General features: G+C 71.3%; 68 protein-coding genes and 1 pseudogene (2 of these 69 only partly in view). 17 read left to right on the top strand and 52 right to left on the bottom strand.

The features are described from left to right. The 4 genes from AQJ67_RS33790 to AQJ67_RS33775 form a co-directional block, all read right to left on the bottom strand. Positions 1-156, bottom strand: partial view of an ASCH domain-containing protein gene (locus tag AQJ67_RS33790; RefSeq protein WP_062028525.1) — the 5' end (the start) only. 201 nt of this gene lie to the left of the window's left edge; the window shows 156 of its 357 coding nt (coding positions 1-156); its start codon is at positions 154-156; the stop codon falls past the left edge of the window. Further along, positions 153-1,271: a hypothetical protein gene (locus AQJ67_RS33785; RefSeq protein WP_062723166.1), complete on the bottom strand. Its 1,119-nt coding sequence runs from the start codon at positions 1,269-1,271 to the stop codon at positions 153-155. Before AQJ67_RS33785 ends, AQJ67_RS33790 begins: the two co-directional genes overlap by 4 nt. A gap of 188 nt (positions 1,272-1,459) precedes the next feature. Beyond that, positions 1,460-1,933 carry a hypothetical protein gene (locus AQJ67_RS33780; RefSeq protein WP_062723165.1) on the bottom strand — a complete coding sequence of 158 codons (474 nt, stop codon included), beginning with the start codon at positions 1,931-1,933 and terminating at the stop codon, positions 1,460-1,462. Next, on the bottom strand, positions 1,930-2,370 hold the full coding sequence (locus AQJ67_RS33775; protein WP_062723164.1) for an ATP-binding protein: 441 nt from the start codon (positions 2,368-2,370) through the stop codon (positions 1,930-1,932). Before AQJ67_RS33775 ends, AQJ67_RS33780 begins: the two co-directional genes overlap by 4 nt. A gap of 152 nt (positions 2,371-2,522) precedes the next feature. On the opposite strand from AQJ67_RS33775, the gene AQJ67_RS33770 reads away from it, so the two are divergent. Then, a complete protein-coding gene (locus AQJ67_RS33770; protein ID WP_062723163.1) occupies positions 2,523-3,875 on the top strand; it encodes an NsdA family TPR-like regulatory protein in 1,353 nt (450 codons plus the stop codon). Between the two features lie 65 nt (positions 3,876-3,940). On the opposite strand, the gene AQJ67_RS33765 is transcribed toward AQJ67_RS33770, so the two are convergent. The 47 genes from AQJ67_RS33765 to AQJ67_RS33540 form a co-directional block, all read right to left on the bottom strand. After that, positions 3,941-4,285 carry a hypothetical protein gene (locus AQJ67_RS33765; RefSeq protein WP_062723162.1) on the bottom strand — a complete coding sequence of 115 codons (345 nt, stop codon included), beginning with the start codon at positions 4,283-4,285 and terminating at the stop codon, positions 3,941-3,943. Next, positions 4,282-4,524: a hypothetical protein gene (locus AQJ67_RS33760; protein WP_062723161.1), complete on the bottom strand. Its 243-nt coding sequence runs from the start codon at positions 4,522-4,524 to the stop codon at positions 4,282-4,284. Before AQJ67_RS33760 ends, AQJ67_RS33765 begins: the two co-directional genes overlap by 4 nt. A 74-nt stretch (positions 4,525-4,598) precedes the next feature. Continuing rightward, a complete protein-coding gene (locus AQJ67_RS49740) occupies positions 4,599-5,381 on the bottom strand; it encodes a peptidoglycan recognition protein family protein (RefSeq protein ID WP_244190666.1) in 783 nt (260 codons plus the stop codon). Positions 5,382-5,461: 80 nt separating this feature from the next. Next, on the bottom strand, positions 5,462-7,108 hold the full coding sequence (locus AQJ67_RS50270; protein ID WP_159058878.1) for a collagen-like triple helix repeat-containing protein: 1,647 nt from the start codon (positions 7,106-7,108) through the stop codon (positions 5,462-5,464). Between the two features lie 86 nt (positions 7,109-7,194). Next, positions 7,195-8,007, bottom strand: coding sequence for a hypothetical protein (locus AQJ67_RS33740; protein WP_062723159.1), 813 nt, complete (start codon positions 8,005-8,007; stop codon positions 7,195-7,197). Beyond that, complete coding sequence (locus tag AQJ67_RS33735) at positions 8,007-9,113, bottom strand: hypothetical protein (protein ID WP_062723158.1); 1,107 nt, start codon at positions 9,111-9,113, stop codon at positions 8,007-8,009. The genes AQJ67_RS33740 and AQJ67_RS33735 overlap by 1 nt, the downstream gene beginning before the upstream one ends. A gap of 6 nt (positions 9,114-9,119) precedes the next feature. Further along, entirely contained in the window at positions 9,120-10,121 is a 1,002-nt protein-coding gene (locus AQJ67_RS33730; protein ID WP_062723157.1) for a hypothetical protein, read from the bottom strand. Positions 10,122-10,134: 13 nt separating this feature from the next. Then, entirely contained in the window at positions 10,135-11,451 is a 1,317-nt protein-coding gene (locus tag AQJ67_RS49730; RefSeq protein WP_062723156.1) for a phage distal tail protein, read from the bottom strand. A 2-nt stretch (positions 11,452-11,453) separates the two neighbouring features. After that, a complete protein-coding gene (locus tag AQJ67_RS47900; protein WP_062723155.1) occupies positions 11,454-13,679 on the bottom strand; it encodes a phage tail protein in 2,226 nt (741 codons plus the stop codon). Positions 13,680-13,927: 248 nt separating this feature from the next. Further along, entirely contained in the window at positions 13,928-14,392 is a 465-nt protein-coding gene (locus AQJ67_RS33715; RefSeq protein WP_063807389.1) for a hypothetical protein, read from the bottom strand. Then, positions 14,389-14,844, bottom strand: a complete 456-nt coding sequence (locus tag AQJ67_RS33710; RefSeq protein ID WP_062723153.1) for a phage tail tube protein — start codon at positions 14,842-14,844, stop codon at positions 14,389-14,391. Before AQJ67_RS33710 ends, AQJ67_RS33715 begins: the two co-directional genes overlap by 4 nt. An 11-nt stretch (positions 14,845-14,855) precedes the next feature. Continuing rightward, positions 14,856-15,284, bottom strand: coding sequence for a minor capsid protein (locus AQJ67_RS33705; RefSeq protein ID WP_062723152.1), 429 nt, complete (start codon positions 15,282-15,284; stop codon positions 14,856-14,858). Continuing rightward, positions 15,277-15,630, bottom strand: a complete 354-nt coding sequence (locus AQJ67_RS33700) for a minor capsid protein (protein WP_079056311.1) — start codon at positions 15,628-15,630, stop codon at positions 15,277-15,279. Before AQJ67_RS33700 ends, AQJ67_RS33705 begins: the two co-directional genes overlap by 8 nt. Further along, complete coding sequence (locus AQJ67_RS33695; RefSeq protein ID WP_062723151.1) at positions 15,627-15,944, bottom strand: hypothetical protein; 318 nt, start codon at positions 15,942-15,944, stop codon at positions 15,627-15,629. Before AQJ67_RS33695 ends, AQJ67_RS33700 begins: the two co-directional genes overlap by 4 nt. Beyond that, positions 15,941-16,330, bottom strand: a complete 390-nt coding sequence (locus AQJ67_RS33690; protein ID WP_062723150.1) for a hypothetical protein — start codon at positions 16,328-16,330, stop codon at positions 15,941-15,943. The genes AQJ67_RS33695 and AQJ67_RS33690 overlap by 4 nt, the downstream gene beginning before the upstream one ends. A 3-nt stretch (positions 16,331-16,333) precedes the next feature. Next, a complete protein-coding gene (locus AQJ67_RS47895; protein ID WP_159058877.1) occupies positions 16,334-16,474 on the bottom strand; it encodes a hypothetical protein in 141 nt (46 codons plus the stop codon). 20 nt (positions 16,475-16,494) lie between these two features. Further along, positions 16,495-17,352 carry a phage major capsid protein gene (locus AQJ67_RS33685; RefSeq protein ID WP_062723149.1) on the bottom strand — a complete coding sequence of 286 codons (858 nt, stop codon included), beginning with the start codon at positions 17,350-17,352 and terminating at the stop codon, positions 16,495-16,497. A 65-nt stretch (positions 17,353-17,417) separates the two neighbouring features. Then, positions 17,418-18,125 carry a hypothetical protein gene (locus AQJ67_RS33680; RefSeq protein WP_062723148.1) on the bottom strand — a complete coding sequence of 236 codons (708 nt, stop codon included), beginning with the start codon at positions 18,123-18,125 and terminating at the stop codon, positions 17,418-17,420. Positions 18,126-18,240: 115 nt separating this feature from the next. Beyond that, complete coding sequence (locus AQJ67_RS50495; protein WP_341846181.1) at positions 18,241-18,414, bottom strand: Rmf/CrpP fold protein; 174 nt, start codon at positions 18,412-18,414, stop codon at positions 18,241-18,243. A gap of 10 nt (positions 18,415-18,424) precedes the next feature. After that, positions 18,425-20,644 (bottom strand): phage minor capsid protein, encoded by a 2,220-nt coding sequence (locus AQJ67_RS33675; protein ID WP_341846180.1) that lies wholly within the window; start codon positions 20,642-20,644, stop codon positions 18,425-18,427. 18 nt (positions 20,645-20,662) lie between these two features. After that, positions 20,663-22,138, bottom strand: coding sequence for a phage portal protein (locus tag AQJ67_RS33670; protein WP_062723146.1), 1,476 nt, complete (start codon positions 22,136-22,138; stop codon positions 20,663-20,665). Further along, positions 22,125-22,304: a hypothetical protein gene (locus AQJ67_RS33665; RefSeq protein WP_062723145.1), complete on the bottom strand. Its 180-nt coding sequence runs from the start codon at positions 22,302-22,304 to the stop codon at positions 22,125-22,127. Before AQJ67_RS33665 ends, AQJ67_RS33670 begins: the two co-directional genes overlap by 14 nt. An 11-nt stretch (positions 22,305-22,315) precedes the next feature. After that, complete coding sequence (locus AQJ67_RS33660; protein WP_062723144.1) at positions 22,316-23,554, bottom strand: PBSX family phage terminase large subunit; 1,239 nt, start codon at positions 23,552-23,554, stop codon at positions 22,316-22,318. A 4-nt stretch (positions 23,555-23,558) separates the two neighbouring features. Beyond that, positions 23,559-24,083, bottom strand: a complete 525-nt coding sequence (locus tag AQJ67_RS33655; RefSeq protein ID WP_062723143.1) for a helix-turn-helix domain-containing protein — start codon at positions 24,081-24,083, stop codon at positions 23,559-23,561. Between the two features lie 231 nt (positions 24,084-24,314). Then, positions 24,315-24,608 (bottom strand): hypothetical protein, encoded by a 294-nt coding sequence (locus AQJ67_RS33650; protein ID WP_062723142.1) that lies wholly within the window; start codon positions 24,606-24,608, stop codon positions 24,315-24,317. An 83-nt stretch (positions 24,609-24,691) separates the two neighbouring features. Continuing rightward, a complete protein-coding gene (locus tag AQJ67_RS33645) occupies positions 24,692-25,219 on the bottom strand; it encodes a hypothetical protein (protein WP_062723141.1) in 528 nt (175 codons plus the stop codon). A gap of 57 nt (positions 25,220-25,276) precedes the next feature. Beyond that, the gene (locus tag AQJ67_RS33640) at positions 25,277-25,621 is read right to left on the bottom strand and encodes a hypothetical protein (protein WP_159058876.1); all 345 of its coding nucleotides are present in this window, start codon (positions 25,619-25,621) and stop codon (positions 25,277-25,279) included. 53 nt (positions 25,622-25,674) lie between these two features. Continuing rightward, positions 25,675-26,028, bottom strand: a complete 354-nt coding sequence (locus tag AQJ67_RS33635) for a hypothetical protein (protein ID WP_062723139.1) — start codon at positions 26,026-26,028, stop codon at positions 25,675-25,677. Between the two features lie 53 nt (positions 26,029-26,081). After that, a complete protein-coding gene (locus AQJ67_RS33630; RefSeq protein ID WP_062723138.1) occupies positions 26,082-26,945 on the bottom strand; it encodes a hypothetical protein in 864 nt (287 codons plus the stop codon). Positions 26,946-27,102: 157 nt separating this feature from the next. Then, a complete protein-coding gene (locus AQJ67_RS33625) occupies positions 27,103-27,945 on the bottom strand; it encodes a recombinase zinc ribbon domain-containing protein (protein WP_062723137.1) in 843 nt (280 codons plus the stop codon). Between the two features lie 17 nt (positions 27,946-27,962). Beyond that, complete coding sequence (locus AQJ67_RS33620; RefSeq protein WP_062723136.1) at positions 27,963-28,223, bottom strand: hypothetical protein; 261 nt, start codon at positions 28,221-28,223, stop codon at positions 27,963-27,965. Next, positions 28,220-28,996 (bottom strand): hypothetical protein, encoded by a 777-nt coding sequence (locus AQJ67_RS50265; RefSeq protein WP_062723135.1) that lies wholly within the window; start codon positions 28,994-28,996, stop codon positions 28,220-28,222. The genes AQJ67_RS33620 and AQJ67_RS50265 overlap by 4 nt, the downstream gene beginning before the upstream one ends. Continuing rightward, entirely contained in the window at positions 28,993-29,214 is a 222-nt protein-coding gene (locus AQJ67_RS33610) for a hypothetical protein (RefSeq protein ID WP_062723134.1), read from the bottom strand. Before AQJ67_RS33610 ends, AQJ67_RS50265 begins: the two co-directional genes overlap by 4 nt. Further along, a complete protein-coding gene (locus tag AQJ67_RS33605) occupies positions 29,211-29,783 on the bottom strand; it encodes a hypothetical protein (RefSeq protein ID WP_062723133.1) in 573 nt (190 codons plus the stop codon). Before AQJ67_RS33605 ends, AQJ67_RS33610 begins: the two co-directional genes overlap by 4 nt. A 97-nt stretch (positions 29,784-29,880) precedes the next feature. Next, positions 29,881-30,345, bottom strand: a complete 465-nt coding sequence (locus AQJ67_RS33600) for a single-stranded DNA-binding protein (RefSeq protein ID WP_062723132.1) — start codon at positions 30,343-30,345, stop codon at positions 29,881-29,883. A gap of 3 nt (positions 30,346-30,348) precedes the next feature. Continuing rightward, the gene (locus tag AQJ67_RS33595; protein WP_062723131.1) at positions 30,349-30,864 is read right to left on the bottom strand and encodes an HNH endonuclease signature motif containing protein; all 516 of its coding nucleotides are present in this window, start codon (positions 30,862-30,864) and stop codon (positions 30,349-30,351) included. Between the two features lie 128 nt (positions 30,865-30,992). Beyond that, on the bottom strand, positions 30,993-31,163 hold the full coding sequence (locus tag AQJ67_RS45930; protein WP_208615088.1) for a hypothetical protein: 171 nt from the start codon (positions 31,161-31,163) through the stop codon (positions 30,993-30,995). Then, on the bottom strand, positions 31,160-31,639 hold the full coding sequence (locus AQJ67_RS33590) for a hypothetical protein (RefSeq protein ID WP_062723130.1): 480 nt from the start codon (positions 31,637-31,639) through the stop codon (positions 31,160-31,162). Before AQJ67_RS33590 ends, AQJ67_RS45930 begins: the two co-directional genes overlap by 4 nt. Then, on the bottom strand, positions 31,636-32,319 hold the full coding sequence (locus AQJ67_RS33585; protein WP_062723129.1) for a zinc finger domain-containing protein: 684 nt from the start codon (positions 32,317-32,319) through the stop codon (positions 31,636-31,638). Before AQJ67_RS33585 ends, AQJ67_RS33590 begins: the two co-directional genes overlap by 4 nt. Next, positions 32,316-33,278, bottom strand: coding sequence for a hypothetical protein (locus AQJ67_RS33580; RefSeq protein ID WP_062723128.1), 963 nt, complete (start codon positions 33,276-33,278; stop codon positions 32,316-32,318). Before AQJ67_RS33580 ends, AQJ67_RS33585 begins: the two co-directional genes overlap by 4 nt. Positions 33,279-33,347: 69 nt before the next feature. Next, positions 33,348-33,878, bottom strand: a complete 531-nt coding sequence (locus tag AQJ67_RS33575; protein ID WP_062723127.1) for a hypothetical protein — start codon at positions 33,876-33,878, stop codon at positions 33,348-33,350. Continuing rightward, complete coding sequence (locus tag AQJ67_RS49720; RefSeq protein ID WP_244190662.1) at positions 33,875-35,569, bottom strand: DNA cytosine methyltransferase; 1,695 nt, start codon at positions 35,567-35,569, stop codon at positions 33,875-33,877. Before AQJ67_RS49720 ends, AQJ67_RS33575 begins: the two co-directional genes overlap by 4 nt. Then, positions 35,566-36,138, bottom strand: a complete 573-nt coding sequence (locus AQJ67_RS33560; RefSeq protein WP_062723124.1) for a hypothetical protein — start codon at positions 36,136-36,138, stop codon at positions 35,566-35,568. The genes AQJ67_RS49720 and AQJ67_RS33560 overlap by 4 nt, the downstream gene beginning before the upstream one ends. Continuing rightward, complete coding sequence (locus tag AQJ67_RS33555) at positions 36,135-37,208, bottom strand: ERF family protein (protein WP_062723123.1); 1,074 nt, start codon at positions 37,206-37,208, stop codon at positions 36,135-36,137. The genes AQJ67_RS33560 and AQJ67_RS33555 overlap by 4 nt, the downstream gene beginning before the upstream one ends. Further along, complete coding sequence (locus tag AQJ67_RS33550) at positions 37,205-37,627, bottom strand: hypothetical protein (RefSeq protein WP_079056309.1); 423 nt, start codon at positions 37,625-37,627, stop codon at positions 37,205-37,207. The genes AQJ67_RS33555 and AQJ67_RS33550 overlap by 4 nt, the downstream gene beginning before the upstream one ends. Continuing rightward, complete coding sequence (locus AQJ67_RS33545; RefSeq protein WP_244190661.1) at positions 37,624-37,977, bottom strand: hypothetical protein; 354 nt, start codon at positions 37,975-37,977, stop codon at positions 37,624-37,626. Before AQJ67_RS33545 ends, AQJ67_RS33550 begins: the two co-directional genes overlap by 4 nt. A gap of 68 nt (positions 37,978-38,045) precedes the next feature. Next, positions 38,046-38,237, bottom strand: a complete 192-nt coding sequence (locus AQJ67_RS33540; RefSeq protein WP_062723122.1) for a hypothetical protein — start codon at positions 38,235-38,237, stop codon at positions 38,046-38,048. 460 nt (positions 38,238-38,697) lie between these two features. Here AQJ67_RS33540 and AQJ67_RS33535 point away from each other — a divergent pair, with 460 nt between their 5' ends. The 7 genes and pseudogenes from AQJ67_RS33535 (at position 38,698) to AQJ67_RS33505 (ending at position 44,842) form a co-directional block, all read left to right on the top strand. Further along, entirely contained in the window at positions 38,698-39,153 is a 456-nt protein-coding gene (locus tag AQJ67_RS33535; RefSeq protein WP_062723121.1) for a helix-turn-helix domain-containing protein, read from the top strand. A 25-nt stretch (positions 39,154-39,178) separates the two neighbouring features. Further along, positions 39,179-39,544, top strand: coding sequence for a hypothetical protein (locus AQJ67_RS33530; RefSeq protein WP_062723266.1), 366 nt, complete (start codon positions 39,179-39,181; stop codon positions 39,542-39,544). Continuing rightward, positions 39,541-41,193: a recombinase family protein gene (locus tag AQJ67_RS33525; RefSeq protein WP_062723120.1), complete on the top strand. Its 1,653-nt coding sequence runs from the start codon at positions 39,541-39,543 to the stop codon at positions 41,191-41,193. The genes AQJ67_RS33530 and AQJ67_RS33525 overlap by 4 nt, the downstream gene beginning before the upstream one ends. A 38-nt stretch (positions 41,194-41,231) precedes the next feature. Continuing rightward, positions 41,232-41,885, top strand: a pseudogene (locus AQJ67_RS33520) (ATP-binding protein); the annotation flags it as partial. Then, on the top strand, positions 41,882-43,042 hold the full coding sequence (dprA, locus tag AQJ67_RS33515) for a DNA-processing protein DprA (RefSeq protein ID WP_062723119.1): 1,161 nt from the start codon (positions 41,882-41,884) through the stop codon (positions 43,040-43,042). The pseudogene AQJ67_RS33520 and the gene dprA, both read left to right, overlap by 4 nt. 304 nt (positions 43,043-43,346) lie before the next feature. Further along, positions 43,347-44,189 (top strand): RNA polymerase sigma factor WhiG, encoded by an 843-nt coding sequence (gene whiG, locus AQJ67_RS33510; RefSeq protein ID WP_062723118.1) that lies wholly within the window; start codon positions 43,347-43,349, stop codon positions 44,187-44,189. A 95-nt stretch (positions 44,190-44,284) separates the two neighbouring features. Further along, a complete protein-coding gene (locus tag AQJ67_RS33505; protein ID WP_062723117.1) occupies positions 44,285-44,842 on the top strand; it encodes a TetR/AcrR family transcriptional regulator in 558 nt (185 codons plus the stop codon). A gap of 386 nt (positions 44,843-45,228) precedes the next feature. Here the strand turns inward: AQJ67_RS33505 and AQJ67_RS33500 are convergent, their stop codons facing one another. After that, positions 45,229-45,837, bottom strand: coding sequence for a murein hydrolase activator EnvC family protein (locus AQJ67_RS33500; RefSeq protein WP_244190660.1), 609 nt, complete (start codon positions 45,835-45,837; stop codon positions 45,229-45,231). A gap of 273 nt (positions 45,838-46,110) precedes the next feature. On the opposite strand from AQJ67_RS33500, the gene rpsB reads away from it, so the two are divergent. From rpsB to AQJ67_RS33455, 9 genes are all read left to right on the top strand, one after another. Then, positions 46,111-47,022 (top strand): 30S ribosomal protein S2, encoded by a 912-nt coding sequence (gene rpsB, locus AQJ67_RS33495; protein ID WP_062723115.1) that lies wholly within the window; start codon positions 46,111-46,113, stop codon positions 47,020-47,022. 152 nt (positions 47,023-47,174) lie between these two features. Further along, entirely contained in the window at positions 47,175-48,011 is an 837-nt protein-coding gene (tsf, locus tag AQJ67_RS33490; protein ID WP_062723114.1) for a translation elongation factor Ts, read from the top strand. Positions 48,012-48,206: 195 nt separating this feature from the next. Further along, positions 48,207-48,965 (top strand): UMP kinase, encoded by a 759-nt coding sequence (gene pyrH / locus AQJ67_RS33485; RefSeq protein ID WP_062723113.1) that lies wholly within the window; start codon positions 48,207-48,209, stop codon positions 48,963-48,965. 181 nt (positions 48,966-49,146) lie between these two features. Continuing rightward, positions 49,147-49,704: a ribosome recycling factor gene (frr, locus tag AQJ67_RS33480; protein ID WP_062723265.1), complete on the top strand. Its 558-nt coding sequence runs from the start codon at positions 49,147-49,149 to the stop codon at positions 49,702-49,704. Next, positions 49,704-50,870 carry a phosphatidate cytidylyltransferase gene (locus tag AQJ67_RS33475; protein WP_062723112.1) on the top strand — a complete coding sequence of 389 codons (1,167 nt, stop codon included), beginning with the start codon at positions 49,704-49,706 and terminating at the stop codon, positions 50,868-50,870. The genes frr and AQJ67_RS33475 overlap by 1 nt, the downstream gene beginning before the upstream one ends. A gap of 175 nt (positions 50,871-51,045) precedes the next feature. Beyond that, entirely contained in the window at positions 51,046-51,495 is a 450-nt protein-coding gene (locus tag AQJ67_RS33470) for an SRPBCC family protein (RefSeq protein ID WP_062723264.1), read from the top strand. A 183-nt stretch (positions 51,496-51,678) separates the two neighbouring features. Continuing rightward, positions 51,679-52,785, top strand: coding sequence for a dual-specificity RNA methyltransferase RlmN (rlmN, locus tag AQJ67_RS33465; protein ID WP_062723111.1), 1,107 nt, complete (start codon positions 51,679-51,681; stop codon positions 52,783-52,785). 283 nt (positions 52,786-53,068) lie between these two features. After that, entirely contained in the window at positions 53,069-54,118 is a 1,050-nt protein-coding gene (locus AQJ67_RS33460; protein ID WP_062723263.1) for a thiamine ABC transporter substrate-binding protein, read from the top strand. Then, positions 54,094-54,658, top strand: partial view of an ABC transporter permease gene (locus AQJ67_RS33455; RefSeq protein WP_079056308.1) — the 5' portion only. The gene runs 1,124 nt beyond the window's last position; only the first 565 of its 1,689 coding nucleotides appear in the window; it begins with the start codon at positions 54,094-54,096; the stop codon falls past the right edge of the window. Before AQJ67_RS33460 ends, AQJ67_RS33455 begins: the two co-directional genes overlap by 25 nt.

The following is a 54,658-nucleotide window of genomic DNA, read 5'->3' as shown; positions in this document are numbered from 1 at the left end:
GCCCTTGATCCGGAATCGGATCACGTCGCCCGCGGCGAGGTCGGCGAGGTGCGGGTACTTGACCCGTACCTCTGTCGTCTTCTCGCCTGCGGCGACCAGGTCGAAGTATCGCCGGTAGAGGTTCAGCTCGCGGACGCGAGCGGCGGTGTCCGTCATGGGGCGGAAACGCTCCTAGGTGTTGGTGCGGTCATCATCCGGCTGAGTTCGCCGGCGGAGTACGAACGGAAGAAGTGCCGGGGGTCGGACAGGACGACCTCGGCCATGCTGAGCAGTCGGTCGACGTACTCGGCCAACGATCCGGGCCAGTCCCGAGTGTCGAGCATCCAAGGGGCGGCGCCCTCGGGCAAGGCCGCGCGTCCCTCCCGAATGAGCGACTTGGACAGCTTGGCGCCAGTGTCGCTGAGGATCATCGGGCAGAACAGGCGGGCGGGCAGCTGTCCTTGCGTGAGGCCGAGGGCCTGTAAGGCGCCGTCGACCAGCTGAGAGCCGAACACCCAATCGCCGCCCTTGACCATCACGTACAACGTGCCGGTCTTGCCAGTCACGGCGAGTTCCTTGATCAGGTTTCGGTACAGCGTGGCAAGGTCGAGGTACCCCTCGCCGGTCGGGTCGATCTTGACCTCGTACTCGCCGTGGTGCAGACAGACGGCCGACACGATCGCCCGCTCGGGGCCGACGTGCTGAACGTGGGTCCGCTCGGCGTGCTTCTCGGCCCAACCACATGCGGGCCTCGGGCAGGGAACCCGGATGTGCGCGACCCCGGAGGACGGGGCAAGCCACCAGCGCGCGGCGTCCATGCGGGGGAGCGCGCGCAGCCATGTGCGGCGGAAGTGCTCGCCAGCCTGCTGCTGACTGTAGGTCTCGACGGTGTACGGGACGTTCAGCCGCTCGGACAGGATGGTGAACAGGGGGCGGTACAGCTTGTCGACCTGCTCGACGACGCCCTGTTCGCCGAGGGCCTGCGCGTATGCCCGCTGGTAGCGGTGGCCGGTCTCGTGGTCGGTGACGACGGCGTACGGGGCGTTGTCGAGGGCGCCGAACTGGACCTCGGCCGGTACGCCGAACTTGCCCCGGATGCGGGCTGCGGTGGCGAAAGTGAGGGACTGCACGAGAGAGGTACCGATGTGCGGTGCTCCGTTGATCTGTGTCCCGACGACGAACACGATCCGCTCGGGTGCGGCGTCGAGGACTCGGGGCGTGAGCACGTCCTCGGCGTGGCTGAGCGCGTTCGCCAGGACGGTGTTCGGTGATACGGGGTATGCGGTTGTCACCCTGTCTTCCCCTCGTTAAGTGGGCAGAACTGCGCAGTGGTGCGGCGGGTGTGCTGTGTGACCTGGGCGGGGCCGGGCGGGGGCGCTCCGGTCAGCTGTGTGCTGACCGGAGCGCCGGGTACGCTCGGCCCCAGCGGGTCGGCCCGGAGTCCAATCCACTTCGGGGCGGCCCGTCCGTCGAAGGTCGGTCAGAACCGGCGACGGGCGTAGGTGGTTCCCCACATGAGCAGGCCGCGGGCGAGGCTTTCGCGGATGTGCGCGTCGGTCTCGGCCTGATCGGCCGCGAGGGCGAGGGGAGCGATCACCAAGCAGACGCGGCAGACCGCGCCCACGTCGAGCAGGGCTAACCAGTCCTGTGACGGCGAGGGGATCGTCATCACGTACTGATCGTGGCCGTAGTCGAGGGCGGCGAACCCACGCCGGATCATGATCTGTGCACCGATCACGGGTGGCTGTTCGTCGCCGGGGCCAAGGTGCAGCGCGGTTGCGAGGCGCCGCATGCCGCACTCGACGCTCTCGGGCGTCTCGTTCGGTCGGCGCGGTCCGGGGTGCGTGATGAGCAGCTGGGCGATGTCACCCGCTTCGGTGCGGTGGATGCCGGTCGCGGCGGCCACCGTGGCGACGAACCCGGGGCCCGGGGGCACGTCGAGCGGCGTCGTCATGGTGACTTCACCTCCGCCCACACGGTCTTGCCGAACGGGGCGTCGGTTACGCCCCAGTCGACGCACAGGGCGTCGAGGATGATCAGGCCGCGTCCGCGGTCGCGTTCGCGGGACTCGGGACGGGGCTGGGGTCGGCGTCTCACAGGGTCTTGTACCTCCACTCTGGTGCGGATGTGATCGGCGTCGAGCGTGAGCCGTAGCGAGTCGCCGGGCTCGGTGCCGTACCGGATCGAGTTGGTGACCATCTCGCACGCCACCAACACGACCGTTTCGACGTAGTCCTCGGACGCGTCCGGGACGTGGTACCGGACGAACTCGCGCACGAACTCGCGTGCCGCACTGGCTGATTTGGGCTCGCCCTCCAAGAGCAGGACCGGCGGCGGGCCACTGGGAGGGGCGCAACAGGCGGGCGTGGTGTCCCGCTGTCGTTCGATCATGCGTCTCCCCTTACGGGTGGACTGTCACGGCCCGATTGGCGGGCCGGATGGTTCCTCGAACTAGGCAACACGCGTAACGAAGTTGGGGGTACCGTCGAGGGGGGTGTCGAAGGGTGTCGTTTTCGCTACCCCCCGTCGCAGGAGGGCTGAGGATGAAGGCGCCGAACGACAAGCTCGCTCAATGGCTGGACCGGTCGCGGATGACTCGCGGGGAGTTAGCGCGACGCGTGAAATCAAAGGCGTTGCAGTGGGATCAACCCCAGGTCTCGCCGGATACGACGCGCGTTCGGTGCTGGCTCCAAGGTGAGACGCCGCGGGCGCCTGTCCCGGACATCCTTGCCGCTGTGTTCTCGGACCACTTCGGCTTTCGGGTCACGACGTACGATCTCGGGCTCGGCGACAGTGGAGAGATCGACGCTTCGCTCGTGTACAACCCCAGTTACGCCGCTACGGTGGAAGTCGTCGCAGACCTGGGGAGAGCTGACGTGGATCGACGGAAGTTCCTTGCAGCCGCACCGTTTGCGGCCGTCGCGGGGGTCGGGCCCTCGCGGGACTGGCTGTTGAACACCCTTGATCAGGAACCAGAACCGGGCCCGCGGGTACGTCTTGAGGACGTGTCCGCCGTGAAGAACATGTTCACGACCTTTCAGCGCATGGACATCTTCCAGGGCGGAGGGTCGGGCAGGCTGGTGCTCGCCGACTACATGAACGCGCACGTATACCCGCTGTTGCGCCGGGCCCACGGTGAGAACGTGCGGCGCGCACTGTGCGAGGCGGCGGCCGAACAGACGTACCTACTGGGCTGGATGGCCTACGACAACGGCGAACACAGCATCGCTCAGCGCTACTTGATCCAGTCGCTACGCCTCGCCGAGGAATCACGTAACCCGGCGCTCGGTGCGCACGTCCTCGCGGGCATGGCCGATCAAGCGACGTTGCTCGGGGACCCGGCCGAGGGCCGACGCCTCGCACAGGCCGGCCGTCAAGGTCTGTCGAGGACCACGTCGGCGGCCTGCCTGGCTGACCTGTGGTGCCTTGAGGCGCGCGCGCTTGCGCTGCTCGGCGAGAAGTCGGCAGCAGCGCACGCCGTCGCCCAATCGGAACGGGCACACGAACACGTCGACCTCGACAGCGAACCGGACTGGGCGGCGTTCATCGACCCGGCGTACCTGCACGGGGAGCACGCGAACACCTTCCGCGACCTGGGCGACGCCGTTTCGGCCGAGGAGCACGCCCGCCGGTCCATCGAACACGCACAAATGCAGAAACGGGCCCGCCGAGGCGCGATGTCGCAAGCGGCGCTTGCGGTGTCCCACCTGCAACGGCGCGACCTTGAGGCCGCGCACTCGGCCGGTGTGCGAACGCTCAAGCTCGCGGGACAGGTCAAGTCGTCGCGGGCCGTCGAGGCGGTGCAGGATCTACAGCGGCGCATGCAGCCCTTTGGGGGGCATCGGCTTGTCGCCGACTTCAACGATCGGGCCCGCGAGCTGGTCGCCGCTGCGTAAGGCGGTGCCCGAACGCAGAGAGACGCCCCCCGTACGGCCACGAACGGCCGTATGGGGGGCGTTGCTCATGCTCGGGTGGCGAACTGCCACAGGGTGAGTGCGAGGCCGATCACGCCCACCAGGGCGGCCATGGACGGGAGCGGCCACCGGGCCCGTTCGAGGGCGTCGAGGCGGGCGTCGTTGCGCTTCTGGCGCTCGGTCTCGCCGCGCTCGATCACGTCGAGGCGTACGTCGTGGTCGTCGAGCCGTCGGGCGTGATCCTTGATCTGCTCGTCGGTCTGGTCGTGTCGCTGAACCAGCAGGGCGAGGGCACCGTCGATGCGGGCATGCCCGACCTCGATCGTCCTCCGTATGCGTTCCAGTTCGAGGGCGACCGCGGCCGGGTCCGACGGCGAGGGGTTGGTCGTCACTTCGGAGCGTCCTCCGGCGCGGTGTCGTCGACCAGGCCGAGGCCGATTCGGTCGAGCAGCTGCTCGACGGCGGGCAGGGCCATGACGCGCGCGAGGCCGCCCGCGACGGCGAGGCCACCGGCGACCCATGGCAGGGAGGCGGGGACGCCGGACGCGTTCACGATGGCGGGGAGGGCGACGGCGAACATGACGGCGCCCTGAATGACGGTGCGTACGGTGCGCTTGTTGGCGGGGCTCATGGGGGGTTCCTCGTTTCGGAGTGTGTGGGGACGCGGGCCCGCCCCGGCGGTGTGGTGCCGGGGCGGGCGGGTGCCTACTTGCCGTAGGCGAGGCGGAACAGGGCGGCCCACCCGCGCGGGCCGATGGCCGGGTCGCGGGTGACCCTGGCGGCGCGGTACTGCGGGTGCGCGTTGTGGAACTTGACGACGGCGGCCTGTGTCTGTGGGCCGTAGTTGTCGGACTCCTTCACGCTCTTGGCCATGTAGCCGGCGGCCTTGAGCGCGCGCTGTAGCGTCTTCGCGGACGGCTTGGCCTTGTTCGGGGCGAGGCCGGTCGGGAACTTCGGCGGCGTGTAGGTGCTGGGCTCGTCGTCGCTCGGCGCGGTGCCGCCCGCGAGGTTCTTCGCCCGGCGGACGATCTCGGCGAGCTGGGCGACGACGCGCGAGCCGGGGCACGACGGGTGCGACCCCCACGCGCTACCGCCCATCGCGTGGTAGCCGAGGCCGCGACCGCTGGGGCCGTCGGCGACCTGGAGCGGCACGCCGTAGGTCTTGTGGGCCCACGCCAGTACCTCGGCGTTGCGGTCGAGCTGGTCGTCGGTGAGGGCGTCGCCGCCGCGGCCCTCGTTCTCGACGGACAGCCACGTACGGTTTCCGTCGGCCTGGGCCCACGCGCGGTCGGCGGTGTCGACCCACTGACACAGGGCGCCCGCTCGGCTGGTGCCGAAGTGGCTCGACGCCTTGGCCTTGGCGTTGCGGAACCACGAGTCGGTGCCCGCGTACGTGCCATCCATGATGTGGACGACGACGCCGCGTACGGACTGCTGCCCGCCCTTGGTGTGGTTGATGGTGATCGGGCGCCAGACGGCGCCGGGCATGCGTGCCACGGGGCTACTCCAGACATGAAAAAACGCCCGGCGCGGTGTGCGCGGGCGTACGGGAAGGAAGGGGCGGCGAGCTACGCGAGGGCGACCCAAAAGCGGTTCGCGCCGTTCTCCATGCTCGCGACGGTGATCGAGGCCGGGGCCGAGGCGGCGCCGGTCGAGTAGACACCGAACCGGCGGACGGCGGTGTACCCGAAGACGTTCGGCGGGGCGCCCGCGCCGGACTCGGCGGCGAGCATCATGGGGCCGTCACCGGTCGTGGTGTTGTACTGCAAGCGCCACGCCACGTAGTACAGACCGGCGGGCGCGGAGTAGGCGGCGGTCAACGGCGAGTTGATCGTCGCGCCGCCGGCGTTGTGGACTTCGGCCGGCTCGTAGGCGGCGGTCGACATGTCGCCGGTCGCCGCAACGCGGGTGCCGCTGCTGTTGTAGATCGCCGCCCATGACCCCGTTGTGAGGCCGCCCGCGTAGCCGGTCGCGAACCACACGATTCGGTTGATCGTCACGGCGGCGCGCAGCATGACGGCCGTCACGCGGATGGGGCCCGATCCGGGGTACAGGGCGGTCGACTGGCCGAGGGCGGGGTCGAATGCCCACGCGGCGAGGCCGTGGTCGGCGGGCGACCACTCGCCGGCGAACGCTGCGGCGTCTACGTAGGACTTGCGGGCGAGGTGGTTCGCGGTGGTCGGCGCCGCGCTGCTCGACGGTATGGCGCTGAACGTCTTCGAACCGGTGATCGTCTGCGTTCCGGCGAGCAGGACGGCCGTACCGGCGGCCTCGGCTCCCACGTCGGCCGCGGCGAGCACTACGTCGCCGGTCCGGGTGTTGACGGACGTTACCGGCGCGGTGCCGCCCCCGGCTCCGAGGGTGAACGCGGTTCCGTCGGCCTGCCGTACCTTCAACGTGCCGCCCTCGGCCCACAACAGGGCGCCCGCGGGGTTCGTCGTGGGCGGCGTGGCGGCGTTGGCGAACGCGAGGACGCCGCCGACTCCTCCGCCGAAGGTGCCGCCCGTGCCGCCGATTCGCACGTCGGTGAACGTGGCGGTGGCGTTGGTGATCAGTTCGGCGTTCTTGTTGACGGCGGTGTACTTCGACTGTGCCGCATCCGAGGCTTTGAACACGTCGGCCTGAGTGCCTGCGTAGACGACGTGCAACGTGCCGTCCATGCGGCTGTATCCGCCGTTGTTGGCCACGGCGCCGACGTCGGCGGCGGCGAGGACGACCGCGGCTTGTGACTTGCCGTTGACGGACTGGACGACGCCCGGTGCGCCCGCCGGTCCCTGGATGCCTTGCGGTCCCTGGGCGCCCTGCGCTCCCTGCGGGCCGGTCGCTCCGGTGTCGCCCTTGACGCCCTGGGCGCCGACCAGGGACGCGAGCCACTGGGCGACGGTGCCCACGAACCCGGCCTCGACGGCGACCTCGTACGCGCTGTCGCCGCGTACGGCGACGTAGGTCGGGGTCGAGGGGTCGGTCGGCGCGATGTCGGCGAGGTCGACCTCGGGCGTATCGGCCGGTAGCAACACCTGATAAACGCGGTTCATCGCGACGCCCGCGAGCTGTTCGGCGACGCTGTACGACCAGCTGCTCGGGTTCATGCCGGGCGCGTCGGTGGCCGGTAGCTCGACCTCGAACGCGCCCGTGGCGTCAAGCGGCGCGGTGACGGGCCCGCCGAGGATCACGTCGTACGCGCCGAACGTGATCAGGCTCGGCGCACGGAACACGACCTGTCCCGTAAGGGGATCGCCGGCGGGAGACAGGAAACGGCCCGTCACACGGACAGTGGGGATTTGCTCGGGGAGCGGCATCGCTACACCTCCTCGACGGGCGCGGCGAGGGGCTCGGCGGTCGCGGCGTTCGCGGTGGCCGTGACCGGCACGTCGGGCGCCTCGGTCTCGGTGAACGTGTTCCGGGTGTACGCGGAATACAGGCGGGTCTCGACGTTCTGCCCGGCCGACTTGTTGCGGTGCTCAACGCGGAGCGTGAAGTACGACAGGAAGCGCAGGCCGTCGAGCGGGCGCGTGATGGTGCGGCCGGTCCACTGGTTAGCCGGGCAGTCCCACTCGTCGAGTTCGGTCTCGACGCCGTCATGTGAGAGGACGACGCGCGCCTGTCCCCCGCCCGTGTTGGCGTAGGTCGACAGGGACAGGTACAGAACGGCGTTGTGCGCCGGTGTGGTGCCTAGCCACGCCGGTTGGTACGTCGTGCCGTCGTAGTCCTGCCGTTCGGTGGGGTGCAGCTGTACCGGCATCCACGGGCGGCCGAGGAATTCGTCGGAGTAGTAGTCATCCATGACGATGACGTTCTGGTTCCGGTCCCATACGCGGACCATCTGAGAGGGGGCGTCGTCGTCGGGGTAGCTGTTGGCGCCGATGCTGATCGCGCGTGCGCCGTCGTCGCGGCGCATGCGGGTGAAGTAGTCGCCCGCGGGGCTCTGCCCGGTCTCGAACACGGGGGTGCCGTCGGGGTCGCGGACGAACAGGCGCCCGCCCTCGCCGATCACTACGTCGCCGTTCAACACCTGGTTGAGGGCGGGGCGCATCTGCGCCCGCCCGCGCAGCTGCCGTACCTCGCGTTCGAGGGCGGCGATGCGGTCGAGTACGTCCTGTGGGACGAACGGCACTAGGGGACCTCCAGGAACAGGCGGGCCGTCTCGGGACGGCCTCGCTCGGGCGGGGTGACGCTCATACCGACGACCCGGTACCGGGCGTCGAGCGTGGTCGGGTGCCACAGGTCGCGGATGCGGAGCCGGACCGTGGCGCCGAGCAGGGCGGGCGTGATGGTGCCGCCGAGCAACACCTCGACCTCGGGTATCTGCACCGGGTCGCGGGCGGCGGCATGGTCGGCGCGGGCGTGCGCGTCGAGGGTGGCCTGTCGCTCGACGGTGGTGTAATCGCTGGTCCCGTCGAGGCGGGGCCAACCGGCCGCGAGATCGTCGTCGGCGACCAGCAGTTCGGACATGAGCGGGTACGAGTCCTGCGCCTGGTTGCTGTTGATGCTGGCGCCCCTGCTCTGCCACGCGTTCGCTTTGGCCGTTGCGTCGACCGGCCACGTGTAGGACAGGACGGGGCCGGGGTGGTCGAGGACGACGTCGGACGCCCCGGTACGGATGGTCGGGTGTCCCAGCTGCAACCGCTTGACCCGGCGGCCGTCGGAGTCGCGGAACGACGCGATGCGCCACTCGAACCCGTTCTCGACGGCGGCAAGGTCGTCGAGCAGGTCGCCGATGCTGGCCAGGTCGTAGCGCAAGAACGTGCGGTCGCGTACGACGCCGGACGGGTCGGTGTCGTACGTGATGCCGATGTTCCCGCCGGTCGTGTTCTGCGCGTAGTCGACCAGGCCGCGCGCTACGTCGAACTGGTCGACCTGGGCGGCGATCTGCGTGTCGTACAGCAGCCGGCGGTACAGGTAGCTTTCCCACCCGCCGGCCTGTATCTGCGCGCCGAGGCGCCCGCGGCTGTCCGAGGCGAGGGCGAGCGTCCACAGGACGCCGCCCCACCACAGGTCGCGCCCGCGCTCGATCCATACGCCCGTGCGTCCGGGCAGGATCGCCCGGCGGGCCCGCTCCGCCATGGCGCGGTTCGGGATCGGCACGGTGCCGGTCATGCGGCCGGTCTTGCCGATGTAGTCGTCGAGGGACACGCCCTGTACGGGCAGGGCGTCGAGCAGCTGGTCGGAGCGCAGATCACAGAACAGGACCCGGTACGGGGGCGCGATGGGCACGGACACCCCCCGTCACGGCAGCAGGAACGTGTACGACGCCCGTAGATTGCGGTCGTTGCGCAGCGCGCCGTTTCCGGTCCACGTGCGGAGGGTGATCGTGCCTGCGGTGCTGAGGCGGGCGGTGCCCTCGCCGAACCCGTCCGACACGGACACTTCGGCGTCCATGACCGGCCGCCACCCGCTCGGCAGGGTGCCGATCACTTCGTCGTTGATGTTGCCCGCGGCGTCCACGTTGAGCTGAGCGCCCTTGCGGACGACTTCGAGCAGGAAGGAAGCCACGCCCGCGTTCGGGTTGCGGCGCGCGGTGAAGCTGTTCAGCGTGTAGCCGGAGGAGACGACGAACCCGGACGTGGTCGACTCCGTCTGACGGGGCGCGCGGTAGGTCTGCCACTCACCCGCGGTCGCGTTCCAGCGCTCCAACACGCTGCCGTTGTCGCGGTACTGGCCGTCGTACGCGCCGCCGAACCCGAGTCCCCACCCGCGCGGGATGATCCCGCCCGCGGCCGTGGTGTACCGGCGCCGGTCGCCCAGGGCGGACGCCCAGGGGATACCGCCCGCGCCCGCCGAAGCGCCCGGGGGCACGGTCACGTCCCACAGGCGCAGACAGGCCGAGGGCATGGCCGGTGCGGTCGGGGTCGCCGCCGGTTCGCCGAGGACGAGTTCGAGACGGGCGAGGTTCTGCCCCTGGACGTCGAACAGGGCGTCGTACACCCTGATCGCCACGGAAACGATCCGGGCGAACTGTGCGTCGCCGTCGGGAAACGTCAGGGTCACGGGGCCGTCGTTGGCGACGGGGTACGCGCCCTGCGCGTCGGTGCCCTGTACGTACGCGCGTCCGGCACCGATCTGGAGTTGCATTGCGGCGGTGCCGGTCGCGGCGAACGGGTCGCCGCCGGGGATGACGCCGTCACGGACGCGCATCGGCGACTCGTGGGCGACGGGCGATACGGGGGTCAGGCGGGTGTCTTCGCGGGTCTGTCCCTGGGGCAGCAGCCATGCCGAGCGCACGGTCACGGGGGGTGTCTCCTTACCAGTAGGCCGAGCGGTAGCGCACGGTCGCGTTCGCGGTGGGGTCGGTGCTGCCTGGCGCGGCACGGAAGTGCAGTTGAGACGCCCCCGGCGGGAGCGTGAACGTCTGCTCGGGCACCGATCGGGGGGTCGCGGTGTAGATCCGCGAGGCGGTCGCGTTGAGGGTCACGGTGCCCGCCGCGGTGTCGACGGTGAGCACGTCCTCGGCGGTGAGCGGGAGGTCGTATTCGAGTACGTCGCCTGTGCTCACGTTGGTGAGCGACGGCCGTTCGACCGGCCCCCGGAACTCGATCACGGGATGTGTTGCGGCGTCGCCGACGTTGACGGCCGACAGGGTGCCGGTGCTGCCTGGCGTGCCGAAGTCGAGCGGCCACGACAGGACGCCGGACGGCGAGCCGATCAGCAGTGACGACGTGCTGATCGGGACGGGCGAGGCGAGGGCGGCGGGCAGCAGTACGACCGGCTGCACCCATGCGGCGCCCGTCGGCGCGGTCGCGGTGAACGTGGCCTCGCCGGCGTCGCTGGTCGAGTCGGCGATGTACGCGCCGGTCGTGTCCCACCACCGGAGGATGATCGTCGCGGCCTGTGCGGCGGCGAGTGCCGCCGTGAACGTTGCCGTGGCGCCGACGGACACAGGCCAACCGAAGTCGCCGTGTTCGGACGTCCACACCAGTTCGCCGCCGGCGGACAGGGGGCGAACGCTGACGGTTCCAACGCCGTTGCCGGCGATGACGGGGTCGCCGTCCGACCACCAGCGCCACAGCTCGCCCACGCCTGCGGCCTGGTCGGCGTCGAGGACCTGCTCGGGGTCGGTGTCCCACGTCAGGCCGCTTTCTGGCGCGGGCAGCTTGGCCGTGACGGCCTGCTCGGCGAGGGCGTACCGGCGCGGGTCGGTCGCCACGAACTCGATCGCGCCGCCCGTGATCGTGCCGAGGCGGTACCCGAGGGTCGCCGGTACCGCGCGGCGGGTCGCCCGCGCGTACGCGAGCAGGGGCCCGCGGTCGTCGAGCCACGCGACGAGGGGTACCTCGTCCTCGACCGGCACCGTGCCGCGGTTGAGGGCGGCGACGACCGCGCCGACGGACGCCCGCGGGGCCCGGATGACCAGCCCGTCGAGGCCGATCGTCCGGGCCTGTGCGAGCAGGCCGCCGGGGAACGCGCCGTGTGCGTCGCTGCGGGGCACCGTTCCGGAGTCGAGGGCGGGAAGTTCCTCCCACCCTGTGATGCCACGCCACCGGTACGGGGTGCCCGCGCCGAGCAGCAGCTCGCCGTACTGCACCTGTCCCGGACGGGTGATCAGGGAACCGGGCGCCATGGTCACCCCCTTGCCTTGGCCAGCCACGCGAGCGCGCGGGCGTTGTCGTCGGGGGTGCCGTTCTCGGCGGCGTGCCAGTGCTCGACGTGCACCAGGGCGCCGCCGGTCGAGGCGGCGGCGAAGGGTGAGCCGTACGCGCCCGCGCCCGCGAGGGCGGGCGAGAGGGACGGGACGGCGGGCGGGGTTACCAGGCTGGACATTGCGCGGTCCACGGCCCCGGCGCCGCCCTGAATGCCCTTGACCAGGCCGGCGGGAATCCAGCGGCCCACGTCGCGCGCCATGACCTTGGACGGCGACGCGATGCCGAGGGCGTCGGCGATCGGGCCGGGAATCATGTTCTTCGCGAAGCTGATCAACTGCGACTTGAGCCAACCGCCCATGCTCTTAACGCCGTTGAGTAGGCCGCGAACGATGTCCTTGCCCTTGTCGACCAGCAGGGAGCCGAGGTTCCCGATCGCCGAGGAGATCCGGCCGGGCAGTCCTCGGGCCCACGCGATAGCCTCGCCCGCCTTTGCGACGATCGAGTCTTTGAAGCTGCGCAGGGCGGATACCGCGCGGTCGCGCAGTTGCCCGGCGAGCGGGGCGAGGGCGTTGTACGCGCGGCCGGGCAGTCCCTTGATCCAGTCGACGGCGGCGGATATGCCCTTGCCGACCCACTCGCCGAGTCTGGTCGCGGCCTCGCCGATCAGCTTCGCGGCGTTCGATACGGCCGTCTTGGCCAACTGCCACGCCTTGCCGAAGTCGCCTTGCAGCAGCGCGACGATGGCGCCGATGATCGGTACGACCACCTGCTCGATCACGGCGGCGAGGCCGTTCGCGAGGATGGACGCGAGCTGTCCCACCAGGCCGATCAGCGGCTCGATGATCGGCATAAGCGCCGTGAGGGCGCCGATCAGCAGCTCGCCGATGGCGGGCAGTAGCGGGGCGAGGGCGACGAGGATTTGCCCGAACGCCTCGCCGACCGTGGCGAGGGCCGGCGACAGGGCGACGATCAGCCGGGCGAGGATCGGCAGGACCGTTTCCGCAAGATCCCCGAGGACTGCGGCGAACGGAGCGACCAGGCCCGGCAGCTGCGCGATGATCGGCCGAAGCGCGCCCGCGAGCGCGTCGACCAGCAGCAGGACGACCGGCGCCGCCTGGGCGATGACGTCGCCGAGGGCCGTCAGCAGCGGCGTGACGGCGGGCAGCAGCGACGCGACCAGCTCGCCGATGACGGGCAGGATCGGCGACAGTGCGTCGATCAGGACGCCGAATGCGTCCGCCGCGGCGGCGAGCACCGGGCCGAGCGCATCGACGATCGGCTGTAGTCCGTCGCCCAGTGCCTTGACCAGCCGCGCGAGCGGCGGGCCGAGGGAGGCGAGGGCGGGGCCGAGGGCGTCCGCGAGGGACGACACCAAGGGGCCGAGGGCGCCCGCGAGGGCGGACAGGACCGGCCCGCCCGCCTCGGCGAGGGAACCGATCAGGCCGCCGAGCGCGGGCAGGATCTCGCCGACCGCGCCGAGCAGGCCGCCGAGTCCTTCGGCCGCGCCCCCGGCGCCTGTGGCGACGCCCTCGAAGAACCCGCCGATGCCGTCGCCGACCGCGCCGAGGCCAGTCGACAGTGCGTCGATGACCGGCCCGGCGGCCTCAACAGCGGCGACCAGGCCGGGCATTGCGCCCTTGGCGAGGGCGCCGATGCCGTCGACCAGCGGCTCGACCAGCGGGGCGACGCCCTCGAACAGGGCGCCGATCTGCGGGGCGAGGTCGTCGAAGATGCCGCCCAGCTGGTCAGCCGCGTTGACGAACGGCTCGACCAGCGGGGCGGCGAGTTCCTGCATTCGCCCCTTGACGTGCTCGCCAAGGTCGGTAAACGCGCCCTTGACCTGCTCGTTCTCGGCGAGGACTTTCGCGCCGAGGCCGATCACGGCCAGTGGGACGGCGGCGAGGGCGCCCGCCGCGACGACCGCGCCGCCGGCGAGCAGCTTCGTACTGGTCGCCGCCGCGCCGATCAGCGGGCCGATACCGGCCAGGCCGCGCCCGGCTTCCTCGGCGCCCCCGCCGATACCGTCGCCGAGGGCGCCGCCCATCTCCGCGCCGGCCGCGACGAACCGGCCGCGCATGTCGCGCAACCGGCCGTCCGTGTCGCGCTGGAGACCGGCGAGAGCGGCCTCGGTGCGGTCGACTCCGGCCTGTGCCCCAGAGTCGTCGAGGTCGATAAAACCGGTCAGCTCGCCGATGGTGAGGGACAAGGAGCACCCCCCATCGGCGCGCGCCGCGCGCTATTCAGTTGTGGTTGTTGATCACCGCCCCGTGAGTCGGGCGATCTCGTCGGGGTCCGTCACCATGCGGGGCGTGTTCCGCCACGCGTGCGCGAACCGGGATTCGGAGGGGAGGCCGGACAGACGGACCAGGAACGCGCGCGTGGACAGGCGCGCGATGTCCTCGGCCGACAGGCTGTACGTCTGGGCGAGGTCGGACTCGACCGCGCCCCAGTTGGCTACGACCGCTTGCCAGAACTCCGCGGCTTGCCCTTGCCCTTGGGGCGGGGCTTGCCCTGGGCCCGCCGCGCCGCCGCTTTTCCCTTGGCGGCCTCGCGCTCGTCGTACAGCTGCGCGGCGCGTTCCATGGACACGGCGCCCGGCTCGGCGACGTTGGCGGTCGACCACAGAAGGACGATGCCGAGGTGACGGTCGGACATGCCCGCCTCGGTCCAGTGGTCGACGGCGTCGGGGCCGAACAGGGAGCCGAGCAGGCGCCGGATGTCGTCGGGGCGGGCGGAGTGCTGCACGCGGTGCAGCTGGAGAGTGAACAGGGCGGGCAGGGTCGGCGGGAGGGTGTACGTGCGGCCGTACAGCTTGAGCGGTACGCCCTTGCGTTCCGGCTCGGCCTGCTCGGCGAAAAACGCGTCGAAGTCGGCGACCACGACCTCGCCCTCGGCCTGCTCGATCAGGGGCTCGGTCACGGCGTCGTCACCACCGCGGCGGTAGTCGGGGCGCCGCACCGGGTGAACGTCGCACCCCATGAGGTCTTGGCGTTGGTCTCGCCGCCGGTCTCGCCGGGCGTGACCGTGCATTCCCACACGGTCCATTCGGTCTGCGAGGTGTGCCGGTACCGCATGGTCCCGCGCGACTCCTCGCCGAACTTGTACGCCCACGTCTTGTCGATGTAGTCCTGTCCGCGGTCGCGGGTGCCGGACGTCGCCGCGTACAGGCCGCTGACCTCGATCGTCGCGCCGCGCTGCATCACGTCCTGTTCGTAATAGCCGTCACTGTCGAAGGTGGTCGTGTCGGCGGTCTCTTCGTTCTCGCCCGGGTTGTGGGTCCAGCTGGTGAGGTTGCCGATCCGCACGAACGTGCCTGCGGTGTCGGTCTCGACCTCGAATTCCCAGCCGCGGGCGTCGATGGGGCGTCCCACGTAGGGGCCTCCTATTCGGTGCGGTGGTCGGTGGGGGCCGACACGTCGAGGTCGAAGTTCACGACGTGTTCGTGTCGGCCGGTGGAATCGAGCCCCATCGGGGCCGGGGTGCCGCGCGCGGCGGCGAGGACAAGCCACGTCCCGTCGGGCAACTCGACGCCGGCGAGGCCGTGAAGTGCGCTGTAGATCGCCCACGCGCGGCGGCGGGAGACGCGCGGGTCGGGCCCGCCGCGTACGCGCACCTGTAGGCGCGGGGTGTCGTAGGCGTTGCGGGTGTCGGGCGCCTCGCCGTCGTACAGCCACAGGGCGACCGCGGCATCGGGCGCGGGCGGCATGACCTCGACGAACAGATCGCCGGTTGTGCCGGTCGGGTCGTAGGTGGCCAGGCCGCGCGTGGCGAGCAGGCGGGCGACGCCGTCGAGCGGGTCGAGGTCAGCCACGGAGTGACCTCCGCAGCTGCGCCGCGATGATCTCGGCGACCCTGCCCGCTTCCTGCGTGAGGGGGCGTTCGAGGTACTTCGCCGAGCGACCGGCGTCGTGCCGGTAGTTCATCTCTTCGTGCTGCCTGATCGCGTACGGGGTGTCGTACGCCACGGCGGCCGTGAGCGACGACTCGTCGACCGTGGCCACGCCCGACCGTTCGAGGGTGGCCTCTTCAATCGGCACGATCTTGCGTGACTCGGCGAGGACGTGCTCGGCGGCGATGCGCAGACCTCGCACGGCGCCCGCGCGGGTGCCGCGCATGGCGGCGGCCCCGTTCCATCGGAGCCGGGTCCGTTGGGTCACTCGGCGCTCACCTCCGTGGACTGCGGCACCGGGAGCCCCGGCGCGGTGTGCTGAGCGACGCTGATCGCTCGGGTGGTCCGGCCGTCGGGGAGGGTGATCCGCGACTCGGCCGGGCAGTTGAGGCCGGGCTCGGCGATGATCTGCGCGGTGCTGGTGACCTCGCGGCCCTCGCGGTCGCGCACGGTCCGGATCGTCTCGGCGACCAGGGCGGGCACGTCCTCGACGGGCGGGCCGTACTGCGGGCCGTACGCGCTGTCGCCGAGGTACGGCTCGACCTTGATCCGGTGCCGCAGCAGCCATCGGGGGACGTTCACCAGATCACCCCCGGCAGCAGTCCGGCCCGCTTGAGCGCGCGGTGGGCGCGGGGGGCGAGGTCGACGTCGGCGGCGGCCTGTGGGGAGTCGCGGCGGTCGCCGAGCGACACGGGGCCGATGGACACGCTTCCCCACCGGCCCGCCGCGCCCGTGCCGTCGTCGCCCGTGGCGAGCTGGTACTCGACCTGCGCGCACGTGGCGTCGGCGAGGGCCTGCACGATCGCCGGGTCGGTCGGCATTCCGGCGGCGTCGGTGGGATAGCAGGCGGTGAGTAGGGCGTCGTCGATGTCCTCGGACGCCCGGGCGAGCAGGCGCTCGGCGTCGGTCGGGGCCGGCTGCCCGGTCCACGCCGTCAGTTGCTCGGGGGTGGCGTAGATCCGGGCCACCGGTCACCCCTCCTTCGCGCTCTTGCCAGAACGCGAACGCCCCGCGGGCTTCGGGGCCTGCGGGGCGTCGGTGGTGACCTCCTGCTCGTCCGACTCGGTGTCGGACTCGTCGGGGTCACGGGGGTGGTAGCGGCGCAGCAGCACGGCGGCGCCCTCCTTCCTGATCAGGTGGTGGCGAGGGTGCCGACGGCGACGCCGCGATCGTCGAGCCGCTTCACGGCGTAGTGAAGGGTCGTGGTCACGACGGTGGAGCGGGCGAGGATGTCGCGGTCGGACTCGACCAGCGGGCGCCGCTTGTAGAGCAGGCCGAGGGAACCCGTCTTGAGGAGCAGGAACTTTCCGGCCGTGACACGGTTCGTCACGAACACGGACACGCCGCCGATACGGCCGATGCTGCCGGTCACGGCGGCGGACTCGCCCGAACCCAGCTTGGACGCGTCGACGAACTGCGGGTCGGCCATGGCCTCGCCTAGCTGCACGCTGTTGATGTAGAGACCGGCGAAGTCGTCCGGCTCCCACTCGTCGCCGAACTGCCCGATGGCGGGCACCATGGCGTCAAGCCATGTGAACTTGGTCTTACCGGCGGCGGTGCTGAACCGGAACGGGTTGCCCCCGCCCTGCGCGGTCTCGTCCTTCTGCGCCTGGGCGATCAGGTCGGCGTCGACCTTGCGGGCGGCGAGGACGCCGAACTGACGGCGGGCCTCGGCCTCGGGGTCGCCGAGGGAGACAAGGCGCGCCTTGTCGGTGATCTCGACGGCCTTGCCCACTTCCTTGATCGTCGCCGTGGCGTCGTCGGTCGACATCGCGGTGGGCGTCATGGGAGTGGACTCGGACAGTTCGTCAAGCTCGCCGAGGGCGCCCCACTTCGGGAAGTGGATCGTGTCGCCGGGCGCACCTTCGAGGGTGCTGTCGTCGATGACGGCCGAGGAACCGGCGACGCGCACCTTTCCGAGGAACTGGGCCTGTGCCATGTCGCCCCATACCTCGGGGACGATCATCGCGGCGGCGGTGGTCTGCGGCATTGCTGCTGCTCACTTTCTCCGGCGCGGTCGCCGGGCGTGGGGGCCCGGCGCGGTGCCGGGCGCGGTCAGGAACCGGCGAGGCGCCGGTACGTGTCGGGGTCGGACTGGTGCAGCTCGACGCGCTCGGCGTAGGACATGCGGGCGAACTGCTCGGGCGTGACCTCGCCGGCTCCGGTGCTGGTGAAGTCGGCGCCCCCGCGGGCGGGCCCGGTCGGCGTGACGGCGAGCCACGGCTGTGCGGTCAGGGTGTTGGTGATCGCCTGCTGAATCGCGGCGGTGTCGGCGGGGTCGACGCTCGCGACGGCGGCGGCGAACGACTGGGAGTCGAGCAGGCGGGCGACGTCGGCCCCGGCGGCGGGCGCGGCCTGGATGATCGCGGCCTGTACGGCGGCGCGGCGGGCGGCCGTCTGTCCGTCCGTGATGGCGCGCTGGGCCCACTGCGGGAGTCGGGTTACGTCGCCCTCGGGGGCGTCGGCCGGTGCCTGCGGCGCGGTCGGCGGGGCGGGCTGCTGTCCCTGCTCGACGGACTGCGCGCGGGTGCGGTAGTTGGCGGCCTCGGCGCGGGTGTCCGTGATGAGCTTCTGGGCCCATGCGGGCAGGCTCGCGACGTCCTGCGGTTCGCCGCCCTCGGGCGCGGTCGGCGCGGTCGGCGCGGTCGGCGCGGCGGCCGGTGCCGCGGGCGTCGGCGGCGCGGTCGGCGCGGCGGGGGCCGGTGCCTGCGGCGCGGCCGGTGCGGCGGGCGCGGTCGGGGCGGACGGGGTCGGGGTGGACATAGGGCCCTCCTGGAGCCGTAGTCAGGGCGGCGCGCGCCTGGCGCTCCGCGTGTCAGGGCATGCAAAAGGGGGCCCGCGCCTGGCGGGCCCCCTCGGGGCGGTGCTCTCGGTGGTGCTAGCTGGTCGTCTCCGGTTGGGACGACACGGGGCGGGTCTCGGCATAGCCGCGAATCCATGCGGTACGCAGCGTTGACGTGCTCGGGTACGGGCAGGCGGTCGGCGGCTCGCCGTTCCGTCCGGCCTCGCGGCCGGCTTCAACTGCCCTGACGATGTCCTCGCGCGTGCCCACGCTGCGCCCCCTACCGCTTGGCCTGCTGGTCCGATTCGTTCTTGCGGGCGCCGTCGGCCCATCGCTGGGGCTTGCCGACTACCTGCTCGATGAACTCGGCCTGTGTGAGTCGGCCGTGTTCCTTCCACCACTCTTTGAGTTCGTCGGACGCGCGCGCGTACGCGATGCGCGCGGGCCCGCTGAACAAGGAAACCGGGTTGATCCCGGAGGCGCGAGATTTCTTGTTCAGCAGGTAGCCGTTTGTATCGTTCTCGGCCTGTATGTACTGCCGATACACGTACTCGTCGTACAGGGCGCGGGCCTCGCGGCGAGTGATCGTGTGCCGCTCGTCCCTCTCGCCTCCGTCCTCGTCCTGGGCGGCGGCGAGGGCGGCGGCCTCGGCGGCGAACGTCTCGTCGTCGGCGAGGCGCCCCCACTCCTCCGGGTCCGGCGCGGGTGCCATGGCCTCGGCGAGGGCGTCGCGGTCAGCGAGCAGGTCGGCGACGGCGTCGCCCGTGCCCGCCGGCTGCGGCATGTCGACGGCGTCGCGCCGGTCCATCTCGGCGGCGATCCTGAGCAGTTCCTCGCTGGTGGCGTACTGCATGCACCATGCGAGTTCGTCGTCGCCCACGCCGGACAGGTCGCCGAGCAGCTGCCCGCCGGGGAACAGGCGGGCGAGCAGGTCGCGGCGACCGGCCTCGGCGGCGACCAGGGCGAGCGTGTCCGGGTCGGCGTCGCGGGCGCGCGCGGCGAGGTCGTGGTCGGACAGGCCGACCAGGTCCGGGGACACGCCCGGTAGGCGGGTGGCGAGGTCGCGCCGGTCCATCTCCGCCATGACGCGCAGTGCGTCGCCGTCGTCGAGGTGGCCGAACACGCGGGCGAGTTCGGTGTCGCTGAACCCGGTCAGGTCGTCGGCGAGGGTGCCGCCCGGCCGGATGCGGCCGAGCAGGTCGTCGAGGTCGCGGCGGTCGGCCTCGGCCTCGATCCTCGCGCGGGCGCGGCCGTCGAGCAGGCGGGAACCTTCGGCGGCGGCGAGCTGGTCGTCGCTCATCTCCCGTACGGTCTGCGCGTCTCCCGACCACACACGTGCGGCCTCGACCTGCTCGGGCGTCGCCTCGGTCCGCTTCTCGGGGAGGTTCGACGCGCCCGGCTGTTCGCGGTGCCGCAACCGGCGTAGGTCGGGGTGTGCGGCGAGGTGCGACCGCATGGCGCTTTGCCACTGCCTGACCTTGAGCCGTGCGGCGCGCTGCGCCTCGGGCGTGACGGCGGCGGCCTCGCGGAGCCGGTACTTCCTGATGTTCCGCTCGATCGCCCGCTGTCGCTGTCCGGCCTCGTACCCGTCGGGGTCGCTGGTGGCCTGCTCAGGCACTGTCAGACCTGGGGTGTAGGCGCTGACGGAGTGGCGGCAGTTGGGATGTTGCAGCCCGGCGAGGCGGGCCTCGTCGAGGGTTCCGGCGACCCGTACCGGGATCATGCGGCCATCGTCGAGGGCGTGCTCGACCTCGACCGTGCGCTCGCCGGTCGGGCCGTCGATGGCCAGTACGCGGCCCTCCCACGGGCGGCACAGCGGGCACTCGCGCGGGGCGTCGGACACGATCACCAGGTCGATACCGGCGTCGGACAGGGTCCGCATGTGCGCCTCGGTCGCGGCGCGGGCCACGCTGGTGCGCACGGCCATTTCCGCGTAAGAGGTGAGCTGCCATCGGCGCCCGGCGCGGTCGGTGAACGCGCGTATGCCCTCGTCGGCGAACCGGCGCATGGCGTCTTGGGTGGCCTGTCGGCGGGTGCCGGTGCCGAGTAGGGGCGTGGCGGTGACCTCGGCGACGATCGCCCGGAACCGGTCGACGACGGCCCGCAGAATCGAGCGGTGCGTCGAGGTGACCACGTCGACCGTTTCCTGTGCGAGCCGGTCGACGGCCTGTGCGTTCGGGGTGACGTCGTCGACCAGGGCGCGGGCGTCGTCGGACAGGGCGCCCAACTCGGCGACGGCGGCGCGGTGTCCCTCGTTGTACGCCGAGGCGACCGCGTCGAACACTTCGAGCGTCACGGCCTTGCCGAGTTCGTCGACAACGGCCTGTGAGGCGCGGCGTAGCTGCTGGACGGCGGCGAGCTTGCGCTCGGCCCACCCTGGGGCGTCGAGGCCGGCGGCGAGCTGCCGGGCGATGATGCCCAACAGGCGCGCCTCGGCCTCGGCGTACAGGTCGCGCGTGCGGTCGGCGAGGGGTTCGACCATGCCCGGGTGAATGGGCACCGGCTCACCCCCCGTCGGTCACGCCGCCATGGGGAAGTTCCCGACGGGGTCCGGCGCGGCTGCTCCGGTCTCGGCGAGGATCGCCGTTACCTCGGCCTGTACCGCCGTGTCGTCCCACTCGGGGTGAAGGATCTTGACCTTCGTCGCGGTCGACACGGCCCCGGCGCGGTTGAGCAGGTCGAGCGTGCTCGCCGTCGTCTGCTCGGACTCCGCGACGCCGTCGCCGAACTCCACCCGCGGGCGCGTGGGCGTGATCCTGCTGCCGAACTGTGCGGCGTCGATTTGCAGCATGACGTGCAGCATGTCGGCGAGGGGGTGGCGGGCGTACCCGGCTTTCTTCTTCCGGGTGACCATGCTCCGCTGGTCCTTGCTGTCGACCTCGGTCGCGGTGATCGCTGCTCCGTCGCCGTCGAGGCCGAAAGACTGCGGGCTGTACCCGGCGGCCTGTGCTGCCTGGTGCGTGAGCGCTTCGGCGGTGGCGCGGTGCTCCTCGACCCTGATTTCGAACTGGTTCAGCGTGATCCCGCTGCCCTCGTTCGGCGGCATCTTGAGGGAGTGCCAGACCTCGCGGTCGTCGTCGAACGACGCGCCCTGTCCGGCCCCGTGGTCGCGTAGGTAACCGTCGGGGACGATCAGCCTCGCGCGGGCGAGCCGTATGTCGCGCATCCACGATGTCCACGTGGTGTCGAGGGCGTCGAACAGGTCGTGTACGCCCGCGTAGTCGCTGCGCCCGATCGGGCTCCCTCGGTGCAGCCGGTTGGGCAGCATGTTGGGGAGGTACGCGGCCGTGAGGTCGCGGATGCCGGTCGCGATGCTGACGCCGTCCTCGCCGAGGGAGCCGACCAGGTCGGCCGTCTCGGGGTGCTCGGCGAGCGGGACGGCGCGGCCGATGTTGTCGCGCGTGCCCTGGTACAGGGCGTGCACGATGCGGCCGGACTCGTGCCGCTCGACGTGGCGCCATACGGTCGCCTCGGTCGAGCCGGGCAGTTCACGGAAGAACGACACGGCGCGCAGCATGCCGAAGCGAAACTCGGGGATCGCTCCGTCGGGCTGGCACACGGTCAACAGGGGCCGGTCGACAAGGTCGCGGTCCCACGTCACACGGAGGAACACGCCGGACAGGGCGGCGGCCTGCTCGGCGCCGCCGAGCAACGTCTGTTGTACGCGCCCCTCGTCGAGCAGCTGCTCAAGCCGGTCTTGCGTCGCCTTGTCGTCGACCTTGATCGTCGGCATGTCGGCGAACAGCAGGTCGGCCGAGGTCGACGCGATGTCGCCGGCGAGGGGCACGTGTAGGCGGTGCTCGGGCCGTCCGGGGCGCTGCTCGATGCGACGCCCCCACAGCCGGCGGCGTTCCGTCGGGCGCGGGTGGCTGCCGTAGACGCGCGCGAGGCGACGCCGGTCGCCGCTGTACCACGCGTCGTCGAGGCGCATCTCGGCGAAGTACGGGGCCCACGCCGGGGGCGGCCACGCTGCGCCGTTCTCAGGGAGTGTCATCGTCGCCCCCTTCCTGTGCGGTGGCCTCGCACGCGTCGGCGGCGCGGCGGAACAGGTCGGCGAGGGCGGGGCGCAGCTGCTCGCCGGGGGCGAGGGTGAGCGTGCCTACCTCGACGGTGTGCTCGCCGACGGTCAGGTGTACGGGCAGGGTGAACGTTGCGGCCACGGGGTGGCTCCTTACGCGGCGAGGGTGAGCAGGTGCCGCCATTCGTGGGCGGTCGAGTGGATCACGTAGCGCAACGCGTCGGCGCTGTGGTCGTCCACCTTCAACGGGGCGTCCTCGCCGCGTTCGGTGGCCTTGGGGTCCCAGCTGTAGCCGGGCAGTTCGTCGAGCAGTCCCTCGGCCGATTCGTGTACGAGCAGGCGACCGGCGGCGAGCAGGCTCGACACGGATCGGATGCCGTCGGCGACCTCGTTTGAGGCGCGGGCGAGGCCGGGGTGTCCGTCCTGCCACAGCTGCGTTGAGAACGACGCCGCCGAGGGGTCGACGAACGTCCACTCGGGGACCACGTCGAGGGCGGCGAGCCACTTCCGCAGTGCGGCGCTGTACTGCGCGTCGGTCATGCTGCGGTGTGTGGCGCGGGAGTCGTGGCGCCACTCGCCGACGACGTACAGCCGGTCGTCGACTCCCTCGCCGAGCAGGATCGCGGAAAAGGGGTTCGTCGTGCCGTAGTCGACGCCCAGGAGGTGACGGCGCATGGTGGGCAGTTCGCTGACGACGTGCCGGGACTCGTCCCACATGTCGTAGATGGCCCCCTCGGCGACGCACCACGCGCCGTCGATCATGCGTTTACGCCACAGGCCGACGTACTCGGCGGAGAGGTCGGCGACGTACTCGGGCGACAACGACGGGTTGTCGCGCAGCTTGAAGTGCCACGCCCGGAGGTTGAGTTCGTGGGCGCGGTCTATGTACCCGGTCTTGAGCCAGTGCCGGGGCGAGTCGGGGTTCGTGGTCGCGTACAGCCGGGCGCCGGGAACGGACAGGCGGGCGAGTAGCTGAGTCCAGAACCCTTCCGGGAGTAGCGTCGCCTCGTCCACGTACGCGAGCTGCGCGGTAAGGCCACGTAGCCGGCCCTCGGCGCGGGCGTCGGCGGCGCCGATCAGGTGGATTGTGCGGCCGAGGATCGTCGCGGTGGTCGCCCCGCGGGTGTGCACGACATGCCGGGCGAGGGGACCGAACAGGGCGCGGTCTTGCAGGGGTTCGAGTACGTTCCGCTCGATCGTTTGCAGCGACCGGCCACAGACGATGATCAGGCCGGACGGGCCCGCGGTGGCAACGGCGATGACGAACGCGAGCAGGCTCGCGATGGTCTTCCCGCTTCGGACGCTGCCGTGCCACAGGTTGATTCGTGCCGTGGCCTGGCCGATGCTGCGCAGCTGCTTACGGGACAGGGGCAGACGGTCGAGGTCGAGCACCGGCTCACCCCCCGTCGGCGCCCCCGTCGGCGTCGTCGTCGCCGGCTGCGCGCGTCAGTGCGTCGCCGAGGGCGCCAAGCATGCTCTTGACCTGCTCGGCTCCCTCGCCGCCCTCAACCGGGGCGAGCTTGAGGGACTGAGCGACGGCCGTCGCGGTGGCGCTCATGATCTGGCGTTGGTCGGCGAACCGTGGCCGGTCGAGGTCGACCTGTTGCCACGTGCCCTCTTTGCCTGCGAACTCGCCGTACGTGGTGGGGGCCCACAGCTGGGCGCGCAGCTGCTCGGCGTCGCCTTGCAGCGCGAGGGCGAGGGCGGCGCGGCGGGCGGCGAGGTCGGCGCGGCGTACTTCGGTGGCGACGGCGACCTCGGCGGCGCGGTCGAACGTGAGGGGCGGCTCGAACGATCCGGCGATCTTCGACACGGTCGACGGCGACCGGCGGATCGCTCGGGCGATCTGGTTCCTGCTCTTGCCCTGGGCGTGCAGCTCGCGTACCTGCTCGCGGTCGCGGTCGTCGATGGGTCGTCCCACGGGCGGTCACCTCCCGCGAGCATGCGAACGCCCCGCCGCTTACGGGGGGAGCGGCGGGGCGTTCGGGGTAGGGCGTCCGTGTGCGGGCACGCCGAAGACGGGCCCCACTTTAGGTCACGGAACGATAACGGCGCAAGCGGCTTGTATGACGCCCGCGCGCGGGCGCATGACGCCCTCGCGTCCGGACGCGCGCACGCGCCCCGCCGTGTCGTACAGCGGGGCGCGCGGCTGTCATACGTCCTGGTCAGGCTGTCGGACGGGCCGGTGCGGCTTGACGTTCGCCGTCACGATCTCGGGCGCGACGCCCGTCGGGACGATCCCGCGCTTCCATGCTCCGTCGTACACGTTGGCGAGGATGAGCAACGCCTGTCGGACGGCGGCGGACGCGTCGCAACCGGTCTGCATGATGACGCGTAAGTCGTCCCACATCCCTTCGTCGAGGATGCGCACGGACAGGGACCGGCCGACCTCGGGCGGGAGGTTCGGAACCTTGGCCGGCTGCTGGGTAGGGTTGGCGGTAGCCATCGGTAGGGGTCGCTCCGATCTGGTGGTCAGGGCCCGCCCATACGGTTTGTGAGGAACCGGGCGGGCCCGCTGTGTGTGCGGGCCTACTGCTCGTCGGTGGTGGGCGGGCTGACTCCGTCGGGGTCGGCGGCCCGCTGCTCGCGCAGAATCGCGTACACCCGGGACTCGGTAAGGCCGACCTCTTCGGCGATCTGCGGAACTTCCTTACCGCGGTTGGTCTCGGCCATGACGACCAACGGCGTCGCCGCCTTGGCGGCCTCCCCTGCCAGGCGCAGCGCGCGCACGTCGTCGAGGGTGAGTTCGTCGGCGAGCTGGGCGAGGTAGCCGGTCCGCTGCTCGCGCTGGGCGTAGTGCTCGGCGATCTCGTAGACGTATTCGAGGGGGTCGGCGTCGGTCGGGTTCGGGTCGCCCGCGAGGGCGCGCTCGGCGACGACCTCCCGTTCGTGCTCCGTGATCAGGGCGAACAGCTGGTCGCGGAACTTCTCGGTTGCTGGCCGGTCGCTCGCCGTCCGGGTGCGCCGTACGCGTCGGCTGATCTCGACCGACGAAAGCGGCCGGGCTTCCGGCTCGCCCTCGTCGGGGCCGGGCTGCTGGTGGTCGCTGGTGCTCATGTGGTGGTGCTCCTGTCGGTGGTCGGGCCCGCCCTCGGGCGAGGGCGGGCGAGGCGGTCAGGCGGCGAACAGGGCGACCTGTTCGGGCGCGTGCGGTACGCCGTCGAGGGTGAGCTGTTCGGGGCGGCGCGGTCGCCACGGCGAGGGCGTCCTCAGCATGCCGGCGGGCTCGACGGCCTCGACCTCGGCCTCGGTCCGCCACTGGGCGGCGACGGCCTCGGCCTCGGCGCGGTCGCGGGCCTCGGCCCGTACGCACCGCTTGCACAGGTGCCACCCGCGCACGGCGGCGAAGATCCAGTTACGCCCGCCCGCGAGGCGCCCGCAGTACAGCTCTTGGGTTCCGGGGCGGCGGTAGTGACCGGTCGTCTTGCGGGCGGCGCCGCGCATTGCGTAGGTCTCCACAGGGGTTCGCTCCTCGGCGGGGCCCGCCCTCGGCGGGCGGGCCCCCTCGGCGGTCAGGCGGCGGGGATGATCAGGACCGGATCGGCGGCGGGCCACGGGTCGCACACGTCCCACGGGTTGTCGTCGCCGAGGTCGACGACGGGGCCCTCGTGGTCGGCCATGGTGGCGCACGACCCACAGCCGCACGTCGGGTCGTAGGGCTTGGGGCGGGCGGTGTACTGGTCGTTGAAGTAGTCGGCGGCGGGCATGCGGCCCTGGGGGCCGCTGAACGACGCGAGGACGGTGTCGCCGTCGGCGACCTGGTCGGCGCGCACCATGCGGGCGGCGGCGGGGTCGACCAGCAGGGGGGCGTGATCCTCGTCGGCGGGGTACGCCGTCACGACCACGGGGAAGAACTCGACGAACATCGGGTGTCCCTTCGGGTGGGGGCGCCCGCGCGGGGCGCCCCCTCGGTGGTCGGTCAGGCGCGGGCGTCGAGGACGTGGGCGCGGACGGCGGCGACGGCCTGCTCGAAGAACTTCCACTCGCCGTCGAGGTCGTGCTGTCGGCCGTCGGCCCCCGTGACGCTCGCCTCGATGGGGCGTCCGGGCCAGACGTGGCCGCGCTCGACGCGGTCCTCGAACACCACGGCGTACCCGTAGCTCGACCACGCGCAGACCCACCCGTCGCGGTCGACGGTCGGGTACGCGTACGCGTCGCGGGTCTCCTCGTCGTCCTTGATGGTGAGACCGAGGCGCGGCAGGAACGTGATCAGTCGGGTGGGGCGCAGCTTCTCGACGGCGAGGGCGAACGCGTTCTCGCGGGTGCTGATGCCCGAGAACAGGTAGTCGCGGCTGGGGTAGATGTCGCCCTCGGCGGGGATCTTGGCGACGGCCCAGTACCCGTCAAGGGGCTTGCTGGCCGTGTTGAAGACGGCGAACGTGTCGCCGTTGAACTCGAACGTGGAACGGCCCTCGGCGTCGGGCTCGGCGAGCTGGGGCTCGGGGGCGGCCTCGCGGTGGTGGGTGCCGTCGCACTCCTCGGCGCGTCCGGTCTCGGCGCAGTCGCACGGGCACCCGCAGTCGGTCACGGGGCGAACGAAGAACACGAACGCGTCGACCGTGTGCTCGCCGACCAGCTCGGCGACGGTGTCGCAGCTGGCGAGGCGGGCGTACAGCTCGTCGAACGGGGCGTCGTCCTCGACGTCCTCGGCGACTCCGGAGATGTCCCCTTCGAGCCACGCGAAGATCATCCCGAAGTCCTCGCCGATGCACTCGACCCGGTACTCGGAGTCGAGGCCGATCTCGTGAAAGCCCACGTGGTAGCGCGTGCGGTTGGTGTTCATCGGGGGTCGCTCCCTTGGTCGGTGGTGGCGGGTGAGGTCCGCCGCGGTGTGACCACTGTAGCCACTTCTGAAGCGACTTCACAAGCCGGATCACAAGTCAGTTCACAACGGGGGCGCCGGGCAACTGCCCGGCGCCCCCGGCGACTTGGGTCCGGCCCTACGCGGCCGGTCGCTGCCGGGCGTCGGCGAGGGCGGCCCACAGGGCGACCAGGTCGGCCCCCCGCCACACTCCCGACCGGCGGCCGTCGGCGGGCGCGGTGCACGCTGCGCCGGTCGAGCAGCTGACGACCGGCTCGCCGCCCGGACGGGTCCGGCCGGTCAGGCTCCCCCCGCACCACGGGCATGCCTCGGCGAGGGCCGTCGTGCGGCCGTCGCGGCCGAGGGCCCGCTCGACCGTGCGGCGTGCCCGGCTCGCGGTCGCCGCGACCTCGTCGAGCAGGCGGGCGGGCATCGGCTCGAACAGGTCGCCGTACTCCTCGCCGAGGGCCCGGCCCTCAAGCCACACGGCGGCCCAGTGCAGCCCGAACGCCCGGCTACCGGCCGAGGCGGCGCTCGCCGGTCCGGCGTCGCGGTGCGTGGGCGGGTGCCACCGTGCGGGGTCGGCGGTGTCGGCCTGGTCGGGGACGAACCGGCCCCGGCTGTCGCGCGCCGGTCGGACGGGGCGCTGCACCTGCTCGGCGACGACGTCGGCGAGGTCGAACAGCTCGCGCTCGACCTCGGTCGCAGCGTCGAGGGCGTCGAGGTTGAGCGGGGCCGGGTGCTCGCGCAACAGCAGGGGGAGCCGGCCGACGACGGCCTCGACCGGCTGCTCGTCGTCCTCGGCGCGGTCGGCGGCGGCGAGCTGGTCGAGGAACCCGGCGCACTCGCGCGGCGGCCACTCGGCGGCCGGTCGTCGGCCGATGGCGGCGAGCAGGTCGCCCCACTGCTCGCGCACGGCGGCGAGGTCGACGGCGGCGCGGTGGGCGACCGGCGGGGCGGCGGGGGCGAGGGTGGTCGTCATGGTGGCTGCTCCTGTGCTCAGTGCTGGCGGCGGCGGGTGCGGGCGGGCCCGTACGGGGACTGCCACGCGGGCCGGTCACGGTGGCGCGGGGCGCCCTGGTCGTCGATGACTCCGGCCTCGCGCAGCTGCTCGCCGAGGGTGGCGAGGCGTTCGGCGGCGGCCCGGACGGCGGGGGCGACGGCCTCGACCCATGCGCGCACTGCGGCGCCCAGCTGCTCGCCGGCTGCGCGCAGCTGCTCGGGGTCGACGGCCGTCGGCGGGGTCGGCTGCTCGGTCACGACCGGCCCGCCGTGTCGAGGGCGTCCCGTACGGCGTCGGCGAGGTCGTGCGTGCCGTTGGCGTACGCGAGGTCGTTCGGCAGTCCGAGGCGCGGCCGGGGTTCCGTGGGCAGAACGGCCCGGACGGCGGCGAGGCGCTGCTCGGCGGCCTTGGCCTGCTCGCGGTAGTGGTCAACGGTGCGTTGCATCGTGGCGCCGAGGCGGCGTGTGCGGTGCTCGGCGGTCGCGAGGGCGATGTCGTGGTCGCGCTGCTGCTCGGCGAGGCGGGCCTCGGGAGACTCGGCGACGGCGGCGAACGCTGCGTGTATGGCGGTCGCCTCGGGGGCGAGGGCGTCGCGGTCGTCGTCGAGGGCCTGTTCGATGCGCTCGGCGTAGATGGCGGCGGCGCCCTGGGGGGAACCGGCGCGCATACGGCGGGCGAGGGTGCGCACGCGGTCGACGGCGGCGCGGGCGCTGTCCATGTTCGCGGCGTAGGTGCGGGCGGTGTCCTCCCACCCCTTCGCGCTGCGCTCGGCCTCGACGATCGCGGCGTCGGCGGCGGCGCGGTGCCGGTCGAGGGCGCGCGTCGTTCCGGCGTTGGCCTTGCGGCTGTCGTCGGCGGTGCGCATCTCCTCGGTGACGTACTGCCGCAACACGACGGCCTCGGCGCGGGACAACACGCCCCGCTCGGCGCGGGCGAGCAGGACGTCGAGGGCGGCCCGCCGGTCGCGGCGTTCGTGGTCGCGGCCTCGGGTGCGGGAGTGCCGTCGGCGCGGCTCGGTGGTGGTGGTCATCTGTCGTTCTCCTGGGCGCGTTCGGTGAGCACTCGGCATGTGGCGCAGCCGCGGGGGCATGGGCCCTCACCCTTGGCGAGGCGCAACAGGGCGCGGTCGGCGTCGCGGGCGCGGTTGCGGGCGAGGGGGCCGGGGTCGCGTCGGCATGCCCACAGGCCGAGGGGCACGCCGGACGCGACGACCAGGGCGAGGACGATCGCCCACGCTGCGCCGGTCACTGGTCGGCCTGCTCGTCGAGGGCGGTCGCGAGGCTGTCGAGCAGCTTCCGGATGCTGTCCTTGCCGGTGAGCAGGCCGCGCGTGCTGCGGGTGACGCCCCATCGGGTGCGGGTGGCGTCGGTGTGTTCCTTGGCGAGGGCGGACAGTTCGCGGGTGTGGGCGGCGAGCAGGACGTACGCGGTCGTGAGGGCGGCGGCGGGGGTGCGCGCTTCGGTGTCGAGCAGCAGGTCGCGCAGCGATGCGAGGGTCGGTGACTGCTGGTCGGCGTTGAACGCGAGGCACTGCCGGGCCTCGCCGGCGGCGCGCTGCGCTGGTGTGCTCGCGGCGAGCGGTGCCTCGGACGGCGAGGCGGGCGCGTCATGGATCGGGCACGGGTGGCCGGTCGCGACGGCGGTCGAGCAGCGTCCGGCCGGGCTGTCGAGGCCGTCGACGAGCTGTCGCAGGATGTGAGCGGCGACCGGTCGGGGGAGGTTGCACGCGATGTCGGCCGGGCCCTCGTTCGGCACGGTGACGATCAGGCGGTGAGTGTCGAGGGACGCGACGGTGACGGCGTCGGGAATGCGGGTCACGGGGCGTTGCTCCTGTCTCGGGTTCGAGGGGTTCGAGGTGCTGCTCGCGCGCGCGGGCGGGCCCGCGACCGGACGCGCGCCGGTCGCGGGGGCCCGATCAGAACGGGGGCTCGTTGCTGTGTCCGCCGGTCGCCCACGGGTCGCCCTGGGCCTGGCTGTAGCCGTGCGCCTGCTGTTGCTGGGCGCCGCCCTGGTTTCCTCCGGCCTTGGTCACGACCGCGGTTGCGCGCAGCAGGGATGGGGCGACCTCTTCGGCCTGAATCTCGTATGACGACCGGGTCTTGCCCTCGCGGTCCTCGTACTGGCGCTGTGTGAGGCGGCCGACGACGATCACGCGCATGCCGCGCTGTACGGACTCGGCGACGTGCTCGGCCTGCTGGCGCCACACGGCCACGCCGAGGAACAGCGGCTCGCCGTCCTCCCATTCGTTGGTCTGGCGGTTGAACTTCCGGGGTGTGTTGGCCATGCGGAAGTTGCAGACGGCGGCGCCGGACGGGGTGAACCTGAGTTCGGGGTCGGCAACGACGTTGCCGGTCATGGTGATGGTGGTGTCGCCACTCATGGGTTACGCGGCCCTTTCGAGGGTGGGGGCGGTACGGGGTCGGATGGGCTCGACGACGGCGCGGCGGTCCTCGCGCTTTGCGGCGCGGGCGGCGCGGGCGGACGCGTTCTTGCACGCCCGGCACTTCCTCGTCCCGTTCTTCGCGCGGATGGTGTTCGCCTGGTCGTAGGCGTGGCCGGCGGGGCAGTGCGTGACGGCGGCGCGGGCGGCGACGTGGTTCGTCGAGCGGAGGATGTTCGTGCGGTGGGTGACGGCTTCGAGGTGGCCGGGGGCGACGCACTCGCGGCGGCGGCATCGGTGGTCGACTTCGAGGCCGGTGGGTATGGGGCCGTTGGCCTGCTGGTAGGCGTAGCGGTGGGCCTTGACGGTGCGGCCGTCGACCCAAAACGTGCCGTAGCCCTTTTCGTTCTGGGCGCCGTCCCACAGGTGGCAGGGGCCGGGGCAGTTCCGGCGGAGTGACCAGGGGCCGGCGGTGTTCACCTTGTCGGCGAACCGTGCGGCCGGGGTGGGCCGGTCCATGGATGTACCTCCGTCAGGATGTAGGTCGTTCCGAATGTTCTTCCATGGTCGGCTCGTGCCTTCCATGGATGGAAGATACATCGCGGGGGGCGGCGCGGAACGTTCGGATTCCCGCCCCCTGCGAGGCGTTATGCGGCTGCTGGGCGGTCGGTGTCGGGCTCGGCGGCAGTGATAGTCCACCCCATGGCCGTAAGTTCCTCGACGACCTGCTCGGCCATGTCCCCGGCATTCCGTAGGCCGTTGCCGAGGGTGATCTCGACGGCGGCGCGCACGACGGCGACGGCGGCGGGCGGGATCATCGCTGCGCCCCGGTGACGTGCCGGGCGTCGCGGCGTCCGCACTGCTCGCGGGCGACCGGCGGGCGCACCATGAGCCGGGCGAGGTCGGCGCGGTCGCGCTCGGACTGCTCGGCGGCGGCGAGGCGGGCGGCCTCGGCCTGCTCGGCGCGGTGCCGCTCCTCGGCGGCCTGGCGGCGCTGCTCCTGCTCGGCGGCGCGGCGCTCGGCGACCAGGGCGGGCCCGTCGAGTTCGTACAGCGTGCGCCACAGGCCGTGTCCGCGGTGCTTCTCGACGATCACGTACGCGCCCTGCTCGGACATCTCGCGGGCGACGCGGTCGCGTTCGTGCTTGTCGGACGTGACCTTGATCGCGGGCCGGTCGGGCCTCTTGTCCCACGATCCCGTGACGCGAAACGACTTGGTGTTCTTCGTGCGGTCCGTCGCCGAGGCGCGGCGGCGGTGGGGGGCGCGGTCGGGGTGCTTGCGGGCGGACGTCATGCGGCCGGCTCCTTCGATGCGTAGCGGTGGGCGGTGGCGAGGTCGAGGCGGGACGGGTGCGCGCTGCTGCGCGGGTTGCGGCGGTAGTTGACGCACGGCTCGCCCTTGCGGGCGCGGCACTGCTCGTACGGGCACGCGACGTCGAGCGGGTCGGGCAGTCCCTCGACGGCGCGGCGCTCGCGCTCGGCTCGGCGCGGCCGGAACTCGGCGAGGGCCTGGGCGACGCTGCGCGGGACGTACTCGCCGAGGGCGGCGAGGCGTTCGGCGACGTCGGGGGCGGGCCCGCCGGTCAACTCGCGGAACGTCGCGGCCGGTGCGGCACCGACGGCGACGGCGTGCCGGGTGGCGACCAGGGCGGCGCGGTACGCCTCGGGGTCGTCCGGGTCGACGGCCGGAACGGGGTCGTGGTGCCGGTCGACCACGTCGCGGCGGAACGCGTGCCACGGACGCGACACGTCCGACGGCTTGATCGGGTACGGCGAGGTCGCGATGTGGTGGCGTACGACCTGTGACGCGTCCCAGTGACGTCCGGCGGGGTGCGGCGCGGTCGGCGGCACGTCGGCGAGCAGGTCGGCCCACTGGTCGAGGACTTCGTCGGCGGCGGCCTGGTCGGCCGGGGCGCTGCGGGGGTCCAGCTTCACGGCGTAGGCGAGCAGGGCGGCGACTTCGCGGCGGTTCACTGGGCGGACTCCTGGGGGTCGTCGAGGGCGGCCGTGCGGAACAGGTCGGCGGCGCGCTGCACACGGCCGGGGCGGGCGGCATCGAGGGGGATCACGTCGGCTCCGGGCGCGGTCGGGGCACCGGTGGGGACAGGCGGGAGCGCGGTCCAGCCGGGCAGGAAGTACCGGACGCTGCGAGGGCGGGAACGGGCGCGGCGCCACTGCTCGCGGGCGTGGTCGACCAGGGCGGGGACGGCCGTCCGCTTCACGATCGCCTCAAGGCGGAACCACTCGGCCTCGGCGAGGGACCACTCGACGACGACGCCCGCCGCGGTGAGCGCGTCACGCAACGGCCGAAGGTTCGGCGGCACGGCGGGGGTCGAGCCGTAGCTAGCTTGCTGTACCTCCGTAGGAGGTACAGCGGGACGGGTCGGGTCGGGTCGGGGGGACCGTGACGGGTCCATACCGTCACGCTGTGACGACCACTCCTGACCTGCGATGTCTTCCGGGAACTCGATCTGATTCGCGGACGGTTCGCGATTTTCCGGCGACGGATCGTCGTCGATTCGCGGACGATTCGCCGACGAATCGAACGGATTACGCTCCTGGTTCCGCTGCTCGGCGGCGCGTTCGCGGGCCCGCTGCTGCCGGTCGGCGGCCCTCGCGCGCTCGTCCTCGACCTTGGCGCGGGTCGGGTTGTAGATCAGAAAGTCGTGCATGTAGTAGTCGCCGGGGGCCGGCTGCTTGCACTTCGGGTGCGGGCACGTGTGGCCGTGCTCGTGCCACAGACCGGCGGCGACCAGCTTCCGGGCCTGCGGTGCGGTGCCGTACAGCTGGGCGACGACGCCCGGTACAACGCCCTCGGTGAGGTGCTGGGCGGCGTAGGCACCGGCCTTGACCCACAGGCCGACGGCGGCGTTACCGGCCTTGAGCGTCTTCGGGTGCCCGTAAAACGTGTCGTCGACTTTGAACCAGGTCACGGGGGCTGTGCTCCTTGAGTGGGGCGCCCGGGGCGAGGGGCGCGGCGGCTCGTCCTCGCCCCGGGGCAGTCATGCGGCGGAGTAGTACGGGCGGGTACGGGCCGGCTGGTGCTCGTCGCATCGCGGCCCGCACGGGTACGGCCGTACCTGGGAGTCGCGGCACTGCGGGTTTCCGTGCTCGCAACTCGGCTTACTGGAAAGCCGGTTGCACTCGGCGCAGTACCGCTTGCCGTCGGCACGGTGGCGGCCGTGTACGGCCTGGTCGTGGTCGCACTTCGGCGGCCGGTGCTCCATGCCCTTGACGGCGGCGAGGGCGGCGCGGTCGCGCTGCCTGGTCTCCTGGTCGTCGACATGGGCGGGCGAGCAGCACGTCGGCACGTCGCACGACGGCTTGACGGTGCCGACGGGCTGTCGTCCGGTGCGCAGGATGAACGCGGCCTGAAACGCCGTGTACGGGGTGCCCTTGTGCTGGAACCGGCCCCCACCCTTGGCGGGGGTGCCGGTCCACTCGCGGTGTCCGCCCTCGGCCTCGCGGGTGCGCCTGGCGAACGCGACCGCGAGACCGGCGGGAACGCCCTGTACGGGCGTGGTGGCGCTCACGCGGCCAGTCCGAACCGCTCGGCGATACCGGCGCGGTACAGCAGGAAGCGCAGCACGTACGCGGCCTGCTGGGGCACGACGCCGTTCCCCAACGCCTTGAGCTGGGCGGGGCGGGACAGGCCTGGCACGGCCGTGACGTGGCCTGCGGGCAATCCCATCATCCACTCGACGAACGCGGCCGTTAGGCGGCCTCGATCGTCAGTTGGCCGGGGTGCCGGTCGGCCCGTGACCGCTTCCCACCGCTCGACGGCGGGGCCGTAGGGGCCCCAATCGAGGCCGCCGCGTTCGCCAGAGTCGGCGTCCCGTCGCCGTACTTCTGGTTCGGGCTCGCCTTGGTGCCGTCGCTCGCCCTCGGCGTCGGGAACATCGGTAGCACGACCTCGGACAGCGGCGGCCGGAACCCCTCGCTTGCCCGACGGCCCGGCGTCCCCGTGTCGCTCGCCCTCGGCGTCGGCAGCAGCCTGGCGGCGTCCGTCAGCGTCTCGCCGTTCCCCTGCCCGTACGGCGTCCCGTCCAGTCGCCGGGTTCTCGTTCCCCGGGAGTCCGCCACGGTCGGTGTCGGTAGCAGGTGTTCGACCTCGTCCGCGAGCGTCGGACCGTGCCCGCCCCGCTTCCTCTTCTCCGGGTGCTGCGACCCCCCGTTCACCGCGAGTTGCGCGGTCGGGGTCTTGAGCAGCTGCACGACCGCCGGTAGGCCGTCCTCGTACCCCACGCCCTTGCTGTCCCTCGCCCTGGGCGTCGGCAGCTGCCGGATGCGGGCCCGCAACGTGTCGTTGCGGTTCCCGTCCGGGGCCCCCGGCCCGTTCCACTCGCTCGTTGTCGGGGTCGGCAGCAGGCCACGCGATGATGAAAACGCGCTCGCGCTGGTGCGGGGCCCCGACGTCGGATGCGCGCTGCACGTGCCATTCCGCATCGAACCCGAGGTCGGCCAAGTCGCCGAGTACGGCGCCGATAGCTCGAAGAGTGTCGGCGTCTCCGTCGTCCTCATCCACAGGCGCGCCGTCTGGTCCCACACTGCGAACGGCCTTGGCGGAGAGAAGTCCGCGCACATTCTCGATCACAACCAATCGGGGTCGGAGTACGGATATCGCGCGGGCGACGTGGAACCACAGGCCGGACCGCGTTCCCTTGATCACGCGCTCGGGAGGCGGGCCCGCCGGGTCGGCGAGGTCGCGGGCGTTGAGTTCGGCGACCGCGGCGGCGGCGGCCATGCCGGCGAGGCGCGAGGGGACGGCGCCGGACGGCGACGCCGCTTCACACGTCGCGTGGTCGTGGTCGCCCCACCGGCAGTTACCGCACGCCATGACGCCCGCGGGTACGACGGTGTCGCCGACGACGCCCGCGCGCTTGCCTGCGAGGCTGACGTCTTGGCACGGGAAACCGGCGGTCAGGACGTCGACCGGCTCGACGTCCGACCACTCAACGGCCGTCACGTCGCCGTGGTTGGGCACGTCCGGCCAGTGGTGCGCGAGGATGCGCGCGGCGTACTGGTGTTTGTCGTCGGGGTCGTACTGGCAGTGCCACGCCACGGACGCGCCGAGGACGTCGCACACGGCCATGTCGAGGCCGCCGTACCCGCTGCACAGAGAACCGACGCGCAGCGTGTCGCCCTCGTCGAGGGCGAGCTGTCCGGGCACGTCCGTGAACCGCTCGGCGATCAGCTGCGCGGCCTTGTCGAGGGTGCGCGTCATGCGGCGTCACCCCCCGCCGTGATGGCGGCGAGCTGCTTGGACAGGGCGCCCGTGCGCCACGCCTGGGCGACCTTGGCCCGTCCGTCCGTGCGCCACGTGATCGCGTGCGTGCGCGCGCGGGTGGGCTCGATCCTCACGCCCGGCACGTCGAGGACTTCGCCGGTCACCTTGTCGACCAGCTTCGCCGCGCCGGCGGCGTCCATCTCGGCGAGCAGTTCGGCGAGTTTCCAGTCTTTGACGGTCCGTACGATGCGGGTCTCGGTCCACTCCTCGTCGGGCCACTGCTGGCGCACCCATCGGGCGAGGGCTTCCATGTCCTTGACGACCGGTCCCGTCTCGCCCTTGCGGAGTGAGATCGTGGCGACCTGCTCGCCGTCGGGGAGGAACGCCCCGACGCGCTCGGTCCCGTCGCGCTTCGCGGCGGCGTCGAGGGCCTTCTGTGTGCGGGCCTTGACGTCCTTCTGTGCGGCGGCCACGCGCTCGGCGAGCAGCTTCAACACGGCCTCTTCGGTGGCGAGGTCGCGCAGCGACTCGACCGGCTGCTCGGCGGCGGGCTGCTCGCCCGTCATGCGCTCGCCCCCTTTGCGGCGTCGAGCAGGTCGTCGCGCATCTCGCGCAGCTGCTCGACGGTGGCCTCGGTCGGCTTCACGCCGTGGCGCGAGCTGAACAGCTGCTCGACCTCGGCGCGGTCGGTCACGCCCGCGCTGCGGGCGGCGTCGAACAGCTCGCCGACGGCGATCACGTGTTCTTCGGCCTGGGGCGGCGTCTCGCGCTGCTGCCCGGCCTGGGGCGGCTGCTGGGCGGCCTTCCGCTTCTGTTCGGCGACCTGGTCGAGTTCGGCGAGGTAGGTGTCGGGGGCTCCGTCGGCGACGGCGGCGGCGCGCACCTTCGCGAACGCCTCGGGCGTCGGCGCCTTCCGTGCCTCGACGAGGTAGTCGCGGCGCGGGCCCGCCGGTCGCTGCTGCTGGCCGGGCGACCGCTCCCACGGTCCGGGCTCGGCGCGGTTGCTGCGGCGCGGCTGCTGCTGGCGCTGCTGTCCCTGCCCGCGCTGCTGGCGCCGCTGCTGCTGGCGCTGCTCGCGCTCGGCGCGGTGCTCGGCCGTCGGCTCGACGGGGTGCTCGCGGTCGCCGTCGTCGATGCTGCGGCCGTCCACGGGGATCATGAACACGGTGAACAGCAGGTACTTAAGGGCGGCCGACTGAGCCTTGTTGGTGGCCTTGTCGGCAAAATCGCTCGCCTCGCCGGGCACGTCCGCGACCAGGCAGTCACCCGCGGGCCCGTATACGTGGTACCGCATCGTGATCACGACGTGGGTCATCTTGTCGCCGCGGCGTTCGGCGCGGTGCTCGGCGATGCTCGGCAGGATGAACAGGCCGTGGGCGCGCATCGGCCCGGCCATGGCCGACATGACGTCGTCGATGCCCCGGAACTTGTACCGCTGCTGCTGGTTCTCCTGGTTCTTGCCGACGGGGACCGTGTCGCGCATGACGGCGTTGACCACAGAGAAGATGCGCGGGGCGTCCTCGGGCATGCCCGCGGGCGGGGGCACGTAGGTGACCTGAACGCGTGCGAGGGCGTCGGACAGGGACAGGGGCGGCTCGGTGTGCGGGCGGCCGGGGTGCAGGGGAGTGACAGTCACGGGCGCGTGGTCCTGTTCGTGCGGTGGCGGCGGAAGCGTGCGGCGAGGCGGCGAGTGATGCGGCCCGCGCGGGGGTCGGCGTGTACGGCGAGGCCGGTGATGCGGCGGGCGAGCGTGAGCGCGTCGTCGGGGCCGAGCAGGTCGTCGAGGTTGTCGGCGGTCGGCGCCTCGGCGAGCAGGGCCTCGCGGCTCCCGTCGGCGGCGGCGGCGCGCATCGCCCGCTCGTACTCGGGCATGTCCTCGCTCACGACGGCGTGATCGAGGCGGACGACGTTCGCGGCGTGCGTGGTGAGCAGGGCGGCGACGTCGTCGGGGTGCTCGGCGAACGCGAGGGCGAGGGAGTCGAGCAGCTGCTCGGCGCGGTCGGCGATCGGCAGACGGACGGCGAGGCCGTCGGCGGTGAGCGTGGGGCGGATCATCGGTGCAGCTCCTCGGGCATGGCCGGCTCGTCGAGGGCGAGGTCGCCCGTGATCGCGTCGTAGACGTGCGGGCGACTCCAGTCGGCGGCGGGGAACATCCGCAGCAGCAGGCCGCGGGCGGCACGGTGCGCCTCGCGGTCGGCCTCGACCGGCCCGCCGAGGGCGTCGTCGAGGGCGACCCACGTCGCGACGCGCTGCTCGCCGTCGCGGTCGGTCGTCACGGGAACGGTCCGCACGCGGGCGGTACCGGGGGCGATCTGGTCCAGCTGCCGGGCGATCACGCCCGCGCGGGCGAGGCGCTTCCGTTCGGCCTCGGCGTCTGGTGCGGCGGTAGGCTGGCGGGTGTTCACGATCGGTCCTTTCGGGGTTTCGGTCGCAAGGGCCGTCCGGGTCGCATCCGGGCGGCCCTCGTTCGTCTTCAGGCGGCGGCGCGGTGCTCGACGGTGGGCGCCTGCTGGCGCTGCTGGCGTTCGAGGCGGCGCATGATCAGCTCGACCTCTGCGGGGAGCCGACCGGCGGCGCGGTCGCGGTCGCGGCGGGCGCGGGCGGCGTCGAGGACGCGCCGGGCGTTGGCGATGGCCTGCTCGCGGGGAATCACGGCGCCGGTCATGCGGCCCTCTTGATGAGCTGACCGGCTGAAACGCCGTAGTGCTGTTCAACTGCTGCCGTGACTACGGCACTTGGGGCGGTGTGTCCGTTCCACAGGCGCCATGCGGTATTGCGTGCAACCTTCAACCGTCTTGCGGTGTCTGACGGAGTGTGGTCCCCCGCTTGCTGAGCGGCGGCGACCAGTGCGGCGCGGTCGTACATGCGGGCATCGTCCTTCCATGGCCGGAGCGTTTCCGTCCATGGATGGAACGTATCATGCAGCTGTGACGGATGAGTCGAACAAGCGGCCGGGAATGCGCTTTCCAAACCGCATTGACACCCGGCATATGCCCGACAATGATCGGACACCTGTTCGATGCGGGGCCGCTGTTCAAGGGGGTGAACCGTGCTTATTACGCATGTTCAGGACAGGTTCCGGGGATCACGTTGGTGGTACGGTCCACGCGCGATATGTTCCGTCCATGGAACACAGCAACCCGCCGGGGAACGACAAGGCGACCCCCGAAGAGTTCGCGGCCTGGCTGAGGGATCAGCTCGAACGCCGCGGCTACGACCTACGACCTAGGGGCGGCGGCCAAACCAGGTTCGCCACCGACTCAGGAATCGGCACCGGCACCATCAGCCGCATGCTCAACGCCAAGCAAGGCGCCCAGGACATCCGCGTACTCGAACTGCTCGCGACAGCACTCGGCTTGCAGCTGTCCGAGGTACTGGTCGCTGCGGGCATCCTCAGCCGCGACGAACTAGCCGCAGTACAGCACCAGGGCCCACGGCCCGGCGGCCCCCTCACACCAGAGCAGGCCGCCGCTGAAATGGGCATCAACGACCCCGACGACGTCGAGATGTTCGTCTCTACAACCGAATTCCTACGACGGCGGCGTGCCAAGAACCACGAGCGGCGCATCGCGGAGAACTAACGCACGGAGGCACAGCACAGTGAGCGTGACCCACCGATACCTGCCCGCATTCGCTTCCACCCTGCTCATGGTGGGACTGTCCGCCGGCGTGATCGGACTCCTCGGAAACAACAACGACTTATTCGGGGCCGGCCTGTTCCTCACCCTTACAGCCGTCCCCCTGATCATCGCCCGCACTGTGCACCGCTCCCAGGGCGCCACGGCCGACCAGCTCGCCGACGCCGACCGCGCCGGATACACCCGCGCCCTCGACCACGTCGCGCGCGGCCTGCTCGACGCACCCGCACCGCCCGAACCGGGACACCGCGCCGACGGCGCCGAGCAGGTCGCGGGCAACGTGATCACACTGCGCCCGCACCACACGGACCGACTCGAACGGAAGGCACTGTGACCATCCTTGACACACCACCCACATTCCGCGGCTTACCACCCGCGGACGACGACGCCGAAAAGTGGCTCGCCTACTTACGCGTTTCCACGTGGCGCGAGGACAAGATCAGCCTTGATCTACAGCGCACAGCGATTCAGGCATGGGAGCGTCGCGGCCCGCGTCGAGTCGTTGAGTATGTAGAAGACCCAGACGTGACCGGCCGAAACTTCAAGCGCAAAATCATGGGCTGTATCCGACGCGTCGAGGCCGGCGAGATCCGCGGCATCGTCGTATGGAAGTTCAGCCGGTTCGGCCGCAATGACATGGGCATCGCCGTCAACCTCGCCCGGGTCGAGAAAGCCGGCGGCGACCTTGTGTCTGCCACTGAAGACGTAGACGCCCGTACCGCCGTAGGCCGCTTCAACCGGCGCATCCTGTTCGACCTCGCCACGTTCGAAAGCGACCGCGCCGGCGAGCAGTGGAAGGAAACGCACCAGTGGCGGCGGGCCCACGGCCTACCCGCGACCGGCGGCCGACGCCTGGGCTACATCTGGCACCCGCGCCGAATCCCGCACCCCACCGACCCGGGACAGTGGACGATACAAAGGGAGTGGTACGAGGTCGAGGAACGCGCGCGCGACCACATAGAGGACCTGTACGCGCGCAAGATCGGCGACGGGTACCCCGTCCCCGACGGGTACGGCAGCCTCGCCGCATGGCTAAACGGCCTCGGCTACCGAACCGGCGACGGGAACCCGTGGCGAGCAGACAGCTTGCGCCGCTACATGCTGTCCGGGTTCGCCGCCGGACTGCTGCGCGTACATCACCCTGACTGCCGGTGCGACTACACAGCCAACGGCGGCCGGTGTACGCGGTGGATTCACATCGACGGCGCACACGAGGCGATCATCACCCCGGAGACGTGGGAGCGATACGAGGCGCACGTCGCCGAACGCCGAAGAATGACGCCTCGGGCCCGAAACCCTACGTACCCGCTTACCGGGCTCATCCGGTGCGGAGGGTGCCGCGAGGGCGCCGCCGCGACCTCGGCCCGCCGCGCGTCCGGTCGGGTCCTCGGCTATGCCTATATGTGCGGCCAGAGCCGAAACGGCCTGTGCGAAAACCCGGTATGGGTTCAGCGATACATCGTCGAGGACGAAGTACGCGGGTGGCTTGCCCGCGAGGTCGCCGCCGATGTCGATGCCGCGCCGGCGACGCCCGAACCGGTCGAGCGGGACAACCGGCGGGCCCGTGAGGAAAGGGAACGCGCACGGCTGGAGGGTGAGCACACCCGCTTGACGAACGCGTTGACGAACCTCGCCGTAGACCGCGCCATGAATCCGGAGTCGTATCCCGAGGGTGTATTCGAGGCCGCGCGGGAACGGATCGTGAAGCAGAAGCAAGCCGTTGCCGAAGCGCTCGAAGCGCTTGCCGCGGTGGAGGCCACTCCCGAGCGCGCGGCGCTGATGCCTCTTGCGGTCGGCCTGTTGGAGGAGTGGGAGACCTTCGAGGCTCCCGAGACAAACGGCATTCTTCGGTCCCTGGTCCGGCGCGTGGCGCTCACTCGGGGCGCCAAGGGAAAGAAGGGTGTCGAGGGCAGCGGCGAGACCCGTATCGAGGTTCATCCCGTGTGGGAGCCCGACCCCTGGGCGGACGACGCCCCGCAGTAACACGCTGTATCTACTGGCCGTAGCCACTTGTTTTATACGTCTCGTTCCTCGACGAGACGCCCGAGTTCAGCAGCCAGGCCCTCGACGCTCTGCGGCAGCCCCTGGAGGCCGGGCACGTGGTCATCGCGCGCAGCGCGGGCGTCGTGCGCTTCCCGGCGAAGTTCCTGATGGTGCTGGCCGCGAACCCGTGCCCGTGCGGCCGTTTTTCCCGGACGGACGAGATGTGTGAGTGCCCGCCCTCTGCGATCCGCCGCTACCAGGCCCGGCTCTCCGGACCGCTGCTCGACCGGGTCGACCTCCGCGTCGAGGTGGACCGGGTCACCCGCGCCCAGCTGACCGAGCGCGGCGCCCGGGGCGAGTCCACCGCGACCGTCGCCGACCGGGTGCGCGCGGCCCGGGAGCGGGCGACAGCGAGGCTCGCCGGTACGCCCTGGCGGACCAACAGCGAGATCCCCGGACGGGAGCTGCGCAGCCGCTGGTACGCCGCGATCGGCGCCATGGACGAGGCGGAACGAAATCTGGAACGCGGTGTGCTGACCGCCCGAGGACTCGACCGTGTCCTGCGCGTCGCCTGGACCGTCGCCGACCTCGTCGGCCACGACCGGCCCGACGGGACCGATGTCGCCCTGGCGCTGCAACTGCGCACCGGCGTCCCGCGCGGTGTGCCCATGGCCATCGGGGCGCTGACATGACGGGGAGCGGGACTCCGGACGACGAGCTGCTCGGCCGGGTCTTTCTCAGCCGGGTCGTCGAGCCCGGCGACGAGGTCACCGGGCGGTGGGTGCGGGAGTACGGCGTGGGGGAAGTGGTGCGGCGGTTGCGGGAGGGGACGGAGGCCCTGCCGGGAGTGAGCTACAAGCGGTGGGACGGGCTGCGGGCGCGAGGGCAGCGGGCCGACCCCGGCCGGGACCTCGCCGTCGCCCGGGAAGCGGGGGTGCGGTTTCTCCGCCCGGGGGACGTCGAGTGGCCGGGGCAGCTCGACGATCTGGGGGACGCCCGGCCGATCGGGTTGTGGGTGCGGGGGCGGGCCAGTCTGCGGATGTGGGCATTGCGGTCCGTCGCCGTCGTGGGGGCCCGGGCCTGCACCGAGTACGGCGCGCACATGGCCGCCACGCTGGCCGGCGGGCTCGCCGAACGGGGCTGGGTGGTGGTCTCCGGCGGCGCCTATGGCGTCGACGGCGCCGCGCACCGGGGCTCCCTCGGCGCCGGGGGAGCGACCGTCGCGGTGCTCGCCTGCGGGGTCGACCGGCCCTATCCGCGCGGCCACACCCAGTTGATCAACAGGATCGCCGAGCAGGGGCTCGTGATCGGTGAGCTGCCGCCGGGGGACCATCCGACGCCCAGCAGATTCATCGTGCGCAACCGAGTGATCGCGGCCCTGACCCGGGGCACCGTGGTCGTGGAGGCCGCCCACCGCAGCGGCTCACTGGTCACCGCCCGGGCCGCACAGCGGCTCGGACGTCACACGATAGGGGTCCCGGGCGCGGCCACCAGCGGTCTCTCCGCGGGCGTGCACGAACTCCTGCGCGGTGACGCCGTGCTCGTCACCGACGCTGCCGAGGTCGTCGAACTCGTGGGCGACATGGGAGAACTCGCACCGGAACGACGCGGGCCCGTCCTGCCGCGCGATCTGCTGGAGCCGAGGGCGCGCAGAGTCCTGGCCGCGCTGCCCGGCCGGCGCGCGGCCACAGCGGACGAGGTGGCACGCGGCGCGCAGACCACAGAGGACGACGCGGTCGCGAGACTGTACGAACTCCGCTCACTTGGTTACGTCGAACGACACGGCGACGGCTGGAAGTTGACACGCCAGGCGATGATCTCCGTTCGGGCCGGTCACAGTGGATGCTGACCGAGCGTGTTCGGCCGTACGGGGGAACACGGACGCCCTTGTGAATTCCCCCAGTTGGGGTGTTCCGATGATCACGTAGAGCGACCGAGATGCCCTGGCGGGGCGTCCAGCGGAACGTATCTGCGTGCGGCTGGTGCTCCGCCCTTCGCGCACCGCGACACTTCAGTCACGCTACGCTCACGTGAATTCCGACTCAGACCGGCACCTCGACACCGGAAGGTCCCCAGAACGGCACCAGTGCGACATCAGACCGACAGCTCCTCCAGGAACCCCCACATCACGGCAGAACGGCACAAGGCAACGAATGCCCCAGCACACCTCCGGGTCCGACCGGGCGGCCATCCCCCCAGCCGCCCGTGACGGTGGCAGCGTGCGGCCGCCCGCTCCCTCGACGCTCGACGAGCTGTGGCGGTCGTACAAGGCGACGGGGGACGAGCGACTGCGCGAGCAGCTGATCCTGCACTACTCGCCGCTCGTCAAGTACGTGGCGGGCCGGGTGAGTGTCGGCCTGCCGCCCAACGTGGAGCAGGCCGACTTCGTGTCCTCCGGGGTCTTCGGGCTCATCGACGCGATCGAGAAGTTCGACATCGACCGGGAGATCAAGTTCGAGACGTACGCGATCACCCGGATCCGGGGCGCGATGATCGACGAGCTCCGGGCGCTGGACTGGATTCCGCGGTCGGTGCGGCAGAAGGCGCGGAACGTGGAGCGCGCGTACGCGACGCTGGAGGCACGGCTGCGGCGGACGCCGACGGAGGCCGAGGTGGCCGACGAGATGGGCATCGCGGTGGACGAACTCCACGCGGTGTTCAGCCAGTTGTCGCTGGCCAACGTGGTGGCACTGGAGGAGTTGCTGCACGGCGGGGGCGAGGGCGGCGACGGGCTGAGCGTCATGGACACGCTGGAGGACACCGCCGCCGACAACCCGGTCGAGGTGGCCGAGGACCGGGAGCTGCGGCGGTTCCTGGCGCGGGCGATCAACACCTTGCCCGAGCGGGAGAAGACCGTGGTGACGCTGTACTACTACGAGGGCCTCACGCTCGCCGAGATCGGGAACGTGCTGGGGGTGACCGAGAGCCGGGTCAGCCAGATCCACACCAAGTCCGTGCTCCAGTTGCGGGCGAAGCTGGCCGGCTTCGGCCGTTGACCTGGCGGGACGTGTGCGGGGTTGCGCGGAGTGACTCCCGTCGGCGGGGGTGCGTCCGTACAGTGGTTGACGTGCCAAGGATTCGAGCGGCCTCCGTGGCCGAGCACCGGTCGATGCAGCGAGCCGCCCTGCTGGACGCGGCTCGTTCCCTGTTGTCCGAGGGCGGGACGGAGGCGCTGACCTTCCCGGCCCTCGCCGAGCGGACGGGCCTCGCGCGGTCGTCCGTGTACGAGTACTTCCGCTCCCGGGCCGCCGTGGTCGAGGAGCTGTGCGAGGTCGACTTTCCCGTGTGGGCCGCGGAGGTCTCGGCGGCGATGGAGCGGGAGGCCACGGCCGAGGGCAAGGTCGAGGCGTATGTGCGCCGCCAGCTCGCGCTGGTCGGGGACCGGCGGCACCGTGCTGTCGTGGCGATCTCGGCGAGTGAGCTGGACGCGGGGGCCCGGGAGAAGATCCGGGCGGCGCACGGCGGGCTGGTCGCGATGATCGTCGAGGCGCTTCGGGAGCTGGGGCACGCGGAGCCTCGGCTGGCGGCGATGCTGTTGCAGGGCGTGGTGGACGCGGCCGTGCGGAGGATCGAACTGGGGGCGGCGGAGGAGCCTTCGGCGATCACGGACGCGGCTGTCTCCATGGCGTTGCGGGGCGTTCGGGGCTGAGCTCTGCGTGAGCTCTGCGTGTGCCCTGTGTGTTCCCTGCGGGGCTGGGCGGGTGGTTGTGCTGCCCGGATCTGGGGGTGCCCGGCGTTGGAGTTGACGCCCGGACGTCGTCCTGCCCCGTACTGGTGGATGGGCCGGTGTCGGGGTTGAGGCCCAGGTGTCGTCCCGTTGGCCGGAACTGGCGGGTGCCCGGTGTCGGGGGTGACGCCGGGGTGTTCCGTTGCCCGGAACTGACGGATGCCCGGCGTCTTGGCGGAGGCCCGAGCGTTGCGCTGCCAGGCACTCGCGGGGTGCCGCCCTCTGGGGGACGGGTGCCGCTCCGCCGGCACGACTGCCCGCGGCTGTGCGGGCAGGGCGCGAGCGTCAGCCGTGGTCGGCCCAGTCGGCTACGACGGCAGCGGTACCCCCAGTACCGGCAGCAGTCTCGATGGTCCCCGGCGGAGCAGCCATGGGGGCAGGAGTGACAGCGGGTCCAGGTAGGTGTCGCCCTTTCGCAGGCCCCAGTGGACGCAGGTCGTCGTGCAGTGTGAGCCGGTCGGCTGCACCGTCCCCACAGGCTCTCCCGCCTCTACCTCGTCGCCCTCCTTCACCGTCGCCCGCACCGGCTCGTACGTCACCCGCAGTGGTGGATCTCCCGTGTCCGTCAGGTCCACGGACACGACGCCCTTTCCCGCGACGTGGCCCGCGAACGACACTCGGCCGGCCGCCACCGCTCGTACGGGCGTCCCCGCGGGCGCCGACAGGTCCACGCCGCGGTGGCCGGGGCCGTACGGGCCCGTCGGGGGATCCCAGCCGCGGAGGATCGGGGGGTGTGTGCCCACGGGCCAAGCCCGGCCGACCGCAGGCACCGCCGGGTCCGGTGCCGCAGGAGGCACGGTCAGGGCGGTCGGGGTCAGTCGGGGGACCGGTGCCAGCAGGGCGGTCGCCGTCAGGAGCAGCAGCAACATCAGCCGTCCGCATGTCCTCGCCGCCCCAGGCCGTCGTTTCTCTCGCATGCCGCAACCGTCCCGTATCACCGCCGATCATGGCCGGGATCTGTGGACAACTCACCGGTTGTGGACAGCGGCGTCACCCGGGGCCTCGCGGGTCCCGTACACTTCTTCTGGCGATCCGGGTCACCGGGTCGACTTCGCACGCCCCGATACGAACACCGGAAACGGGTCCGTATCAGCGCCCCTCGGTCCTTCGTGGCACGGCGCATGTGGGCGTCAGGCGCGGAAGCCGTCCGGCATCCGCGGCACAACCGAGAACATTCAAGGAGTGCGGCCATGGCCGTCGTCACGATGCGGGAGCTGCTGGAGAGCGGCGTCCACTTCGGTCACCAGACCCGTCGTTGGAACCCGAAGATGAAGCGCTTCATCTTCACGGAGCGCAACGGCATCTACATCATCGACCTGCTCCAGTCGCTGTCGTACATCGACCGCGCCTACGAGTTCGTCAAGGAGACCGTCGCCCACGGCGGCACGGTCATGTTCGTCGGCACGAAGAAGCAGGCGCAGGAGGCCATCGCCGAGCAGGCCACCCGCGTCGGCATGCCCTACGTCAACCAGCGCTGGCTGGGCGGCATGCTCACCAACTTCTCGACCGTCTACAAGCGTCTGCAGCGCCTCAAGGAGCTCGAGCAGATCGACTTCGAGGACGTCGCCGCTTCCGGTCTGACCAAGAAGGAGCTTCTCGTGCTCTCGCGCGAGAAGGCCAAGCTGGAGAAGACCCTCGGTGGTATCCGCGAGATGCAGAAGGTGCCCAGCGCCGTCTGGATCGTGGACACCAAGAAGGAGCACATCGCGGTCGGCGAGGCCCGGAAGCTCAACATCCCGGTCGTCGCCATCCTCGACACCAACTGTGACCCCGACGAGGTCGACTACAAGATCCCGGGCAACGACGACGCGATCCGCTCCGTCACCCTGCTCACCCGCGTGATCGCCGACGCCGTCGCCGAGGGCCTCATCGCCCGCTCCGGCGTCGCCACCGGCGACAAGGGTGAGAAGGCCGCGGGCGAGCCGCTCGCCGAGTGGGAGCGCGACCTGCTCGAGGGTGAGAAGAAGGCCGAGGAGGCCCCGGCCGCCGCCGAGGCCCCTGCCGCCGAGGCCCCCGCTGCGGAGGCTCCGGCTGCCGAGGAGGCCCCGGCCACGGAGGCCCCGGCCACCGAGGCTCCGGCCGCCGAGGGCGAGCAGGCCTGACACCGTCAGCGTTGACGGCGGGAGCGGCATGAAAACCGCTCCCGCCGTTCACCCGTAGGTCGACGGAAGGTCGGCGGCACCGGCTACTCCATGGGAGCCGCAGACCCCGTAGATCTTCGATCTTCCAGACTTCGAGAAAGATTCACAGACTCATGGCGAACTACACCGCCGCCGACGTCAAGAAGCTCCGTGAGCTCACCGGCGCCGGCATGATGGACTGCAAGAAGGCGCTGGACGAGGCCGAGGGCAACGTCGAGAAGGCCGTCGAGGCGCTCCGCATCAAGGGCCAGAAGGGCGTCGCCAAGCGCGAGGGCCGCTCCGCCGAGAACGGCGCCGTGGTCTCGATCATCGCCGACGACAACTCCTCCGGTGTCCTCGTCGAGCTGAAGTGCGAGACGGACTTCGTCGCCAAGGGCGAGAAGTTCCAGGCCGTCGCCAACCAGATCGCGCAGCACGTCGCCGCGACCTCCCCGGCCGACCTCGACGCCCTGCTCGCCTCCGAGATCGAGGCCGGCAAGACCGTCCAGGCGTTCGTGGACGAGGCCAACGCCAACCTCGGCGAGAAGATCGTCCTGGACCGCTTCGCGCAGTTCGCCGACGGCTTCGTCCTTGCGTACATGCACCGCACGATGCCCGACCTGCCCCCGCAGATCGGTGTCCTCGTCGAGCTGGACAAGCCGAACGCCGAGGTCGCCAAGGGCGTCGCCCAGCACATCGCCGCCTTCGCGCCGAAGTACCTCTCCAAGGAGGACGTGCCGGCCGAGGTCGTCGAGTCCGAGCGCCGCGTCGCCGAGGAGACCACCCGCGCCGAGGGCAAGCCCGAGGCCGCCCTGCCGAAGATCGTCGAGGGTCGCCTCAACGGCTTCTTCAAGGACGCCACGCTCCTCGGTCAGCCGTACGCGCTCGACAACAAGAAGTCCGTCCAGAAGATCCTGGACGAGGCCGGTGTCACCCTGAAGCGCTTCTCGCGTATCAAGGTCGGCATCTGAGTCCGTGCCGCGATCGGCGCCCGGTCCCGATAGGGTCGAGGGAAGTCGTTGGCGGACTCCGTCACCGCGCACGTGTGCGTGACGGACGACAGCAGATCTGACGAGGAGGCCATTGCCGCGCATGGGATGCGAAACACGCCCCAACCGGCAATGGCCTTCTTCGTATGTGCACCACGTAACAAAGGCGGGATCTCGATGACCACCAAGGCCCAGAAGAGCGACGACGGCAAAGTACGCGGCCGGTTTCTGCTGAAGCTGTCCGGAGAGGCCTTCTCCGGTGGCGGGGGCCTCGGCGTCGACCCGGACGTGGTGCACAAGATCGCCCGTGAGATCGCGGCCGTCGTGCGCGACGGCGCGCAGGTCGCGGTCGTCATCGGCGGCGGCAACTTCTTCCGCGGCGCCGAACTCCAGCAGCGCGGCATGGACCGGGCCCGCTCCGACTACATGGGCATGCTCGGCACCGTCATGAACTGCCTCGCCCTCCAGGACTTCCTGGAGAAGGAGGGCATCGACAGCCGGGTCCAGACCGCCATCACCATGGGCCAGGTCGCCGAGCCGTACATCCCGCTGCGCGCCGTACGGCACCTGGAGAAGGGCCGCGTGGTCATCTTCGGCGCCGGTATGGGCATGCCGTACTTCTCCACCGACACCACCGCAGCCCAGCGCGCCCTGGAGATCGACGCCGAGGCGCTGCTCATGGGCAAGAACGGGGTGGACGGGGTCTACGACTCCGACCCCAAGCGCAACCCGGACGCCGTCAAGTTCGACTCCCTCGGCTACGGCGAGGTCATCACCCGCGATCTCAAGGTCGCCGACGCCACGGCGATCACCCTGTGCCGCGACAACAAGCTCCCGATCCTCGTCTTCGAGCTCCTGGCGGAGGGCAATATCGCGCGCGCCGTCAAGGGTGAGAAGATCGGCACGCTTGTGGGTGAGCAGGGCGGTCGGGGCTGACGCTCCGACAACTCCGACAACGAACCCGTCCGGGGGACGGACGGGGCGGACCCTGACCGGGGGGATGGACAATGTCCTGCCGGTCGGGAACCGTGCAGGAAGAAGACGCGACGCAGCCGGCCGCCGCCCCCACCCAGGAACCGCAGCCGGGCCTTTTACTCAAGACACGCAGGAGCAAGTGGTGATCGAAGAGACCCTCCTCGAGGCCGAGGAGAAGATGGAGAAGGCCGTCGTGGTCGCCAAGGAGGACTTCGCCGCGATCCGCACCGGCCGTGCGCACCCGGCGATGTTCAACAAGATCGTGGCCGACTACTACGGTGCGCCGACGCCGATCAACCAGCTGGCTTCGTTCTCCGTGCCGGAGCCGCGCATGGCCGTCGTGACCCCGTTCGACAAGACGGCCCTGCGCAACATCGAGCAGGCCATCCGTGACTCCGACCTCGGCGTCAACCCGAGCAACGACGGCAACATCATCCGAGTGGTGTTCCCCGAGCTCACCGAGGAGCGCCGCCGCGACTACATCAAGGTCGCCAAGAGCAAGGCCGAGGACTCGCGAGTCTCCATCCGCTCCGTGCGCCGCAAGGCTAAGGACGCCATCGACAAGCTGATCAAGGACGGCGAGATCGGCGAGGACGAGGGCCGCCGTGCGGAGAAGGAACTCGACGACACCACGCACAAATACGTCGCGCAGGTGGACGAGCTCCTCAAGCACAAGGAAGCGGAGCTGCTCGAGGTCTGATGAACGACTCTTCCTGGGGGGCACCGCCACAAGCCGGGCAAGCCGGGCAAGCCGGTTACTGGGGGGCCGCCGCACGAGGACCTGTCCAGGGGGCTGCCCCGGCGGGTCCCGCGTACGATGCGCCTGAGGCGCAGCAGACTCGCCCCATGCCCATCGTGCCCGACGTTCCCGCGTATGGCGGAGACCAGGATGACGACCGGGGGGCCGCTCGGCTGAGCGGCCCCTTGTTCCGCGAACAGCCGCCGCACGCGCGGCCGTACGACACGCCGCAGGCGCGGCCCTCCGAGGCGGCGCAGCAGAATCCGGAGCCCATGCCCGACGCCCCACAGCCGGCGCCCCAGCCGCAGAAGAAGAGCGCGGGGCGCGACCTGGGTGCGGCCATAGGAGTCGGCGTCGCGCTCGGTGTGGTGATCGTCGCTTCGCTGTTCGTCGTCAAGGCCGTGTTCGTCGGTGTGGTCGCGGTCGCCGTCGTCGTGGGCCTGTGGGAGCTGACCAGGCGGCTCGAGGAGCGCAAGGGCATCAAGGCGCCGCTCGTTCCGCTCGCGCTCGGCGGTGCGGCGATGGTGATCGCCGGGTATGTCCGGGGTGCCGAGGGCGCCTGGGTGTCGATGGCGCTGACCGCGCTGGCCGTACTGGTCTGGCGGATGACCGAGCCGCCGGAGGGCTACCTCAAGGACGTCACCGCGGGTGTGTTCGCGGCGTTCTACGTGCCGTTCCTGGCGACGTTCGTCGCGATGATGCTGACGGCCGACGACGGGGCCTGGCGGGTCCTGACGTTCCTGCTTCTGACGGTCGTCAGCGACACCGGCGCGTACGCCGTCGGCTGGCGCTTCGGCAAGCACAAGCTCGCTCCGCGTATCAGTCCCGGCAAGACCCGCGAGGGCCTGCTCGGTGCGGTGAGCTTCGCGATGGTGGCGGGCGCGCTGTGCATGGAGTTCCTGATCGACGACGGCACCTGGTGGCAAGGCCTGCTCCTGGGCCTCGCGGTCGCGGCCAGCGCCACGCTGGGCGACCTCGGCGAGTCGATGATCAAGCGGGACCTGGGCATCAAGGACATGGGCACGCTGCTGCCGGGGCACGGCGGGATCATGGACCGGCTGGACTCGCTGCTTCCCACGGCGCCGGTGGTGTGGTTGCTGATGGTGCTGTTCGTGGGCTCCGGCTGACGGCTGGACCAGGCGAAGAGCCAAACCGTGGAGCCCCCGCTCGGCAAGAGCGGGGGCTCCACGGCTTTCCGGCGCCAGGCGTGCGGTGGGCGGTGGGCGGTGTGCGATGGTGCCCCGGGGCGTCCGGTGGGACGATTCCGGTGTACGCCCTCACGGCACCGCAAAGGGGGTCGTCATGGCCATCATCCGAGAAATCATCGACGTCGACCGGCCACCCGGCGAGGTCTACGCGTATGTCACCGACCCGTCCCATCTGCCGGAGTGGCAGCTGAGCGCCGTCTCGGCCGAACAGCTCGACGAAGGGCCGATCCAGACGGGCTCGCGGGTTCGGGTCACCCGGCGCGTCGGCAGCCGCGAGGTTCCGATGACCGTGCAGTTCGACGAACTCGACCCTCCGCACAGCTGGGATCTGCACGGAATCGACGGTCCGGTCAGGCCCCGTACCCACGGTGAGATCGAACCGCTCGACGACGGTCGCCGTTCCCGCGTGACGATCGACATCGACTTCGAAGGGCACGGCCTCGGCAAGGTCCTGGTACCCCTCGTCGTCCGCCCGCAGGTCCGCAAGGAACTCCCGCGCGACGAGCAACTCCTCAAGGACAGGCTGGAGCGCCCGACCGGCTAGCCGTACGCGACGCCGGCCAGTGCGGCGGCGGGAGTGGCGGGCGGGCGGCGTCGGTCATCGGCGGCACGAGGGAGTTCTGACCAGCCTGTTCGCCCCCGCGGGGCGCTGCCGCGGGAGCCGTGGCGCCGTCGCTCGGTGCCAGCGCCCAGGTCACCTGATTGGATCTGCGACACTGGTACAGCCATGCCTAAGCCCGGAGAACTCACTTTCGTCGCCCCGCGCGGAGCCAAGAAGCCGCCGCGGCATCTTGCCGATCTCACGCCCGGTGAGCGTAAGGACGCTGTCGCCGCGATCGGGGAGAAGCCGTTTCGTGCCAAGCAGCTTTCGCAGCACTACTTCGCGCGGTACGCGCACGACCCGGAGCAGTGGACCGACATCCCGGCCGGTTCGCGGAACAAGCTGCGGGAGGAGCTGTTTCCCGAGCTGATGACCGTCGTACGGCATCTGTCGACGGACCAGGGCGACACCCGCAAGACGTTGTGGCGGCTGTTCGACGGGACGCTCGTCGAGTCGGTGCTGATGCGGTATCCGGACCGGGTGACGATGTGCATCAGTTCGCAGGCCGGGTGCGGGATGAACTGTCCGTTCTGTGCCACCGGGCAGGCGGGTCTCGACCGGAATCTGTCGACCGCCGAGATCGTGCATCAGATCGTGGACGGGATGCGGGCGCTGCGGGACGGGGAGGTCCCCGGGGGGCCTGCCCGGCTGTCCAACATCGTCTTCATGGGGATGGGCGAGCCGCTCGCCAACTACAACCGGGTCGTGGGTGCCGTTCGGCGGCTCACCGACCCCGAGCCGGACGGGCTCGGGCTGTCCCAGCGCGGGATCACCGTGTCGACCGTCGGGCTCGTGCCGGCCATCCACCGGTTCGCCGACGAGGGCTTCAAGTGCCGGCTCGCGATCTCACTGCACGCGCCCGACGACGAGCTGCGCGACACCCTCGTCCCCGTGAACACACGGTGGAAGGTGCGTGAGGTGCTCGACGCCGGCTTCGAGTACGTCGGCAAGAGCGGACGGCGGCTGTCGATCGAGTACGCCCTGATCCGCGACATCAACGACCAGGCCTGGCGTGGTGACCGGCTCGGGCGGCTGCTCAAGGGCAAGCCCGTGCATGTCAATCTCATTCCGCTGAACCCGACTCCCGGGTCCAAGTGGACCGCCTCCCGGCCCGAGGACGAGAAGGCGTTCGTCGAGGCCATCGCCGCGCATGGTGTGCCGGTGACGATTCGGGACACCCGTGGTCAGGAGATCGACGGAGCGTGCGGACAGCTCGCCGCGACCGAGCGGTAGTCTGGCCACCGTAAGACTGTCGTAAGTACATCTTCATATTCCGACAGGGGAGCGCCACAGCGCTGAGAGTGCGGCAATCGGGCCGCAGACCCTCTGAACCTCGCCCAGGTCATTCTGGGTAGGAAGTTCGGTCACTACTCAAGCTGTTGCGCCCTGCCCGGGACCCCTCAGGGGTCGTGGGCAGGGCCGCGTCTCTTCCTGGTCACCCAGGAGGAATTCAGTGAGCAACACCCACAAGAGGATCGCTCATCAGCGGTTCGCGGCCGTCGTCGTGGGCCTCGGCATGGTCGGTCTGTCCGCCTGCGGGTCGTCCGACTCCCCGGGCTCCGAATCCGGCGGCTCCGGCTCCGGTTCCAAGACCGTCACGCTGGTCGCCCATGACTCGTGGGCCGTCTCGAAGAACGTCATCGCCGCGTTCGAGAAGCAGTCCGGCTACAAGGTCAGGGTCCTGGAGGACGGGGACGCCGGGCAGGCCGTGAACAAGGCCATCCTCACCAAGGACAACCCGCAGGGCGACGTCTTCTTCGGCGTCGACAACACCCTGCTCTCGCGTGCCCTCGACAACGACCTGTTCCAGTCGTACGAGCCGAAGGGCGCCGACAAGATAGAGGCCCGGTACCGGGCCGACCAGGACAAGCACCGGGTCACCCCGATCGACACCGGCGACATCTGCGTCAACTACGACAAGGCGTACTTCAGCGAGCACAAGCTCGCCCCGCCGACCTCGTACGACGACCTGATCAAGCCCGCCTACAAGAACCTCCTCGTCACCGAGAACGCCTCCACCTCCTCGCCGGGCCTCGGCTTCCTGCTCGGTACCGCCGCCAAGTACGGCGACGACGGCTGGGAGGGGTACTGGAAGAAGCTCAAGGCGAACGGCGTGAAGGTCGTCGACGGCTGGGAGCAGGCCTACAACGAGGAGTTCTCCGGCTCCGCCGGCGGCAAGAAGGCCAAGGCCGACCGGCCGCTGGTCGTGTCGTACGCCTCCTCGCCGCCCGCCGAGGTGATCTACGCCGACCCGAAGCCGACGACCGCGCCGACGGGGGTCGCGGCCGGCACCTGCTTCCGGCAGGTCGAGTACGCGGGCCTGCTGAGCAACGCCAAGAACGCCGAGGGCGGCAAGGCGCTCCTCGATTTCCTGCTCACCAAGACCTTCCAGGACGACATGCCGCTGAACATGTTCGTCTACCCGGTGGTGGAGGGCGCGCAGGTGCCCGAGGAGTTCACCAAGTACGGGCCGCAGGCCAAGGATCCCGAGACCATGGACCCGGCGAAGATCGCCGACAACCGTGACGACTGGGTCAAGTCGTGGACCTCGCTCGTACTGAAGTAGCGGCCCCGGCTTCGGCTCCCCGCAGGAGGGCCACGCGGAGCGCGGCGGTGCGGCTCGGCCTCATCGCCGTGCCCGTCGCGTTCTTCGCGGTCTTCTTCGCCTACCCCGTCGCCGCGATCGTCGCGCGCGGTCTCCAGGTCGACGGGGTATGGCAGTTCGGGCGCCTCGTGGACGTCCTCGGGCAGTCGGACATCCGGCACGTCCTGTGGTTCACGACCTGGCAGGCGCTCGCCTCCACCGCGCTGACCCTGCTGATCGCGCTGCCCGGCGCCTACGTCTTCGCCCGCTTCGACTTCCCCGGCAAGCACATCCTGCGTGCCGTCGTCACCGTCCCCTTCGTACTGCCGACGGTCGTCGTCGGTACGGCGTTCCTCGCGCTCCTCGGCCGCGGCGGACTCCTCGACGAGCTGTGGGGCGTACGGCTGGACACCACCGTGTGGGCCATCCTGCTCGCGCACGTCTTCTTCAACTACGCCGTCGTCGTACGGACCGTCGGCGGCCTCTGGGCGCAGCTCGACCCGCGGCAGGAGGAGGCCGCGC

It is taken from the genome of Streptomyces caeruleatus (assembly GCF_001514235.1).
Taxonomy (GTDB): domain Bacteria; phylum Actinomycetota; class Actinomycetes; order Streptomycetales; family Streptomycetaceae; genus Streptomyces; species Streptomyces caeruleatus.
The sequence above is the reverse complement of the archived record's forward strand: the minus strand, read 5'-3'. Positions and strand labels throughout refer to the sequence as shown.

Coding starts and splice junctions, on each gene's coding strand:
- tsf (WP_062723114.1), top strand. CDS start 47,175: ATGGCGAACTACACCGCCGCCGACGTCAAGAAGCTCCGTGAGCTCACC.
- AQJ67_RS50265 (WP_062723135.1), bottom strand. CDS start 28,996: ATGACCACCACCACCGAGCCGCGCCGACGGCACTCCCGCACCCGAGGC.
- AQJ67_RS33470 (WP_062723264.1), top strand. CDS start 51,046: ATGGCCATCATCCGAGAAATCATCGACGTCGACCGGCCACCCGGCGAG.
- AQJ67_RS33600 (WP_062723132.1), bottom strand. CDS start 30,345: ATGAGTGGCGACACCACCATCACCATGACCGGCAACGTCGTTGCCGAC.
- AQJ67_RS33595 (WP_062723131.1), bottom strand. CDS start 30,864: ATGGACCGGCCCACCCCGGCCGCACGGTTCGCCGACAAGGTGAACACC.
- AQJ67_RS45930 (WP_208615088.1), bottom strand. CDS start 31,163: ATGATCCCGCCCGCCGCCGTCGCCGTCGTGCGCGCCGCCGTCGAGATC.
- dprA (WP_062723119.1), top strand. CDS start 41,882: ATGACGGGGAGCGGGACTCCGGACGACGAGCTGCTCGGCCGGGTCTTT.
- AQJ67_RS33645 (WP_062723141.1), bottom strand. CDS start 25,219: ATGAGCACCAGCGACCACCAGCAGCCCGGCCCCGACGAGGGCGAGCCG.
- AQJ67_RS33550 (WP_079056309.1), bottom strand. CDS start 37,627: ATGATCCGCCCCACGCTCACCGCCGACGGCCTCGCCGTCCGTCTGCCG.
- AQJ67_RS33625 (WP_062723137.1), bottom strand. CDS start 27,945: ATGACGACCACCCTCGCCCCCGCCGCCCCGCCGGTCGCCCACCGCGCC.
- AQJ67_RS33460 (WP_062723263.1), top strand. CDS start 53,069: ATGGTCGGTCTGTCCGCCTGCGGGTCGTCCGACTCCCCGGGCTCCGAA.
- AQJ67_RS33540 (WP_062723122.1), bottom strand. CDS start 38,237: ATGACCGGCGCCGTGATTCCCCGCGAGCAGGCCATCGCCAACGCCCGG.
- AQJ67_RS33685 (WP_062723149.1), bottom strand. CDS start 17,352: ATGCCGCAGACCACCGCCGCCGCGATGATCGTCCCCGAGGTATGGGGC.
- pyrH (WP_062723113.1), top strand. CDS start 48,207: ATGACCACCAAGGCCCAGAAGAGCGACGACGGCAAAGTACGCGGCCGG.
- AQJ67_RS33760 (WP_062723161.1), bottom strand. CDS start 4,524: ATGAGCCCCGCCAACAAGCGCACCGTACGCACCGTCATTCAGGGCGCC.
- AQJ67_RS33560 (WP_062723124.1), bottom strand. CDS start 36,138: ATGACGGGCGAGCAGCCCGCCGCCGAGCAGCCGGTCGAGTCGCTGCGC.
- AQJ67_RS33630 (WP_062723138.1), bottom strand. CDS start 26,945: ATGAACACCAACCGCACGCGCTACCACGTGGGCTTTCACGAGATCGGC.
- AQJ67_RS33670 (WP_062723146.1), bottom strand. CDS start 22,138: ATGACACTCCCTGAGAACGGCGCAGCGTGGCCGCCCCCGGCGTGGGCC.
- AQJ67_RS33650 (WP_062723142.1), bottom strand. CDS start 24,608: ATGGCTACCGCCAACCCTACCCAGCAGCCGGCCAAGGTTCCGAACCTC.
- AQJ67_RS33590 (WP_062723130.1), bottom strand. CDS start 31,639: ATGACGTCCGCCCGCAAGCACCCCGACCGCGCCCCCCACCGCCGCCGC.
- AQJ67_RS33680 (WP_062723148.1), bottom strand. CDS start 18,125: ATGTCCACCCCGACCCCGTCCGCCCCGACCGCGCCCGCCGCACCGGCC.
- AQJ67_RS33635 (WP_062723139.1), bottom strand. CDS start 26,028: ATGTTCGTCGAGTTCTTCCCCGTGGTCGTGACGGCGTACCCCGCCGAC.
- AQJ67_RS33780 (WP_062723165.1), bottom strand. CDS start 1,933: ATGACGACGCCGCTCGACGTGCCCCCGGGCCCCGGGTTCGTCGCCACG.
- AQJ67_RS33535 (WP_062723121.1), top strand. CDS start 38,698: ATGGAACACAGCAACCCGCCGGGGAACGACAAGGCGACCCCCGAAGAG.
- rpsB (WP_062723115.1), top strand. CDS start 46,111: ATGGCCGTCGTCACGATGCGGGAGCTGCTGGAGAGCGGCGTCCACTTC.
- AQJ67_RS49730 (WP_062723156.1), bottom strand. CDS start 11,451: ATGGCGCCCGGTTCCCTGATCACCCGTCCGGGACAGGTGCAGTACGGC.
- AQJ67_RS33500 (WP_244190660.1), bottom strand. CDS start 45,837: ATGCGAGAGAAACGACGGCCTGGGGCGGCGAGGACATGCGGACGGCTG.
- AQJ67_RS49720 (WP_244190662.1), bottom strand. CDS start 35,569: ATGACGCGCACCCTCGACAAGGCCGCGCAGCTGATCGCCGAGCGGTTC.
- AQJ67_RS33775 (WP_062723164.1), bottom strand. CDS start 2,370: ATGATCGAACGACAGCGGGACACCACGCCCGCCTGTTGCGCCCCTCCC.
- whiG (WP_062723118.1), top strand. CDS start 43,347: ATGCCCCAGCACACCTCCGGGTCCGACCGGGCGGCCATCCCCCCAGCC.
- rlmN (WP_062723111.1), top strand. CDS start 51,679: ATGCCTAAGCCCGGAGAACTCACTTTCGTCGCCCCGCGCGGAGCCAAG.
- AQJ67_RS33475 (WP_062723112.1), top strand. CDS start 49,704: ATGAACGACTCTTCCTGGGGGGCACCGCCACAAGCCGGGCAAGCCGGG.
- AQJ67_RS49740 (WP_244190666.1), bottom strand. CDS start 5,381: ATGCCCGGCGCCGTCTGGCGCCCGATCACCATCAACCACACCAAGGGC.
- AQJ67_RS33770 (WP_062723163.1), top strand. CDS start 2,523: ATGAAGGCGCCGAACGACAAGCTCGCTCAATGGCTGGACCGGTCGCGG.